This window comes from Deinococcus piscis, from assembly GCF_014653275.1.
Lineage (GTDB): Bacteria > Deinococcota > Deinococci > Deinococcales > Deinococcaceae > Deinococcus > Deinococcus piscis.
Genome location: NZ_BNAL01000013.1, coordinates 1 through 55592 on the forward strand (window position 1 = coordinate 1; position 55592 = coordinate 55592).

A 55592-nucleotide genomic window follows, 5' to 3' on the forward strand; every position below is an offset into this window, starting at 1 on the left:
CTGGGGTGAAGTCGTAACAAGGTAGGTGTACCGGAAGGTGCGCCTGGATCACCTCCTTTCTATAGCGTCACATCAACGTCAGAGTTCCCTCTGTATCAATAGGCCGGCTTCCTTCGGGAGGCCGGTTTTTTATTGTCTCTAGCGTGTGGTCAATTTGAAGAGGGGGGGCGGACAACTTGTCTGCCCCCCTGCGTACCCTCGCCATTTACGCTTAGCGGTTCACAATGTGAATGGCCTGCTTGTGAACGGCTTCGGCAGCCTCCAGAATGCCCTCGCCCAAAGTAGGGTGAGCGTGGATGGTCAGCGCAATATCGCTGGCAGTGGCGGCCATTTCTAGCGCCAGGCCCGCTTCGCCCAACAGGTCGGAAGCGCGGGGACCCACGATGTGCACACCGAGCACCAGGTCGGTATCTTCTTCAACCACCATCTTGATGAAGCCGCCGGTTTGCTGCAGCGTCATGGCACGGCCTGAAGCGGCCATGGGGAAGACGCCCTTCTTGATCTTGTAGCCCTTTTCCAGGGCCTCAGCTTCGGTCAGGCCTACCCAGGCCAGTTCGGGGTTGGTGTAGACCACGCCAGGGATCGCCACGGCGTCCTGTTCGGCGGGTTTGCCGGCGATGACCTCGGCGGCAACCAAGCCTTCTTTCATCGCCTTGTGGGCCAGCATAGGGTTACCGGCCACGTCGCCAATAGAGAAGATGTGCGGCACATTGGTGCGCTGCTGCTTGTCGGCAGGGATGAAGCCCCGGTCAGTCACAGTGACGCCAGCCTTGTCTGCGTTCAGACCGTCAGTGCGGGGGCGGCGGCCAATGGCCACCAACACGCGGTCAAAGACTTCAGTGCGTTTCTCGCCGCTCTTCACATCCTCAATTTCTACATGCACGCCGTCGGCTTTGCGCTCGGCCCGGTTGGCTTTGGTCTGGGTTTCGATGGTAATGCCCTGTTTCTTCATGATCTTGGTGAACTCGGCGACAGCCTCAGCGTCAGCCCCAGGAATCACGCCGGGCATAAATTCGATAATCTTCACTTCGCTGCCGAGATTGTTGTACACCTGCGCGAACTCGAAGCCGATGACGCCGCCGCCGATACACAGCATCCGGGCCGGTACCGGGTCAGGCATGACCAGTGCGCCGGTAGAGTCCACAATCACTTCCTGGTCCACGTCTACGCCGGGTAGGCGAGCTGGCTCTGAGCCGGTGGCAATGATGAAGTGACTGGCCGTGTGCTTCTGACCGCCGACCTCTACGGTGTGCTCATCTACGAAACTGGCCTGGCCGCTGAGCACGGTCACCTTGTTGGCCTTGAGCAGGCCACTTACCCCGCCAGTCAGCCGATTGACGATGCCGTCTTTCCACCCATTTAGCTTGGCGATGTCCAGCGTGGTATCGGCAAAGTTGAGGCCGAATTCGCTGGCGTGCTTGCTCTCCATCATCACTTCAGCGGCGTGAAGCATCGCCTTGGTGGGAATACAGCCCACGTTCAAGCAGACGCCTCCGACTTTTTCCCGCTCCACGATGGCGGTCTTCAGACCCAGCTGACCAGCGCGAATAGCCGCGTGATAGCCGCCGGGACCAGCACCGATCACGATCACATCAAAATCCATGTTTGCCATGAGGCCCAGTTTAGCGGTTGCCTCCGGGCAGGATTCGTCAGCAGGAAGGGATTGCGCGGCGCTGCGTCCGTTACCTCTCCACCAAAGTTGCTGGGCTAGGGGCTCTGGGCTAGACCCTGTGCCCAGCGGCTCCGCAATTGGCCTGGGTGGGCTCGGCACTCTAGTGCTGGCTGCCCAGAAGATAGGCAACAGCTGCTGATAGGGAGCCCAGGCGGCGCGTAGATTCGGTGTTTGCCTGTAGGAGCGGGCCCAACCCCACAACCTTCTGGACAGCCTCTAGACTTGGGGCATGACCCTTCCACAACCGACTGACCAGCCTGGCCCCACCGCCCGCATCCGTGAGGCGCTGCACTCGGCGGCTGGGCAGGGCCTGGATGGCTGGCTGCTGTACGACTTTCAGGGCCTGAATCCGCAGGCGCAGCGGGTGCTGGGCTTGCCCGCAGAGGCGCACCTGACCCGGCGGTTTTTCGTGTGGGTGCCGCGTGAGGGCCGGGCCACGGTGCTACACAACCACATTGAAGGAGGCACCTGGCGGCGAATAACGGCTGGTTGGGACGCGGACTACCGCGCGTTCGGGTCGCACACCGAGCTCGACACGCTGCTGGCCGACGTGGTGGGCGGGCGCGTGGTCGCCATGGAATACAGCCCACTCGGCGCAGTGCCCTATGTCAGCCGGGTGGACGCCGGAACGCTGGAGCGTGTGCAGGCTGCTGGGGCCGAGGTGCGCAGCAGTGCGGACCTGCTCCAGACCTTCCTGCGCTGGTCGGAAGAGGACTTGGCGGCGCACCGCCGGGCCGCTGCCGTCCTGATGGAGGCCAAAGACGCGGCTTTCAAGCTGCTGCACGAGCGGCTTCAAGCTGGAGAACCGGTCACCGAGTTGGACGCGCAGGCAGTGATTCATGCGCGGATTGAAGCCGCTGGGATGCACTGGGGCCACGCTGTAAATGTGTCGTTTGGAGCGGGGGCAGCGGACCCCCACTACCAACCGGGAGGCGACGTGAATGCAGCCCTGCAACCCGGCCAGTGCGTCTTGATAGACCTGTGGTGCGCCGAGGCGGGGCGGCCCTACAGCGACGTGACCTGGGTCGGCTACGCCGGAGAGCCCACAGCCGAGTATCTGGACGCTTGGCAGGCGGTACGTGGGGCGCGGGATGCCGCTGTGGAGCTGCTGTCTGACCAGTGGCCACAGGTCCAAGGCTGGCAAGCTGACCGCCGCTCCCGCGAGGCGATGGGTGAGCGCTGGGTGCCGCACTTTTTGCACCGGCTGGGGCATGATCTGGGGAGCGATACGCCTGGTTCGGGACTGCATGGTGCGGGGGCCAACCTGGACGATTATGAAACCCAGGACACCCGGCAGCTGACCCCAGGGCTGGCCGTCACGATTGAACCGGGCGTGTACCCACGCGAGCGCGGCTTTGGGATTCGCAGCGAAATCAACCTGTATCTGGCAGAGACTGGCCCCGAGATCACCACCGATGTGCAGCGGGAGCCGTTCCGCCTGGGTGGCCCTGAACACTGGAACGAGGTGCGTGCGCGGGCGTACGGTCTGAGTACAGCCGACTGATCTGCCTCAGGGTAAGGCTGTTTGCTATGCCTTGTGGGGCGCGCTGTACTTGCCCCATCCGCAGCGAAGTCATGCCTCTTTTTGTCAAAGGCTCTAGACCGAGTCGGGCTGCGCCGCAGAGCTATGGACGGCCTGTGTCTGCCCGGCAGTCCACAAGTAATACAGCAGTGTGAGCACAAATACCGCCGCGCCCGTAGCAAAAACGCCGCTGTGGCCGTAGTGGGTCCACATCAGGCCGCCCAGCACCGGGCCAGCCGCGTAGCCCAGGGCCTCTACGGTCATGATGGCACCCCAGCCGGTCATGCGCTGGCCCTGAGGCAAGACCAGGCCAACCAGGCCATTCCAGCCGGTCAGAAAGGCACCGTAGCCCACGCCCAGCAGCGGCAAGGCCAGTGCCAGCCGGGTTTCAGGATCGGGCAGTGCCAGCAGGCCGTAGCTGACGGCCAGCGCCAGCAGTCCGGGCAGCAGGGCCCGGCGCGGCGACGTGCGGTCAGCCAGTCGGCCTGCCAGCCACAGTGTCAGCCCCAGGCCCACCAGCAGACCCAGAGCGGGCCAGGCCAAGTCCATCATTCCCAGGCCGAGCTGGGTCAGCAGGGGGAAAATCAAGGTCACCAGCAGGCCCGGGGCCAGTGTCTGTGCCAGCGCGGCGGGCAGCAGCAGGGCCACGCCGCCCCACTGCTCACGCAGTTCGCCCAGTGAGGCGGCCCGGTTCCCGGTCTGCGGCGCGGGCTTGAGCCGCAGCACGCTAAGCGCCAGCAGCAGGGCCAGCCCCTGAATTCCCAGCAGCAATTCCAGCCCCTGCTGTGGCTGGCGTTGCATCATCGGGCCCAGCACACCCACACCCAGCGCCAGCCCAGGGGCCACCGCCAAAGAAGTCAGCGCGAGTGCCCGCGAGGTGCGCCCCGGTGCGGCCAGCAGCTGCGAGTAGCCCATCACGACTGGCCACAGTGAACCGTAGAGGACGCCCCACAGCGCGGCCAGACCGAACAGTCCCAGGTAGGGAAGGCCACCCACGGCGGCGGCCCCCAGCGCCAGGAGGCCAGTCAGCGAAGCCAGCACGAGCAACTTGCCCGCTCCCCAGCGGCCAGCCAGGTAACCCATCGGGCCTTTGCTCAGGGCGTCGGCCAGGTAATGTCCGCCGGTCAGGGTGCCGATCAGGGCGGCGTTCAGGCCCAGAGTGTCGGCACGCAGGGGCAGTGCTGCTACGAAAAACCCGAAGTGCGCCGCTTCGCTCAGAATCAGCAGGGCCAGCAGGCGCAGCATCAGGGCAGGGTTGTTCCACAGCATGTCTGCCCGATTCTACCTGCCGGAGTTGCGGCCAGCGTCCTCCAAAAGAACTCCCCCAGCCTGCTGAGGTGGGGGAGGAGACTATAGACCAGATTCTGCCGGGCCCGTCCTGGTCCAGCCCCAGGGCTCAGTCGGGCGAGGCAGCCCCGCGCACGACGTTGAACGCGGGCGAGGTGTATACCTCCCAGTGCGCGGCGTTGTCTGGGTTGCCCAGGGCCTTGAGCACACGCAGGCGCAGCTGGTACTGCCCCGCCGGAGCCTTGGCCCCATCCGCGTAGGTGCCGTCCCAGACGTAGTCGTTCCAAGGACGTGCGTCGGTTCCCACCTGGTAGACATTGGTGCTGTTGCGGCCCACGTAAGGGAAGGTCTGGACTGGATGTGCCGTGCCCTGCGCGTCTACCGCTTCCATGATGACGGTCTGCACCTGGTGGTCAAGGTGGACCCACAGGGTTGGGGCGTCCAGCACCTTCAGGCCGCGCTGGCCCACCACCCGGTCAAAGGTGAGGAAGGTGTAGTCGGGCAGCTTGCCTGGCTGTTCGTTCTCGAAGTACACCAGGTCAAGGGCTGGGTCGTACAGTGCCGGGAAGTCGCGCTTGGTGGTCTGGCTGCCCTGCACAAAGTACACCGGGCCCATCGCTTCGAGCTTCTGGTAGTCGCCCTGGAAGCCGCCGTAAGGCACCGAGACCGTTTCGGCTGTGCCCTTGGCGACCAGGTAGCCGCCGTACTGGGCGTAGTCGGACTTGGCGTCCAGGGCGGTGGGGGCCGTGATGGTCACGTTCAGCTCCACCTGTCCGCCCGCAGGCACCGTGACCTGTACGCCACCCTGCCCGGCACTGTCCAGGTCTGCGCTCTGGCCGTTCACGGTCATGGTGGCGCGGCCCGTGCTGGGCTTGGGGGCATAGGTGGTGCCCGCCACGCTGAGCGCCGGGTAGTGCTGCACGGTGAAGGTCTGCGGCTGGTCGCCCCGGTTGGTCAGCACCACGACCTTGCTGCGGCTGGGCATGCCGTCGCTTTCGCCCAGCGACAGCTTGGCGGGCGCGGCAAAGACGGTGCTGGCGTGGGCTGCGGGAATGTCCAGCATCCCTGCGCCCTGAAGTTGGGTGTAGATGGGCGTGCCGGGCAGCGGCTGACCGTTGCTGAAGAACCAGCGGGTGCTGGCCGTATTCATCATGCGGGTCTTGACGTCTTCGGGAGTCCAGTCGGGGTGAGCCTGGAGCAGCAGCGCGGCGGCACCAGCCACGTGGGGCGCGGCCATTGAGGTCCCGCTCTTGATGCCGTAGCCGCTGGGGTCACTGCCGCCACCGTTGGACTGGAGGGGCACAGCCGAGTAGATGTTGCCGCCGGGTGCGGACAGCTCGGGCTTGAGGTCCAGGTCGGGGCCCATGCCGTATGAGGAAAAGCTGGTGATGGAGCCGCCCGTGGGGTTCTTGAAGCGCTGTTCGCCCGCGTTGAAGCTCACCGTGACGGTTTTGCCGGCCTGCACGTCTGCGCGGATGGCTTCGCCTTCGGACTGGAGGAACGAGGCAAAAGGAATCTTGATGGCGGGTTCGCCCAGACCGGGTGAGATATAGCCCGGAGCGTTGTTGAACATCAAAATGGCGCTGGCTCCGGCGGCGGCCACATTCTTGGCCTTTTCGGCAAAGGTGCAGGTGCCACGCTGAATCAGCACGGCCTTGCCGCTGAACTGGTTCTCAGCAAAGGGGCTGCCGCCATTTACGCTACAGGCGTTCACGGGATCGGCAACCACCACCGGCAGGACTTTGCCGACTTCTGGCTCGGCGCTTCCCGAGGCGAGCATGTAACCGACGCTACGCGCTGTGCCGTCCACAGTCAGATTGAAGCTCTTGAGGCTGATTTCGGCATTGTCCACCGCGGCCACCGAGATGGCCTTCTCGGCCAGCGAGGGAGCGCCAGTGGCGAACTGACCGTTGGCCCCGCTGTTGCCTGCCGAGATGGTCACGACCACGCCGCGCTTGACCAGGCGGTCAGCGGCCTTGGCGGTGGGGTACTCGGCCCACTGGAAGGAGGAACCGATGCTCATGTTCACCACGTCCATGCCGTCCTGTGCGGCGCGTTCCATTGCCTGCAGCATGATGTCGGCGGTGGTCGAGCCGTTGCAGCCAAACACGCGGTAGGAGCCGAACGACACTTCGGGGGCCACACCTTTAAAGTTGGTGGCCGGGTCATTGCCGCCCACGATGCCCGCCACGTGCGAGCCGTGCCCGCCGCAGTCGTCGGCGATGGGGTCAGGCTGGGGAATGGGGTTGCCATTGGTGGTCGAAGCGTCGAAATCGTCGCCCACGAAGTCGTACTGCGACACCACGCGCCCGGCGAAGGCAGGGTGTTCGTTGTCCATTCCGGAGTCAATCACGCCGACCTTAATGCCCTTGCCGGTCAGGCCCAGTTCGTTCTGGGCGATGTCGGCACCGGTCATGCCGATGGCGCTGAACATCTCTGGAGTGCTGCTGCCTTCTTGCAGCTGGGGCTGTTCGATCACGTCCACCGGGTAGATGGCCTTGACGCCGGGCAGGCGGGTGAAGTGCCCCACTTCGGCGTCGGCGATGTCCACCGAGAAGCCGTTGAAGAGGGTCTGGAAGCTGGCGACTTCCTGAAACTGGATACCAGCACTCTGGGCTTGGAGCAGCACGCTCTGCTGCTGGGCACGCAGACTCTGGGCGCTCAGGGTGCCTGGCTCGCCTTCCAGCTCGACAAACCAGCGGCCTGAGGGGCTGGTGCTGGGAGACAGGCCCAGCTCGGCGGCAGTGTGACCACCGGAAGGCTGGGCAGGGGCGGGGGCAGTCTGAGGCTGTCCGCAGGCACCCAGGAACAGGGCACCGGACAGCAGGGCAACAGCTTTGATTCGGTTCATATCGCTCCTTGAGACGTTCAGCGCTTGTTCAGCGCGACGGTGTAGAGGTTCTTGGCGTTGTTGTCGGTGGCCGTAGGATCATTGACCAGTTTGAAGCTGGTGACTTCGATCACGTAGCGGCCTGCCTTGTCGGCGTTGAACAGAATCTGGGCGTCCAGTGAATTGTCGCTGGGGTTATATGCGCCGTCGTCGTCCTTCTCTAGCAAGATCCAGCCTTCATTCAGGTACAGACGCACCACGGGGTCCAACGTGCTGCCCGCAGGTGCCTTGACATCAATGCGCAGCTGGTCGCCAGCGGCAGCATCGAAGCTGTAGTAGTCAAAGTCACGGGGCTGCCCAGCGATCACGCCGCCATAGCTCTGGCCGGGCGCGATGGTCACGGGCGCAGTGCGGGTCGTGTCGGTGGACCGGTCGGGTGCGCCGCTGCTGGGTGGCTGCTGTGGTGGTTGGGGATGACCGGGCTGACCACAGGACGCCAGCAGCAAGCTGAAGCCAAGAAGTGCGGGGGGGATTCGTTTCATGGTGACTCCTTGCAGGGGCAAATGAGCAAGAGGCGGCCCGCAGGCCAGGGAACAAACGAAGAAGTCCGCAGGCAATCCAAGCCATGCGGAAGCCGGCGGCTGCCCTCCGGCAGAAGCTGTATAGGAATGAAACTCCTTCGGTTGTTTATGCGCATTAAACTTACATCAATCTCACCCTTAGGACAAGACCTTGACAACTCTCTGACAGGCCGCTTTGAGCGGCTTGGAGGGGCTGTCAGTGGGAGTCACTCAGGAGCCAGGCAGAAGCAAAGCACCAGTAGGACGCTGAAATGAGCAGAGGCTAAGTACAGCCTGCACCTGTGCTGGTGTCACCGCTGCGAACTCGGCGGTGAGGTCTTCGGGCGTGACGATGCGCTCACTGCCCTGCGGCAGGTTTTCCAGGCCCAGCACGAACAGGCGTTCGGCGGGTGTGTCTGCCCGCAGGCCCGTTTCAGCGGCCAGGCGGCGGGCGGCGCTGGCGACCTCGGCAGGCGTAGGCGGCGTGCGGTGCAGGTCAGCGACGGTCTGCAAAAAGAGCCGGGTCACTTCATCGGCCCGGTCCGGGTCGCACGAAAAGCCGCCCTCGAAGCTGCCGCAGTCCTGAAAGTCCAGGTGGCCCAAATCGGCGCTGTCAGCCAGGCCGCTATCCAGCAGGGTCCAGTATAGGCGGCTGTTCTCGCCACCCGCGAGCTCGGCCAGCACGGCGGCAGCGGGCCGCAGCGGGTGGTGTGCGGACAGCCCCGGCCAGGCAAAGGCCCCCTGCGCCCGTTCCAGGCCTGGCCAGACCAGCTGCCGAATCTGCCCGCTGGGAGAGGGCGCAGATTCGGCAGCTGGTCCGCCAGAGGCGGTAGAGGCGGGCCAGGGCCACTGCTGCCCCAGCTCACGCTCGGCCCACGACCAGACCTCGGCCTCATCGAGTGCGCCGGTGACCACCAGCAGCACGTTGTGTGGTGCGTAGGCCCGCTGCAACTGAGTGTCCAGCGCCGCTCTGTCCAGCGCCCCCACACTGGCCGGAGTCCCCAAAATGCTCTGCCCTAGCGGATGCGTGCCCCAGAACTCGGCCTGCATGGCTTCCAGCACCCGCACCCCGGGCTGAGAGGCGTACATGGCGATCTCTTCCAGAATTACGCCGCGCTCGGCTTCGATGTCGGGTTCGCGCAGCGCCGGGCGCAGCAGTTCGCGCAGGGTATCCAGCAGCTGCGGCAGGTCTTCAGGCAGTCCGGCAATGTGGTACACCGTCTGCTCCTGCGAGGTAAAGGCATTGTGCACACCACCCAGCCAATCAAGCCGTTCATTCAGCTCGGCGGCGCTGAGGGCTTCGGAGCCTTTGAACAGCAGATGTTCCAGAAAGTGCGCCGCGCCCTGTCCGCCCGTCTGGTCGTGGCGGGCTCCACTGGCGATGAAAAACCCAGCCGCAACGGTGGCTGCCTGTGGGTCGCTCTCGGTCAGCAGGCGCAGTCCTCCTGGCAAGTGCCCTAGCCGGAGCTGACGCCCCCCAGCTGCGCCGCTCACGCGCTCAGCTCCCGTGTGCTGAGGTGCAGCGGGGCGCGGCCCAGCGTGACCAGTGCGGCGTCCGGCAAGGGGTCAGGCAGCGCCGCCAGATAGGCGTTGACCTCCTCATGCGTGATGGCCCGCAGCTGGGCGTGCAGTTCGCCGGGTTCGCGCAGGCGACCCAGCAGCACCAGGTCGCGCAGCATCGCGCTTGCCCGCGCCCGCAGGCCCTCCTCGGAAAAGGCCAGCCCGGTCAGCAGGCCACGCTGCGCCCGCTCGAATTCGTGGGCGCTCAGGCCGGCGCGCAGGCGCTCTGTTTCGGCCAGCAGCACGTCCAGCGTCTCTTGGGCACGGGCCGGGGTGCTGGCGGCCCCCAACTGCCAGAACCCCTGTGACCCCAGCAGCAGGGACGAAGCCTGAGCTGCGTAGGCCAGGCCGCGTTCTTCGCGCACCGCATGAAATAGGCGGCTGGCGCTGCCTCCCGAAAAGGCTGTCAGGGCCAGCTGGCTGGGCAGGTAATCGGGGTGGTCGGCCCCCACTGACGGCCAGCTGAGGCTGAGATGGGTCTGCTCGCTGCCGGGGTGGTACAGGTGCGAGCGCACGCCTGCATGAAAATGCGGTTCGGTTGCTTTGGGTACTGCGCCAGGCTGCCAGTCGCCAAAGGCGGCCTCCACCTGCTCCAAGATTTCGCCTGCACTCAGATCGGCCACCACCGCCAAGAGGCTGCCCTGAGCCCCCCAGCGGGCGTGGGCGGCCCGGAGGGTTGCCGCGTTGATGGCGCTCAGTCCAGCGTGGGTGCCGCTGACCGGGTGGCCGTAGCCGGCCAGTGCGGCGTGGCCCACTGCTGCGGAGCGCGGCCCGCCGAACACTTCAGTGCGGGTATGCAGGGCCAGACGCTCTTCGGGGGTGTCCTGCAATCCTTCGAGGTCCTGCCGGGCCAGGTCGGTCAGGACTGGTACTTCGGCTTCCGGCAGCTCGGGGCGGCAGACCACATCGGCCAGCAGGTGCAGGGCGGCGGGCAGGTCGGCATTCAGCCCGCTGAGGCTCAGGCGGGTGGCTTCGGCCCCCACGCCGCCCCCGCGCCGTAGGCCCAAGGCATCGAAGGCGTTGGCGAGGCTGCGGGCACCTCGGCCTCCAGCTCCTTTGAACAGCCACTCTTCCAGCACTCCGGCGGTGCCCTCCAGGCCCAGTGGGTCGTGGGCGCTGCCCCACGGCAGGCGCAGGCTCACAGCAAATGCAGCCCCGGCCCGTGGCTGCGCGGCCAATGTCAGCCCACCGGGCAGCGTGAACAGCTCTGCGGCAGGCAGGGTGGGTACAACGGGGCGGGCCGAGGTTTGAGCGGGAGCAGCAGGGCGGGCCGAGGGCGGCGTGAATGTCACAGAAGCGAGTGTAACGCCCAGCCTGCCTCCCAACTGCGGGCCAGGCCAGGGTCAGCTCAGGCCCGCGCCAGGTCCAGCGCCAGAAAATCGCTGACTACACTGTTCAGAATCCACCAGCCTGCGTCGGTGGCCTGGAGCCGTTCGCCACTTTGCACCAGCAGCCCGCGCTCCAGATTGGCGCGGATGGCCGGAGCGTAGTCACGGGCCACGTCCACCCCACTGCGCTGCGACAGGTCGGCCAGGTCCACCCCCGCCCGCAGCCGCAGGCCCATGAACAGGGCGTCGGTCACCCAGTCATGGGGCGTGACCAGCTCAGGCTCGCCGGTGTCGCCCCTCAGCCACTCGTGCAGATGGGGGTTGGTGCGCCGCATGGATACGGCGGGCGCAGCCGCTGGGTAGTGCCCCGCTGCGCCCGGCCCCAGTCCCAGGTAATGCCGGGTCTGCCAGTAGGCCAGGTTGTGCTGCGAGCGCTGACCGGAGCGGGCGTAGTTGCTGATTTCGTAGCGCTCGTAGCCCAGGTCAGCCAGTAGGGCCGCCGTGACCTCAAAGCCGCGCTGCTCGTCGCCCTCGCTCACGGTCACGCCCCGGCGGGCAAATTCGGTGCCGGGCTCAATGGTCAGCGTGTAGGCGCTGATGTGTCCCACGCCCAGCTCGTGCAGCCCGTGGATGTCGGCTTCCAGCGGCTGCCCAGCCACCGCCGTAATCAGGTCGCCGCTTACCCGGAAGCCCTGGGCCAGTAGCTGTTCCACAGCCGAGCGGGCCTGCGCCGCCGAGTGCCGCCGGCCCAGAAACAGCAAGGTAGGGTCGTGCAGGCTCTGCACCCCCACGCTGGCCCGGTCAAAGCCCAGCGCCTGCCAGTGCGCTGCCCGCTCCGCGCTGACCGTGCCGGGGTTGATTTCCAGGGTGTTCTCGCTTCGGCCCCAGCCCAGATGCCGCTGAATGCTGCCCACCAGCGCGGCCATTTCGGTGTCTCGCAGGAAACTGGGCGTGCCGCCGCCGAGGTACACCGTGTCCAGATCTATCCGGTACGTGGCGGCCAGTCGCTCGGCCTCGCGTTCTATCTGGGCCAGATACTGTTCCACCAGCCCGCTCTGGCGGGTCAGCACATGAAAGTCGCAGTAGGGACAGATGCTGGGGCAAAACGGCACATGCACGTACAGGTGGCGGATGGCGGCAGAGGCAGACACGGGCCGCAGTATGCCGCGCCCAGTCCCGGGCAACAGCGAGCGGCGGGACCATCTCTAGTTCGGTGGCCGCTGGTGCAGGGCCCTAGCGCCCGTGCGGTACTTCATCCAACCAGCGTTCCAGCGCGGCCTGGGTGTCGGCGGCTGCACTGACCCGCAGCGGCAAGCCAGCCCACTGGGTGTCGGCTGCGCTTTCCAGCACCAAGACGCCGCGCACGTTCAGTTCATGGGCAGCGGCGCTGACAGCGGCAGGGTCACTGAACACCACCAGGTCGGCCCGGCCCTTGCCGTCCAGCTGGCCCAGCGCTGCCAGAGCCGTGTCCAGGGCGTGTTCGGCGGCTTCTGCGGGCAGGGCCACCAGCCAGCGGTGCCCACCGCTGCGGCCTTCAAAGCTGGCGTGGACCGCGCCGTACAGGTCCGTCCAGTTGGAGATGTGTTGCATGCCGCTCAGCATAGAGGCTGGAGCGCAGCGGCAGCCCAGGTGGTTTGGGATAGCCTGAGCCTTATGCGCGTTGCCGTGGCCGACGTTGGAACCAACTCCACCCATCTGATGATTGCCGAAGCCCAGGGCGGGCATTACCGCGTGCTGGACGCCCTGAAGGTACGCACCCGGCTGGGCGAATGCCTGGACGAAAGCGGGAGCATGACCCCCGAAGGCGAGGAGCGGCTCCGCAGCGCCCTGCTGCGCTTCCGTGAACTGGCCGACGCTCTGGAAGTGCCGAATGTGCGTGTATATGCCACCTCGGCGCTGCGTGAAGCCCCCAACGGCCCCGATATCGCCGAGCGGATGCGGCAGGAAACGGGCGTCTATCCGGTCATCATCAGTGGAGAGCGCGAGGGTCGGCTGACTTATCTGGGGGCAGCCCACTCGGTAGAGTTTGGGGCCGATAACCTGCTGCTCGACCTGGGCGGCGGCAGCCTGGAACTGATCCGGGGCAGCGCTGAGGAAGTGCAGGACGTGGTCAGCCTGCCGCTAGGTGGTATCCGAATGCAGGACCGCTTCTTGCACCGCGATCCGACCAGCAAGTCCGAATACCGGGCGCTGGTCGCCTATTTGCAGGGGGCACTGGAGCCGTACCGGGATCGCTTTGGGGCCGGGCCAGAGACCCAGGTGTTCTTGTCCAGCGGCACCGCTGAAGACCTGGCCCTGGCGGCAGCGGCGCGGTCCGGGCAGGTGCCGAGCAGCGTCAATGGCCTACGCATGACGCTGGATGAGCTGGGCGAGCTGCTGGGTGATCTGCGCCGGATGACCGAAGAGGAGCGGGCGCGCATTCCAGCGTTTGCCAAGCGTGCCCGCATCATTGTGGCGGCGGCGGCAGTGCTGCACACCGCGCTGAGTGTGCTGGGTGCCCGCCAGGTCACCATCAGCGAGGGCGCGCTGCGCGAAGGCATGGTGGTCGAGGAATTGCAGCGCCACGAGGACTACGTGGCGGGCCTGAGCGCCCGGCACCGCAGTGCGCTGGCTCTGGCCGAGCGCTTCCGCACCGATTTGCCGCACGCCCGGCAGGTAACAGCACTGAGCAAAGAGCTGTACAACCGGCTGAATGATCAGCTTGCACGGGAAGGCCGCGCTCTCCCGGAAGAGGGCCGGGGCTTGCTGCGGGCCGCGGCCACCTTGCACGAGGTGGGCCAGCTGATTGCCCAGAGCAGCCATCACAAGCACTCGGCCTACCTGATTCGCCACGGTGGTCTGCGGGGCTTCGGCGCCCGTGAGGTGGAACTGGTGGCCCAGATAGCCCGCTATCACCGCCGCAGCCTGCCCAAGGACGCGCATGAAGATTGGGCTGCCCTCAGCCGTGAGGACCGGGCGCTCGTCTCGCAGATGGCCGCCATCTTGCGGGTGGCTGACGGCCTGGACCGCTCTTATGGGGGCCACAGCCGTATTGACGCGCTGGAACGCAGCGGCAAGGGCTGGCGGCTGACAGCCTGCGTGCCCAACACGCTTGACCGCCAGGGCGCACACGAAAAGGCAGACCTATGGACCCGCGAGTTCGGACCGCTCGCCTTTGTGTGGCTCAGTGAAGAGGAATGCCTTGACGCCGCCGAGATGGCGCTGGACCTGGAAGAGGGCCATCCGGTCTAAGCGCCCGCTCGATTTGAGCACCCGAACAATCTGAGTGCCCAAACAATCTGAGTGCCCAAACAATCTGAGTGCCCAAACAATCTGAGTGCTGGGTCAAGTATTTCCCATCCGACTCATGAGGCGTGGGCCTGCAATAAGAAACAAGTTCCCTCGCTCATCCTTGGCTCTGTGCCTTTCTCCCAGGAGGTTGTTTATGTCCCACCGTTCTTCGCGCTCTGGCCTGGTGCTTGCCGCGCTGCTGAGCACCACTCTTGTGCTTCCCGCTGCCCAGGCCCAAAGTGCGCCTGTTCAGCCGGCTCCTTCCCCGGCTCCCGCCGCTGCTCAGGGGGTGGGCACCCCCGCTGCCCAGGCCGCCGGGCAGGCCCGCACTCTGAGTGCCCAGGCCCGCGAGCGCTCGCCGGGCCGCGCTTCTATTGACCAGCCGCTTTGGAAACAGGCCGCGCAGGCCGCCGAAATAGCGGTGCAGTTGGAGCCAGCGAACGCCGAGTATCTGGCCCTGCGTGCGGACATCTATACCGAAACCGGCTTCTGGGCACGCGCCCTGAGCAGCTGGCAGGCTTATTTCGCGGTGGTGGGCAGTGACGCTGCGCCCCAGGCCCAGGCTGCCGCTGGGCAGGTGTACTACCAACTGGCCTACGCGGCTTACCGCCGCAGCGACCTGCCGCAGGCAGCGAATCTGCTGAGCGAGTGCCTGCGCCTGGCTCCGCAGGACGCCGCCTGCACCCTCTGGGCGGGCCGAGTGGCGCTGGAACAGGGCGACTTCGCGGCGGCGCAGACGCTGTATGCCCGCGCTGCGCAGCTCAGACCGGGGGACCGCAGCGCGGCTTACTTTAGCCAAGTGGCCGCGCAGGCCGGGCAGTATGGCCCCGAAGCCACCCGCGCCTTCAGTCAGGCCTACGCCGATCTGGAAGCCGGACGGCACGCAGAAGCGCTTCAGGGCTTTGAGCGAGCGGCGCAGCTGGCCCCCAGCTTTGCCGAGGCGCACCGGGAAGCAGGCCGACTGGCGCTGGAGCAAGGCCAGCTGAGCGTGGCCCGCGCCGCTTATACCGCGCTGGCCTCTTTCCCTGGAGCCACCGACGCTGACCGCTACAACCTCAGCTTGACGGCTGAAGCGGAGCAGTATGGCCTGGGCGCAGTGCGCGAATTCCGCCGGGGGTACGCCCTTTATTCGGCGGGTGACCGCAGCGGTGCAGAGGCAGCCTTCCGGCAGGCGGCTTCTCTCAGTCCACGCTACGCGAAGGCCTGGGCCTGGTTGGGCCGCGTGCAGTATGAGGCTGGCCGCTACGCCGAAGCAGCGGCCAGCTACGAGAAAGCCACGCAGTTGGACCCGGCTGACCGCGCCGCCGCCCACTTTTTGCGGCTTGCGCGGGCGCAGTTGCGTTAGGTCCGCAGAGACCTGGGCCTGATGGCTCTTGTCTCTTGCTGCTGATGGGGGGCAGGGTGGGCCCGGTACACAGCGGCTAGACTGGGCAGGTGCGTATCGGCATTGTCACCGCCACTTATCCGCCTTCCAGAAATGGCGTGGCGACTTCTACCGCCCTGTTTGTGCGGGGCCTGCGTGCGCTGGGTCATGAGGTGCGGGTCTTCGCGCCCCGGCATCCGGCCCAGTACCGCCGCCCCGACTGGGTAGAAGAAGGTGAGGTGTACCGTCTGCCCACGTCCTTTCGCGCCGCCCGGATGCTGGGTGCTCCAGCCGATTACCCGGTATTGCTACATCCCCGCTCGCTGACCCGACGGCTCCCGCTGGACGACCTTGACGTATTTCATACCATGCATCCTTTTCTGGCTGGACGGTTGGCGCTGGACTGGTCGCGCCGTCTAAGCCGTGCGGTGCGGGCACCAGTGGTCTATACCGCCCACACCCAATACGATCAGTACCTGCACTACTCGCCGGTGCCGCCCCGTCTGGCTGCCCCGGCCATGCGCAGGCATGTGGTGGAGTTTGCCGCGCAGGTAGACGCGGTGCTGGCTCCCGGACAGGCCATGCAGGAGATGCTGCGCCGCTACGGTTACGGCGGTGAGGTGCAGCTGTTTCCCAACCCCGTGGACCTGAGCGCTTTTACGTCTCCCCGTGGCGAGCCACTCGATGGCGCACCATTCCGCGCCCGGTACGGTCTACATCTGCACGCTCCACTGGCGATGTATCTGGGCCGTTTGGCCCCAGAGAAAAATCTGGATGTGTTGCTGGCCGCATTTGCCCTGGCCCGCCAAAGCCGTCCAGATCTGCAACTGGCCGTGGTCGGCGACGGTCCCAGCCACGCTGACCTGAGCCGCCGCCTGCCGCCCGGTGTGGTCCTGACCGGCGGTGTGCCCTACGCACAGGTGCCGCAGGCCCTATCTGCTGCTGACGCCTTCATCACGGCCAGCACATCCGAGGTGTTGCCCATGAGCATGATTGAGGCGCTGGCGGCCCGCGCTCCGCTGGTGGCGGCCCGCAGCCCCGCAGCCCTGGACCTGATCCGCGAGGGCGTCAACGGCCACGTAACTGAGCCAAACGCCGAGGCCCTGGCCCAGGGTCTGCTGCACACCCTGGACCCTCAGGCTCTGCCGGCCCTGCGGCGGGGTGCCTGGGAGACTGCCCGCGCCTATGATCTGCCTCAGCGGGCACAGGCTCTGGCCGACCTCTACAGCGACGTGCTGGAACGCCGCTCAAGGTAGCGAAACGCCCCGTCGGGCGGGTTGCTGGCAACACGAAAAAGCCCCGCTCCTTAGTGGAAGCGGGGCTTTTCTCTGGTGCCGAGGATGGGACTTGAACCCACACGCCTTGCGGCACTAGTCCCTGAAACTAGCGCGTCTACCAATTCCGCCACCTCGGCATCTATCGGATATTCCTTCAGCGCCTTAGCGCTTCCGTGAATCAGGCTTGCTTAATGTACAGGTCGCGCCCGGTTCTGTCAAGGGGTGCTGCATGTGCCGTAGTGGCCAGTAGGGAAGAGTGTCTTGGCCACCAGTGACAAACCAAAAGCCAGCCCGGAGGCTGGCCTTGAATTTGAACTGCTATGCGCTTACTTAACGATGCGCTGACCGCGGCGGATGCCGAGCTTGTCAGTCAGGGCAATGTAGCCGTCGTAGTCCGTGCGCTCCATGTACTTGAGCAGGCGGCGGCGCTGGCCGTTCAGCAGCTGCAGACCGCGCTGGCTGTGCTTGTCCTTCTTGTTGGCCTGCAAGTGGTTGCTGAGGTTGTTGATTCGGGCGGTCAGCAGGGCCACTTGCACTTCGGTGCTGCCGGTGTCGTTGCTGCTGCGCTGGTTGTCGGTAATCACTTGTTTCTTGTCCATGTTAAGTCCTCTTTGTCTTATGAAGTCCCGCGTGGAGCAGCCAGGGAAGGCCCCCACCGCGCCAGCGGCAAACGCCAGGGTAGCATGTCGTCACTTGTACCTACAAGGCGGCTTGCCTTGACTTCTCCAGAAGCGCCCCCTATCATTTTGAGGCCCCTGCTGGGGTGGCGGAATTGGTAGACGCGCACGCTTGAGGGGCGTGTGGTTCACACCGTGTGGGTTCAAGTCCCATCCTCAGCACCAGGTTTTTTTGCAGCCCACTGTCCTCGGTGGGCTTTTTTCGGGTGTGGTGTGCCCGCTGCCTAGAGCAGGCATCATGCATTTGTCAGCTGACGCGGCCATGTGCTACTCTTCTTCTCGCATTGCCAGCGCAACGCGGCGAGCGAGATCTGAACCTGGTCAGAGTCGGAAGGCAGCAGCCATAAGGGTTATCGTTCGGGTGCCGTTGCTCACTGGCAGTGCTTTTTTTACTTTTTTCCAGCAGGTGGTTCTGCTGGTCCCTAATGGGGGAGGGTGCCGCTTGATGGCGTACCCTCCCCACTTTTTATTGCCACTCGTTCCTGGTTATGGCGCGAGTCATTTATTCGGCGTGGTACTCCCCGCTTTTGCCTCCTGACTTGCTCAGCAGCCGGATGCCGTCAATTTCCACCGCCTTGCTGACCGCTTTGAGCATGTCGTACAGGTTCAGGGCCGCCACAGTGACAGCGGTCAGGGCTTCCATTTCCACGCCGGTCTGGCCGGCAGTCTTGACCGTCGCTGTGATGTGGACCCCCTGTGGCTCCACGCTCAGCTCCACCCGGCTGCCACTGATCGGCAGTGGGTGGCACAGCAGTACCAGGTCAGCAGTCCGCTTGGCTGCCTGCAGTCCGGCCAATTGTGCGACCACCAGCGGATCGCCCTTGGGGGTACGTCCCGCTTCCAGGGCGGCCCTGGCCTCGGGCGGCAGCCGGACCCAGCCCTCCGCCTTGGCTTCGCGCACGGTCACTGCCTTCTCGGACACATCCACCATGCGTGGGTGACCATCACGGAAATGGGTAAGTTCAGTGTCGCTCACAGCGGCTCAGTCCTGCTTCTGGGGGCTGTCCCCATCAGGCAAGTCCAGGCCCCGCAGCGCTGCAAAAGGATTATTGGTGTCGTCCCGCTTCTGCGCGGCCACTTCCTCCGCTTCGGTGGGTACGGCAGCCGCGTGTTCACAGGTGCCCTCATTCAAATCCTGTCCGCAAATCTGGCACAGGCCCTTGCAGTCAGGGGAATGAAGCACCACCAAAGGCACGCTGACCAACGCCATTTCGGCCAAGAACCCGCTCAGGTCCAGCTTTGGATCACCGAACATCAGCAGCTCTTCACCGCTTTCGGCTTCCTCGATGTATGGGGTGTCCACGGCGGGGTCGTAGCGCATCAGCATGCCCAGTTTCAGGTCCAGTGGTAGCTCTACGGGCCGCAGGCAGCGGGCACACTCGGTATTCAGGGTAGGGCGAAAATAGCCCTGCAAATAAAAGTCGTCCCCGCCCACGCTGTTGATGTCCACCCGGTAAGCCGCAGGCGCGGCAAAGGTCAGCACCTGATCGCCGCCCTGCTGATACTGGAGTTCGGTCACCTGGCCTTCAGCGTGGGCATCCTGTCCAGTGCGCAGCAACTGGCCCAGGTGAAGCTCGGGAAGAAGAGTCATATCAGTCATGTTGCCCATGATAGGTCGGCGCTGGCCTGGCGGCTGAGCTGACCTACACGCGGCATTCAGGCTCAGGCCAGTTCCACCAGGCTGGCATCGGAGATGGTCAGCTTGTGGGTGCGCGGCACCGTGCGGCCACCACGGACCTGAGCCCGCAGGCCGATCAAGCAGTCCTGCAATCGGGTGGGCAGGTTCATGATTCGCGCCTCCGCGTCAATCACTGAATGCTCGACCTCTGCGCTGCGAATCTCGGTGCCGTGGCCCACGCTGGTAAAAGGGCCAATGTAAGCATCCTCAATCACCACGTTTTCACCCAACAGCACGGGGCCTACGATCTTGCTGCGGACCACGCGGCTGCTGGCCGGAATCCTGACCCGCCCGGTAATGCGGCTCTGTTCCACTTCGCCCTCAATCGCGGTTTCCAGGTCTTCCAATAGGAGCCGGTTGGCATCCAGCAGGTCTTCGGGGCGGCCCGTATCCTTCCACCAACCCTGCACCTTCTGTCCCAGCACCGGCTGGTTGGTTTCGATAAGGGCCTGAATGGCGTCGGTAATTTCGTACTCCCCGCGTGCCGAAGGTTGCAGGTGCTCCAGTTGCTCAAACAGGCGCGGCGTAAAGCAGTAAAAGCCTGCCACAGCGAGGTTGCTGGGCGGGATCTTGGGTTTTTCTACCAGCCGGACAATGCGCTCGCCGTCCATCTCAGCCACACCGAAAGCGCTGGGATCAGCCACTTCAACCAGGGCAATCAGGGCCTCGGGGCGCGTTTCTCTGAAGCGCTCAACGTAAGGAGCGACGCCCTGTTCAAAGAGGTTGTCACCCAGATAGACGCAAAAATCATCGTCTCCCACCCATTCACGGGCGGTCAGTACGGCGTGACCCAGGCCTAGCTGCTGATGCTGGTTGATCAGAACGATTTCCATATCGGTGATCTGCTCGGTCACGTGTGAGATTTCATCGCGGGTGATATCCGACACGACCACCCCGACGCTCTGAATCCCGGCGGCGCGCAGGGTGTTGATGGCGTGACCGATGATGGGCTCGCCGGCCACCCGGAGGACAGGCTTAGGGCGGGTAAAGGTCAGGGGGCGCATGCGTGTGCCCAGGCCAGCTGCTGGAATAATGGCTTTCATTACCTGCAAGTGTAGGTAAGCCAGGTTTGGTGCTTATGAATGCTTTCCCACAGCGTACTTAGATTAAGGACCACTTGCATGCTGGGAGATGACCCAAAGGCAGCAACCGCAAACAAAAAAACCCCCGCCGAAGCGGAGGCAATCTGGTGACCCCAACGGGATTCGAACCCGTATCGCCACCTTGAAAGGGTGGTGTCCTAACCGTTAGACGATGGGGCCACACGCACAGCGAAGTCAAAGTAACTTTTGCTGCCTTTCAAGGGGGTGCCATGCAGGCACCGGAAAATAGTAACACGGGTTTTTCAGGGCGTCAATAGCTCTGTAAATGCTTCTGGCCTGGCCGAAAACAGCTCGAAAGGCGGTGTGGGGCAGAGAGTCTCTCCGGCCAGACCGCACAGGTCATACTTTGCCGCAGACATTGACCCAGAGGGCCTTTGCCTCAGGGCATAGGTTCATAATGAACGTTATGGATTTCAACTCCTGGCAACCTGAGGACATCGCCCGGCGCTTCGCCATCATGTTCGTTATCAGTCTAGGCACCTTCGCGGTTTTGGCCGCCTGGCTGGTCTACGAGCAGGCGATCTGGGCCGCGCTGCTGATGGGGGTGGCCCTCGCCGCAGTGCTGTACTGGCCATTTTATTTGATTCTGCGTCAGGTGTTCCGCCGCTGAGAGCCTTCGCTAAGCGCCCCGTGGGAAGATTTCCATTTTGGAAGGCTGAGGGAAAAGTTACTTCTGGTTAAACGAGCGACCGTGTCGGGACATGCTTTCGAAAGGGCTCTGTATTGATGTTTACCCCGCAGTAAGCCCCTGGCCGGGGGTGTTACACTACAGCCCACTGCGCACCCTGAGCGCCTACTGGTGAAGTGGCCGGGGCAGACCGCGCAGGAAAGGACTCATGATGACCGATCAAGACCAACGCCAGCCTGCCGGTGACCTCCAGGCTGAGCCCCAGTCCGTGGAGCACAACACGGCCCAGCAGCCCTACAGCGGCCAACAGGGCGATATGCCCCAGGAAGTGCGCAACGTATTGCCCGAACTCCAAGGCGAGATTGATGAAGACCCAGTGCTGGACGCCCAAGAAGGCGACAGCGATCTAGATGAGCTGGAGCTGGACAGCGGTGACCTGGCAGTGGATGACCACATGAATGCCAGCGATGAGGACGAAGATGTTGAATATGTAGACGTAGACGACCTGTTGGCCGTCATGGGCGACCTACGCGAGATGCTGGAAGCGCAGTCCAAGGAAATCCGGGGGCTGCGCCGTGAAATGCGTGACTTGCGCGACGCTGTGGGCTCGGGTCGGCAGGGTGGCTCTCCCCGCCGTGACTTCGGTGGCCGCGAAGGTGGCTTCCGCCCCCGTGAAGACCGTGGCAGCCGTGACTTCGGTGGCCGCGAAGGTGGCTTCCGTCCCCGTGAAGACCGTGGCAGCCGTGACTTCGGTGGCCGCGAAGGTGGTTTCCGTCCCCGTGAAGACCGTGGCAGCCGTGACTTTGGTGGTCGTGAAGGTGGTTTCCGTCCCCGTGAAGACCGTGGCAGCCGTGACTTTGGTGGCCGTGAAGGTGGTTTCCGTCCCCGTGAAGACCGTGGCAGCCGTGACTTTGGTGGTCGTGAAGGTGGTTTCCGTCCCCGTGAAGACCGTGGCAGCCGTGACTTTGGTGGCCGCGAAGGTGGCTTCCGCCCCCGTGAAGACCGTGGCAGCCGTGACACGGGCGAGGCGTCGGCCTTCCGCCCCCGCGCCCGCGCTGACCGTGGCTGGGGCAACCGTGGTGGCGACGAGTCCTGAGCGCCTGATTCCAGCTGCAGCCAGGTGATGATGCCTGGGCGCTGAGTTTCTGACAAGTGGCCCTACGGGGCCGCTTTCTCGTGTTGCTGGTGTTGCCCGGCGCGGCGTACACACTACCAAAGCGACTTTTGCGCGCGCTGGTGTCTGCTAGCCTGAGCAGCATGTCTTCTGCCCGCGCCACCCGTCAGCGAGAAGTAATTGCTCAGGTCATTGAGCAGGCCGAGGGGCCGCTGGGAGTCCCGGAGATTCACGGGCGTGCCCGGCAGATTCTGCCACGCCTGGGGATTGCCACGGTCTACCGGACACTCAAACTGCTGACTGAACAGCGCCAGATTCATGCTGTTGCTGTAGATGGCGAGTCACTATACGAGAAAACCGGTCAGGGGCACCATCACCATTTCTCTTGTGAGCGCTGTAGCCGGGTCTTCACACTACATGTCTGCCCGGTAGACCTGCCCGGCGGGACCGTCTTTGCTGGGGGCTTCCTGGTGCGCAGCCACGAAGTCACCCTGTATGGCCTTTGCCCCACTTGCGCGCCACAAGCCTGAAGACCGCTATCAAGTTCACTGAATGTTCTCTTGCCTCCGCCTTTCCTACAACCAGAGGAGAGCAGAGGCAATAGCTCGTCCAGGACGCATCCCTAAGCGCTTCGGGAGGTTCAGGACTGGGCTGAGACTGGATTATTCAGGCTGTGAATATTTCCCAGTTCGATCCAGTCGGGGTAAATGAACGGATAAAAACTCGGGGCTGTTTCTGACAATCGGTCAAAATCCCCCAGGTGAAGCTCTTCGCATAGAAATCATTTCGGCTATATTCTCACCTTATTCTCATCATAACGTATCTTTATTCATCCATCATGGAGCCCTCAATTCCATGTTGAGCAGCACGTTCCCCAGCGAACTGCAAGGAGAGACGCATGAAGAGACTCAATCACTTGTTCCTAACCCTGGCCGCGGGGCTGTCCGGCTATGCCGCTGCGGCGACTCCGGCTGCGCCTATGGGACTTGACGACCGGATCAATGCCGCCCTCGCTCCTATCAGCAATGCCGTCGCTGGCACCGTGTTCTACTCGGTACCGGTTGCAGGTGCCGACCTGCCCCTGATCGTGCTGTGGCTGATTACGGCGGCCATTATCTTTACGCTGTACTTGGGTTTTATCAATCTGAGCGGCTTTCGCCACGCCATTGATATCGTGCGCGGCAAATATGACAATCACTCCAGCGGCCCCGGTGAGGTCAGCCACTTTCAGGCACTGACGGCGGCGGTCAGCGGGACGGTAGGCCTGGGCAATATCGCGGGCGTAGCTGTGGCTGTCAGCTTGGGTGGCCCTGGTGCGACGTTCTGGATGATTGTTGCGGGCCTGCTGGGTATGAGCTCCAAATTTGTGGAATGTACCCTGGGCGTCAAATATCGCCGTGAAAATCCCGATGGGAGTGTCTCGGGTGGTCCAATGTTCTACCTGTCGCGCGGCTTGGCTGAGCGCGGTATGGGTGGCCTGGGAGCCGCGCTGGCCGCCATCTTTGCCGTGGCGACCATTTTTGGCAGCCTTGGCGGCGGCAACATGTTTCAGAGCAACCAAACTGTCTTGCAGCTGATCAACATTACAGGCGGTGACGCCAGCCCGCTGGCTCCCTACAAATGGCTGATGGGCATCGTGATTGCCGGTATCGTGGGTTCGGTGATTATCGGCGGCATCAAGAGCATCGCCAACGTGACCGATAAGCTGGTGCCGTTTATGGCGGGTTTGTATATCATCGGTGGTCTGCTGGTGCTGCTGCTCAATGCTGGTCAGATTCCAGCTGCTATCAGCGCGATCATCAGTGGTGCCTTTAGCCCTGAAGGGGTCGCGGGCGGAGTGGTCGGTGTACTGATTCAGGGCATTCGCCGCGCAACATTTTCCAACGAAGCGGGCATTGGCTCGGCGGCCATTGCTCACTCTGCCGTTAAGACGGACCGCCCCGTGACCGAAGGCTACGTCTCTTTGCTCGAACCCTTTATTGACACGGTGGTGATCTGCACCATGACGGCCCTGACCCTGGTGGTGACCGGGGTGTACAAGAATCCCGATCTGGCAGGCGTAACCATGACCAGTGCCGCCTTCAGCTCGGTGGTGCCTCAGTTCTCTTGGTTTGTGACCCTGGCGGTGATTCTGTTCGCCATCAGCACCATCATTACCTGGGCCTACTACGGTACCAAAGCTGTGGGCTATTTGACCGGCGAGAACAAGGCAGCCATCTTGGCCTTTCAGGTGTTCTTTCTTCTCGCTACCGTCATCGGCGCCAGCCTGGACCTGAATGCCATCATTGACTTCTCGGATTCTATGATCTTCGTGATGTCTATCCCCAACATCATCGGTCTGTACTTGCTGATGCCCGTGGTCAAGCGCGAACTGGATGAGTACCGCGCCGATCTGCATGCTGGACGGATTCAGCGCACAGGCTAAGCGGACATATTCCACATTGCATCCCCCGCACGTAGGCGGGGGTTTCTTTTGGCTGTCAGCTTGGCCCGTGTCTAGGCGCGGGTAAGGTCAAGCATATGCTCTTCAAGGGTTTCGCCGCGCTGAAGCTGCACCGCCCGCACCATGTTCTGATACATCAGGGCGCTGGTCAGGGGACCGACGCCACCCGGCACTGGGGTGATGGCCCGCACCACCTGCGCGACCTCGGGAGTGGCGTCGCCCACCACGCCAGTTTCCGTCACGTTGATGCCAGCGTCAATGACCACATGGTGTGGCTGCACCTGCTCGGCACGCAGGAGCCCCCGGCGGCCTACCGCCACCACCACAGCATCTTGCGGGCGCAGCAGCTCGGTCAGGTCACGGGTATGTTCATTGACGAGGGTCACGGTCACCCCAAAGTTGTTCAGCATCCAGACCAACGGGCGGCCTACCGTGCGGCCCGGCCCGATGACCGCGACCCGCTTGCCTTTCAGGTCGTTGTCAAAGGCTTGGCGCAGCAGATAGCGGACGCTGCGGGGCGTCGGCGGCAGCAGCACCGAATTTTCCTGACCGGCGGCCAGCCGCGAAAGGTTGGCTGGCGTGAGGCCTTCGATATCTTTGCGACGACTCAGGTGCAAGAAGCTGTCTACCGCGTCCAGCTGAGGGGCCAGGGGCAATTCCAGCATGATGCCGTGGACATCGCTGCTTGCGGAGAGCCGGGCCAAAGTCTCGTCCAGCTCGCGCTGCGTTGCGTCCGCGCCCAGGTCCAGCACTTCATAGCGCACGCCCAGTTTTCCTGCCCGGCGAGCCTTGGCCTGCGCGTAGACCTGCGAGGCGGGGTCGTCGGACGCCAGCACACTGACCAGGCGCGGTGAGAAGTCTTCCTGCGCCCAGCCGGCCAGTGCGTCGCTCACGTGGGCCAGCACTTGGGTCGCCAGTGATTTTCCCTTGAGGAGTACGGTATCTGTCATTTCTGCTCCACTGTTTCTCAGCGGCTGCTTAGTGGCGAAAGTGCCGCGAACCGGTCAGCACCATGCTAAGGCCCAGCTCGTTCGCAGCGGCGATGACTTCGGGGTCGCGCTTGGCCCCGCCCGGCTGAATGATGGCTGCCACGCCATGCTCCCCGGCCAGGCGCACCACATCATCAAACGGAAAAAAGGCTTCGGAGGCCATCACAGCGCCCTGCGCGGCTGCGCCTGCGTTGGCCACGGCACGCTCAGCGGCCCAGATGCGGCTGACCGCCCCGGCACCGATGCCCACTGTGACCCTGGCGCGGGCCAGCACGATGGCGTTGGAGCGGGCGTATTTGGCGACTTCCCAGGCGAAGCGCAGGTCTTGCCACTGCGCCTCTGTCGGCGGCTTGGCCGTGACCACTTCGGGGCACAGATCCTCCCAGCGGCGCAGGTCGCGCCCCTGAACAGCAAAGCCGCCACTCAGGGGGCGCACGTCCAACTGGCCCGCCTGGGCACTGGCCGCCACCAGCACGCGCAGGTCGGGCTTCTTAGCGGCGAACCATTCCACCGCTTCGGTGCTGACCGCCGGGGCAATCAGCACTTCCAAAAAGGTGCCGTGAAAGCTGCGCGCCGCTTCCAGGTCCACCGGGCCGCTGACGGCCACCACACCGCCGAACACGCTGAGGGTGTCGGCGTCACGGGCTTGGGTCCAGGCCTCGGTCACGCTGCTGCCCAGAGCCACACCGCAGGGGTTGGCGTGCTTGACAGCCACGCAGGCTACCTGTCCGGCCTGTCCATTTCCGTGACTGGCGGCCAGTTCAGCGCACAGCGCCCAGGCCGCGTCTGCGTCGGCATAGTTGTTGAAGCTCATCGGCTTGCCTGCTACCACCTGCGCGTCCAGCACGGGCCCCCGCTGGTCGCCCCAGCGGTAGATGGCTCCGTGCTGGTGTGGGTTTTCCCCGTAGCGCACCTCATGGGCACGCTGCAGGTCAAGCGTCAGCTGTTCAGCCAGTTCGGCGGGCAGGGCGCGGCTTTCCTGGACTGGCGCTCCGGTTTGCTGCGGCGGTTGCCCAGCGCTCAGGTAGGCGGTAATGGCGGCGTCGTAGGCGCTGGTGTGCGCGTAGGCTTTGGCGGCCAGGCGGCGGCGGTCAGCGGCGCTCACGCTGGGCTGCACTGCCAGCGCGTAGTCGGCTGGGTCCACCAGAATCAAAACCGATTCATGGTTCTTGGCTGCCGAGCGAATCATGGCTGGCCCGCCGATGTCAATATTCTCAATCACTTCCGTGTCGGGGGCACCGCGCGCCACCGTCTCGCGGAAGGGATAGAGGTTCACGCACACCAGGTCAATGGTGCCAATGCCGTGCTGCTCCAGTTGGGCCAGATGACCGCTCTCACGCCGGGCAAGCACGCCACCATGAATGGCCGGATGCAGGGTTTTGACCCGGCCATCCAGCATTTCGGGAAAGCCAGTCAGGTCACTGACGGCGCGGACGGGCAGGCCAGCTTCTTGCAGCACCCCGAGGGTGCCGCCGGTACTGACCAGTTCCCAACCCGCATCATGGAGCTGGCGGGCAAAGTCGGCAATTCCGGTCTTATCGCTCACTGAGAGTAGGGCGCGTTTGGTATTCATGGGAGTCCTCCTGAAAGTCGCTGCGCGGACAAAAGTGCGGCACAACCTGACACGAAAAAGCGGATGGCTTCTTCCGCAGAAGAACACCATCCGACCCAGGCGCGCGGCCTCTTGCCTTTTTCGCAGCTTCCCCGTGGTATCCCACGTTGCAGCGCCAGTCACTGCGAACTCAGGCCCCAATCTACCCTATGTGCTCTCAGGTATGTATCTGGCAGGGATATGTCTGGGGCTGCGCTCTTAGTTGGCGTTGCCCGAGCCGTCGGGGCTGGGAGCTGCCGCTGGGGCCTGCGCTTCGCCAGTGGCAGCGCGGGTAATTTCACCCTGTCCGCCCATCAGCTCGTCTAGCTGGGCCAGTACTTCGCGTTCCTTGGCGCTGATCTGCTCACCGCCCATGCCCAGGAAGCCACCTTCTTTGGCCGCTCCGGCGACGCGCTGGGCGACGGTTCGCAGCATGACGCGGTAACTCTGGGCGTCGTCGGGGCTGGTCTTGCTGTCCACCAACCACAGGGCCTTGCGCACACTCTCTAGAGAATGCTGCACTACTTCTTCGGTACTGGTGATACGGTCCTGAGCGTCTTGTTGGAGCCCTTGGGGCCCAGCCACCAGGTCGGCGGCAATAGCTTCCAGCAGAGGCGTGCGGGGCTGCTTGCTCACTTCTTCGCGCACGCCCTTGATGATGGCTCCCATTTCGGCCACCAAGCCGGTCACGCCGCTGGGGCTGGCGGCAACAATGGCCGTGCTCGCATTGCCAGCACCGGTCATGACTTCCATCCACTCTTCGCTGCTGAACTTGGACTTGATGCTTTCGTTGGTCATGTCTGCACAGTAAGCCGCGCCCTGGCTCTGCCACGTAAGAGGAGCTAACGAAAGTGTTTAGAGATAGCTGTGCAAGCGGAAGCTTAGAAGGGCCGGGGCCACTGCTCAGGGACCGGGTCGTGGCCACCACGGAACAGGGGATTGCAGCGGAAAAAGCGCCAAAAGGCCAGCCAGCCGCCCTTGAGGGCCCCATGTTTTTGCAGCGCTGTGACTGCGTAGGCGGAGCAGGTGGGGCTAAAGCGGCAGGTGGGCGCAGGCTTGCGCGGCGACAATTCGCGCTGATACCAGCGCACGGCGCGAATCAGCCCGCCCGCCACTAGGCCCGGCGGCTTCACGCTCATTTGGAGCCTCCAGCTGGGGAGCCAGACGCATGGCCTGTGGCGGACTTTTTACCCTGCCTCCTGACTTTGACCCGGGCAGGCACCTGCGCCATCGCTGCGGCCAGGGCCTGCTGTAGCTCGCCAAAAGGTGCGTGCAGCGCGGCCTCGGTGGGAAAAAGAATGCCGCGGCAAGCGGGTAGGGGCTGGCCGTGGCTGCTCTGGGGAAGGGTCCGCAGGGCTTCACGCACCCGCCGGCGCACCCGGTTGCGGTCCACAGCGTGGGGCAGCACTTTCTTGGGCACCACGATGCCGATGTGGGCCGCGGGCCGCCAGGGGTGACCGTGACGTGGGCGGTAGTCAGTGACCTTCAGGCTGAACAGCGGATGCCGCAGCCCTGTACCCAACCGGCGAACCCGGCGAAATTCCTTTTCGCCCTTTAATGACCGCAGCGCCACCGCACGTCGAGGTGAGGTGGCGCTGTCAGGCCGTGGGGGGCGGGTCTCAGAAGACACAGCGCCGTTTCCCTAGAGCTTACTTCTCGTCGCTGACGGTCAGGCGAGCGCGGCCCTTGGCGCGGCGACGGGCCAGGATATTGCGTCCAGCTTTGGTCTTCATACGGGCGCGGAAACCGTGGGTCTTGGCGCGCTTGCGGCGGTTGGGTTGGTAGGTACGCTTCATGAATTCTCTCCTTGGGCTTTCGCCCGTTTGGATTACCGGTGGAACCGGCGCTGCGCGGGAACTCTCCTGGACCAGCTTTGGCCTGATTGGCTTTGACCTGAGTAGGCTGAGGCCAGGGGTTGCGCTAGGGGTGAAAAACACGCCACTGGGCGGGATTTTCAGGTGCCTCTCTGTTCCTGAGTGACAGCAATACAGTCAGGAACCCGTGAGGGCAAACTGGAAAAGATTACCACATTTCAGGGGTGTGTGAGGGCAGGTACAGGCTTTCTGACACCTGGCAGGCTGTGTTTAGCGCACCCGCACTGCGCCCTGCTCGGTCACGATCCAGTGCAGAGGGACATCGTGTGCCTCGTGGGGCAGCTGGTCCAGCAGCAGTGCCGAGTGGGTCACACCGATGGTTGGCCTGGTCAACCCAGCCAGAAAGCGGTCATAGAAGCCGCCGCCATAGCCCAAGCGAAATCCACGGCGGTCAAACGACAGGGCGGGGAGCACGGCAGCGTCTATCTCGCTGACTGGAATCTGGGGGGTATCTCTGGGAGGTTGCCGTACGCCTAGGGGACTGACTTCGGTAGCGGTGACCCACTCGTGGACCGTGAGGCGGCGCTCCGGGCGCACGCGGGCGCGAGTGGTCAGCAGCTGGAAGCTGTGTTGTAGCGTGCTCAGGTCCGGTTCGCCGGGCAGAGCATGGTAGGCCAGGACCCGCCTGGCACCCAGTTGACGCAGCAATGCGGCGGTATGTTCGGCCACGGCTGCCGATACATCCGGCTGAGCGGCGCGCTGGTGCCGGGCCCACTGACGCCACTCGGGTTTGCTGGCGTGAAGCGGTGGGGGAGACAGGGTCATGTGCCCATGATGCCAAAACTGCGTACAGTCCCATACGCCGAGCAGTCCCTGTCATCTGGACAGCTCGCCATTTCTAATCTCGCTAGAATGATACAGTTCTTAAGAGAAGCTTCAGCAGAAGAATTTCGCCAGAGCTGGAAGCGTAACTGACGCAGGGGGGCGGGGAAAAGAGCATGACCGCAGAACAGACCAAGCGTTCCATCTTGCTGGTGGATGACGATGCCAATGACCGCGAGCTGGCGCAGATTGTCTTTGCTGAGCTGGCGTCCGAGTCGGGCGAGCGGGCGGACGTGCGGATTTTGCCTGGGGGCCAGGAAGCACTTGACTTCTTGGTGGATCAGGCGGAGCGCCCAGAGCAGCTGCCTGACGTGGTGCTGCTGGACCTGAACATGCCCCAGATAGATGGCCTAAGTGTGCTGAAAGCTATTCGGCAGAATCCGGCGATGTCCACGTTGCCCGTCGTGATTCTGAGTACCAGCCGTGAGCGGGCGGATGTGCAGCGGGCCTATAGCCTGGGGGCCAACGCCTACGTGGTGAAGCCGCTGGATTACGACCACTTTCACCGCACCATTTCGAGCGTGCTGGATTTCTGGACCGGACAAAATCAGGTCAACCGCTAGCCGGGGCTGGCCCGCAGCTGCCTGCACGGTAGGCGCACACATACACATAAACGCCCGGACAACCGCGCCCCACCTGTTGTGGCGCACGCGGCGGCATAGTGGCGGCATGACAGCGGGGCAACGATGAACATCTGGCTGGGCTGCGGAGGCTACTCCAATGACGACTGGGCCGCCGAGGGCCTGATTTATGAAGGGGTCAAAAAGGAGGCTTACCTTCAGACCTACGCCGAACATTTCGCGGCGGTAGAGCTGAACAGCTCCTTTTATGCCATTCCGGGCATCAAAGCTTTTGAGGGAATGGTGCGGCGTGTGGGTAGGCGCGACTTCCGCATGGCAGTCAAAGTGAACCGGGTCTTTACGCATGACCGTGCCCCCCAGGACAGTGACTATGACCGGATGCTCCAAAGCCCGGAGCCACTGCGGGACGCTGGGATCATGGGGCCGTATCTGGCGCAGTTTCCGTACTCGTTTCACCGGACCCGTGAGAACCGGCTGTACCTGGCCGAGCTGACCGAGCGCTTTGCTGGGCATGAGCTGGCGGTGGAAATGCGCCATGCCAGCTGGGACCGTCCCGAAGTGCGGGAGGGCATGGCTGAATATGGCCTGATCTGGGTCAGCCCGGATTATCCACCAGTGGGCGGTATGCCTGAGCCGCAGGTCCATGTGACGGGCGAGGTGGGCTATCTGCGCCTGCATGGGCGCAATGAAGGCAGCTGGTGGGAAGGCCAGAGCGCCGCCGAGCGCCATGACTACCGCTACAGCCGCGCCGAGATGGACGAGTGGGCCGAGAAAATCGCTTTGGTCGAAGGGGACCTCAGTGAACTGTATATCTATTTCCAGAACACCACCCAGGGCCATGCCCTGCATAACATCCCCATGCTGCGCGAAGCGCTGGAGGCGCGTGGGCTGAGTGTGATCACGCCGCAGCCTGCAGATACGGGCCGCTTGCTGTGACCTTTAGGCGGAATGCTCCTTGCGGTCCAGCCGCGCCTCTACCCGCTTGAGCGTGGACACGATCAAAAAAGCCACGATGACCATCAGTGTCCAGGCCAGCCACTTGCTGGGGTCCACCACTTCCCAGCCGCTTTGCTGGTGGGGGTAGACCCAGGCTCCCAGCAGCGTGCCCAGGTTCTCGGCTATGTACACGGCCAGCCCAATCAGCCCAAAAGAAGCCAGCAGCGGCATCTTCAGCCGCCGTCTCAGGAGCGTGAAGCCCACCTGCGTGCGGGCATAGGCCAAGACCAGTAGCCCGCTGACGGCCCAGCGTAGGTCGGGACCGTAGTGATGCGTAAAGAAGTTCAGATACGCCGACCCCGCCAGAGCCACCTGTGCCCACAGCGGCGGTGCCCGGTGCAGTGCCAAGTCCAGTCGCCGCCAGGCCTGCGCCATATAGCTGCCCACGCTGGCGTACATAAATCCGGCGTACAGCGGCACTCCGGCCACCACGCTCAGCCCGGCGGCATCGTAGCTCCAGCTGCCCTGAGCCACCTTGAAGGCTTCCAACGCAAAGCCCAGCAGGTGAAACAGTCCCAGGGCCGCCGCCTCGCGCACCGTTTCAAAGCGAGTGAGCAGCAAGGCAGCTTGGACCAGGAGCACGCCCAGCAGCATGGCGTCGGCGCGGGCAAGCGGAAAGCTGGGCGGCAGTGCCCCGGTCAGGGCCAGCAAGCCCACCACCGCCAGGGCGAACAGACAGCACAGTGCCTGAATCCGGACAAATTCGAGCAGCAGCGCTCCCGTCCCTGGGGCAGTGGTGCTGGATCTGCTTGTGCTAGGGCTACCTGGGCTGAGCGCAGCTTTCTCAGGCTCCGGCCCACTGGTCTGTTCAGTCACGGGCGTCGAGTACCTCATCTGGCACACCGGCCACTGCCTGGTCCAGCACTTCTATGCCCGCGTCCTTGCGGTGGCCCAGTTCGCTGAGGGTCCGCTTGTAGTGGCGTGCGCCCCGCTGTCCCGCGAATAGACCCAGCGTGGCTTTGGTGAGGTGATGAAAGCTCTGCCCCTGCTCAAGCCCAGCAGCCACGTAAGGCCGGAAGCGGGTCAGCACTTCGCGGCGGGTGGGGGGCTGTACGTCTTCGCCAAAGAGGTCACGGTCTACGCGAGCCAGCACATAAGGCGTTTGGTAGGCGGCGCGTCCCAGCATCACGCCGTCGGCCCAGGTGAGGTGCTCCCGCGCCTGCTCCAGCGTCTGCACGCCGCCATTCAGCGAGAAAGTCAGCTCCGGAAAGTCCCCCTTGAGCCGCTGCACCACCTCGTAGCGCAGCGGCGGAATCTCGCGGTTTTCCTTGGGACTGAGGCCCTTCAGCCAGGCTTTGCGGGCATGCACGATAAAGGTGCGGCATCCGGCGGCAGCCACCGTGTCCACGAAGTCGTGCAGCTCCTCATAGCTGTCTTGGTCGTCAATCCCGATGCGGTGCTTGACCGTGACCGGCAGCCGGGTCGCCGCCTGCATGGCCGCCACAGCGCGGGCCACGGTGGGCGGCGTGCCCATCAGGCAGGCTCCGAAAGCTCCACTCTGCACGCGGTCACTGGGGCAGCCGCAGTTGAGGTTGACCTCATCGTAGCCCCACTCTTCGGCCAGCGCGGCGCACTCGGCCAGGGCCGCCGCGTCACTGCCGCCAAGTTGCAGGGCCAGCGGGTGCTCGGCGGCGCTGAAGTCCAGGTGCCGCGCCCGGTCACCATGCACAATGGCCCCCGTGGTGACCATTTCGGTGTACAGCAGCGCCCGCGTGGTGAGGCAGCGGTGAAAGGCGCGGCAGTGCCGGTCCGTCCAGTCCAGCATGGGGGCCACCGAGAGCCGGTGCGCGGGCGGCAAGCTGGTCATGGAGGCGTGAGGAAGCGGCAGACTCATGTGCCCAGCAGTGTAACGCTGGACCGGGTACCGCAGCGGGCAGTGGCCTCCTTTGGCCTCCGTTCGTCCCTACTCTGTGCGCACAGGCGTATTCTCCTGAAAGAAGCCTGTTAGACCATGAACGCCACTCTAAACGCAATGAGAAGTCTAAAGCCTGCTCTCTCCAGCCTGGTGGGCAGGCAAAGCGCAGGGCGACTTGGATTTCAAATTGCACGCAGGAAGCCTCTCGTTGGGCACTGGCGCTGAATTCGGCTGTGGCCGACTGGACGGCACCCGCTGGCCGCTTCTTTATCTACTGAAAGGGACCAAGACATGGACAATATCTCCCCACTGGCCAAAACCCTCGCTGAATCCAACGGCATTGACTGGCGCGCGATTCAGGGCAGCGGTGCTGGCGGTCAGATCGTCGAGCAGGACATCATCAACTACCTCACCCGCGTGATGAGCGGCGAGGAAGAACCGCCCGCCACCCCGGTGGACCTGCCGCCGCCCGACTGGACCGGCGACGAACTGCCTGCGGGCATGAGCGCCGAGATGCTCAGCCAGGCTGGCGTGGAGTCGGACATTGCTGCCCTGGTGAACCAGGCCCCCGCTGGACAGAGTATGGCTGGACAGGAATGGACCGGACAGGCACCACTGGCCCAGGGCGAGCAACTGGAAGAAGACGAGTTCGAGCTGGACATGGAAGACGAGCCCGCTGCGCCCGCACCCGTCATGGATGAAGTGGTCCCTGCGTCCACGCCAGTTGAGCCTATGCCAGTTGAGCCCACGCCTCCTGTGGCGGGCGGTCTCGGTGGCCTGCTGTCGCAGCTGTATCAGGCGCCTGCCGCGCAGACTTCTGGTCTGGCTGCCGAACCTGCCGGAACGGAGCTGGCTGATCACGGCATGGCCGACGGATATATGGCCGAGCCGTCCGTGGCTCAGGCCGCAGATGCTCAGGAAACCGTTTATACCGAAACGGTTCAGTCCGTTACGGCGGACGCTCCAGCCTTCACCGATGGGCGGGAGTCCGCTGCCGACCTGGCCCTAGAAGAAGTGGTGCCAGAAGAAGTGGTGCCAGAAGAAGTGGTGCACGAAGAGTTGGCTCCAGAACAACCAGAAGAACTGGTCCAGCAAGCGGTGGAGCCAGAAGCTGCCAACGTCGCTGCTGTAGAACAGGAAATGCCAGCTGTGGCTGCTGCAGTGGCCCCCACTGCGCCCGAGCGCCCCGAGCAGGCAGTCTGGTTCGGCGTCTACCTGCGCCGCGACGCCGATGTGCAGGCGGCCTCGGCCCTGCGTGATCAGCTCAACGCCGCGCTGGGCCAAGACGTGCCGCTCTCGCTGCTGGTGGCCCGCGCCGCGCAGCAACATGCAGAGATGCTGGGCCTCGGTGCAGTGGCGATTCAGGATGTACATTCGCAGCGTGCCCGCTCGGTGGGCGGAGCTGGCGCTGGCCTGCGCGACGCACTGAGCGCTCTGGACCGCGATCACGACGGCCAGGCCGACCTGCTGGTGGTCAATGCTGGCACCTTTGAGCTGGACGAGCTGCACTACCCGGACACGGTGACTCTGTCGCTGGGCCGCGTGGTGGATGGCCGCGCTGCACTCAGTCTGAACGGTGATGTGGACACCGTCCGGGCCGCCGAGTTCCTAGCTGCTGTGGCCGCCAGCCTGGAAGCCCCGGTGGCGCTGATCATCTGAGCCGCGTCTGCCCCCGCCATGAACCTTGGCTGGGGCAGGTTTCACCTATACTGAGGCACGGTGTCACGCGCCGTGCTTTTTTTTGGCTGCACAGTGCCATGTAGGAGCGCGTGACCGCAGGAGGGAAGGTGCCCAGCAGGGCCCCCTTTTTGCCCGACTGCCAGACAAGAGGAGGGCTGAAATGCCTGGAATTGCAATTATTGGAGCCCAGTGGGGCGACGAGGGCAAGGGAAAGATCACCGATTTCCTAGCACCCGAAGCCAGCTACGTGGTCCGCTATCAGGGCGGAGCCAATGCGGGCCACACCGTGACCGCCAAAGGCCAGACCTTCAAGCTCAACTTGCTGCCCAGCGGTGTGCTGCACGAGGGCACGGTTAGCGTGCTGGGCGACGGCATGGTGATTGACCCAGACAAGTTCCTGGAGGAGCGTCAGAGCCTGATCGCGGGCGGTCTGAACCCGGACCTGCGGATTTCGGACCGTGCCCATCTCGTGCTGCCGCACCACAAGTATGTGGATGGCCGCAAGGATTTTGTGGGCACCACCGGCAAGGGGATTGGCCCCGCGTACGCTGACCGTGCCCGCCGCGTGGGCCTGCGCTTTGGCGACCTGGCCGACGACAGTGTGCTGCGTGAGCGCCTGGAACGCCTGCTGGAAGCCAAGCCCAACTCCACCCGTGAGGCGGGCTGGGACAGCGTAGAAACCGCTTTTCAGGCGATGCAGCCTGTCCGCGAGGCGCTGCTGCCCTTTATTCACGACACCGGCTCGCTGCTGCGTGCGGCCATTCGGCAGGGCGAGAACGTCCTGTTTGAAGGCGCTCAGGCCACGCTGCTGGACCTGAACTACGGCACTTACCCCTTCGTGACCAGCTCGCACCCCACTGTGGGCGGAGTGCTGGTGGGCGCAGGCGTGAGCCACAAGGCGCTCAACCGCGTGTACGGGGTTGCCAAGGCGTTCAATACCCGCGTGGGCCACGGCCCCTTTGTGACCGAGGTCTTCAGCGACGAGGAGATTCTGCGGCTGCGCGGTGACGGCTCCAACCCCTGGGACGAGTTCGGCACCACCACGGGCCGCCCCCGCCGGGTCGGCTGGCTGGACCTGGAACTGCTGAAATACGCGGTGGAGGTCAACGGGCTGGACGGTCTGGTCATCAACAAGATGGACATTCTGTCGGGGCTGGATACCGTGCCGGTGTGCGTGGGCTACGGCAGCGAAGGCCAGCCCATCATGCGGCAGATGAAAGGTTGGGCCAGCACCGAAGGCGCTGAGACCCGCGCTGACCTGCCCAAGGAAGCCCAGGCCTACTTGGACCTGATCGAAGAAGTCACCGGCTGCCCGGTGGTGATCTTCTCGTGTGGCCCGGCCCGCGAGCAGACCTACGGCACCGTAAGCTGGGGCTGAGGGAGGACCGCTTGAGTACTCCACCAGAAAAGGCCAGCGACCTGCGCCAGACCCAGACCGGTGATCTGGAGGTGCCGGGACTGGCCGACCTGACCCACAGTTGGCTGGCCGCCATCGGCGAAGACCCGGAGCGCGAGGGCCTGACGCGGACCCCACACCGGGTCGCCAAAGCCTGGGCTGCGATGACCGCAGGCTACGGGCAGACGCTGGCGCAGGTCGTGGGCGAAGGCGTGTTTGCTGCGGAGGGAAGCGAGATGGTGATCGTCAAAGACATCGAGTTCTATTCGATGTGCGAGCACCACATGCTGCCATTCTATGGCCGCGCACACGTCGCGTACATCCCAGACAGCAAGATTCTGGGCCTGAGCAAGTTTGCCCGGATCGTGGACCTCTATTCGCGCCGCTTGCAGGTACAGGAGCGCATCACCACCCAGGTGGCCGAAGCGGTTGAGGAACTGCTGGAGCCCAAAGGGGTGGCCGTCCTGATGGAAGGCGTGCATCTGTGCATGGCGATGCGCGGCGTGCAAAAACAGAATTCCAGCACCACCACCTCGGCCATGCGTGGCCTGTTCCGCACCGATCCGCGCACCCGCGCCGAGTTCATGAGCGCTGTGCAGAGCACCCTCCGCAGCCGCTAAGTTCCTGTTTGTTCGCCGCTAGGCCCAGCCGCCCGAGCCCTAGCCGACCAAGCCGCAAAAAGGCCCCGGAGCAGTGAGTTTCCGGGGCCTCTCTGGCTGACTGCGCGGATGCGGTGCTAGCGCACGCGGACGCGCAGGGCCATCTTGTGGGTCTGGCCGGGAGCCAGGGTGCCTAAGTTCCAGCGCACATGGGTGTATTCGGACGGCTGCACCTGCACGCGGCGGGTTACCGCTTTGCCGTTCTCAGTTACGGTGACGCTGCGGAACAGCGGCGCTTTGCCGAAGGTCTTGCCACCGTCGAAGGAGTACTCGGTCACCACATTGCCGGTGCCGCCCGAAGACGCCACGAACACGGTGCCCGCCGGGACTGGCAGGCTGGGGCGGACATTGCCCAGCGGAGCGCGGGACACGTTGCGGGCGGCCAGGTCGTAGTGAATCACGTCGCCGGGGCGCACACGGCTGGCGTCGGGGTTCAGGCGCTCGGTGGTCTTGCCGTCTGCGCCGCGCACGCTGGTGACCAGGAAATCGTTCAGGACCAGCTGTACGGGGCTTTGCTGGGTTTGCTGAGTGGCAGGAGCGGAGGCGGTTTTTTGAGCCAGTGCCGGAGCAAAGCCCAGGCCCAGCAGCAGGGCAGGAATAAACAGGAATGCTTTCATGGTGAACCTCTAGGTGTCTAGAACGTAGGAAGACATGGCGTAAAGAACTCGCGTAAAGAACTTCTGGGGGCAGTGTAGGCGCAGAGTGCTTACGAGATACTGACCTGCCCCGCCCCAGTCATTCCACGGAGCCTGGAGGCGGGCTTTCATCAAAAGCTGCATTTGGCGTCAGGTTGGGTCGGGAAATGGCGGCAGGCGGCCATTACAAAGCCCACTGCCCGCAGCTGGCATGATGGCCGGGTACAGCTGCTCACAGGCAAAACTGCGGGCCAGAGCCAGAAACCCAGCGGCCAAGAAGGCCAAGAAGGGGAGAACCAAGCATGATGACAGGCAAGATGACCCGCTACAGCCGCTTTGAGGGCGAACTGGACTCTCTAGAAGCCAGCGAACTGATGCAGATGATTCAAGAAGCCCTGCTGGGGCAAGGGTTCAACGACCCCTACGACCCCGACCCGAATGCGCGGCCCAGCATGGACGACCTGTTCGACGCGATTCTCGAAGCGCTGGCCGAGCGCAATATGATTCCCGAAGATCAGCTGCTTGAGGCCTTGCAGGCCGACGACATCAGCCAGACGCAAATCGGGCAGCAGATTGAGCGGCTGATGGACCGCCTTCAGGAAGAGGGCTTTATCCGCAGGGAATTTGGGGAGGACGGTGAAGGTGCGGGCGGGGCGGGCAACCCCGGCGAAGCCACCTTTCAGTTGACCGACAAGAGCATTGATTTCCTGGGCTACAAGTCGCTGCGTGACCTGATGGGCGGCATCGGGCATTCGGGCGCTGGTTCGCATGACACCCGTGACTACGCCAGCGGCACCGAGATGAGCGGCGAGCTGAAAAACTACGAGTTTGGCGACACCTTGAACCTGGACACCACCGCCACCCTCGGCAACGTGATGGGCAAGGGCTTTGAGAACCTTGAAGAGTCCGACCTGGTGATTCGGCAGGCCGAGTATCACTCCTCAGCCGCCACGGTGGTGATGCTGGACTGCTCGCACTCCATGATTCTGTACGGCGAGGACCGCTTCACGCCTGCCAAGCAAGTGGCGCTGGCGCTGGCGCACTTGATTCGCACCCAATACGCAGGCGATACGGTCAAATTCGTGCTGTTCCACGACTCCGCCGAAGAAGTGCCGATTGCCAAGCTGGCCCAGGCCCAGATCGGGCCGTATCACACCAATACGGCGGGCGGCCTGCGGCTGGCTCAGCAACTGCTCAAGCGCGAGAACAAGGACATGAAGCAGATTGTGATGATCACCGACGGCAAGCCTTCCGCGCTGACCCTACCCGACGGACGCATCTACAAAAATCCGTATGGCCTGGACCCCTACGTGATGGGCGCGACCCTGCGCGAAGTCGCCAACTGCCGCCGCAGTGGGATTCAGGTGAACACCTTCATGCTGGCGCAGGACCCTGACCTGCTGGCCTTTGTGCGCCGGGTGGCCGAGATGACGCGCGGCAAGGCGTATTTCACTACGCCTGAGAACATTGGCCAATACGTGCTGATGGACTTTGTGGCGAACAAGACCAAGCTGGTGAACTGACCCCCGAAGCGGGCCTGAGCTTGACCCTGCCCCTGGGAGGCAGGTTTAGGCTGCGGCCATGCAAGCGAGTGAAGCGGCCCGCCGCGCCGGACTTGGTCTCAAAGCCCTGCGCTATTACGAGGCGCAGGGGCTGGTTGTCCCGGCACGCCTCCCCAATGGCTACCGGGACTATTCCGAGCAGGACGTGGCCCTGTGCCGGCAAATCGCGCAGCTCAGAAGTCTGGGGCTGAGTACCGAGCAGGCCCGGCCATTTGTGGAGTGTCTGCGCCAGGGGCACCGGCATGGTGACGATTGCCCGGAATCGCTGGCCGCTTACCAAGCCGAAATTTCCCGGCTGGACGCCCTTATGCTGGCGTTGGAAGCCCAGCGAGACGAGCTCCAGGCGCGGCTTTATCATGCGGCCCGGCGAGGTTTTTCGGGAGCCCCTGCTGCTTTGGCCCCGACTTACGGTCTGCCGCCAGGGTTGCCCGTCCCGCAGGATGATGGCCGGGCGGCGCACCTGCAAGGGCTGGACATACCCGCGCTGACTTTGACCGCCCATGACGGCTCCGAGGTCAATATCAGGGCGCTGGCGCAGAGCCCAGGATATACGGTGCTGTTCATCTATCCCACCACGGGGGTGCCGGGGCAGGACCTGCCACAGGGCTGGAATGAGATTCCGGGGGCGCGGGGCTGCACGCCCGAAGCGTGTTCGTTTCGCGATCTACTGGCGGACCTGCGGGCGGCGGGCGCGGCGGCAGTGCTGGGCTTCTCGCATCAGGGCCACCTCTATCAAGCGGAGTTGGCGGACCGGCTGCGTCTGCCCTACCCGCTGCTGTCCGACCCGGAGAGGCGGCTGGGGCAGGCCCTTGACCTGCCCACCTTCGAGGTTCAGGGAGAAACCTACTATCAGCGCCTGACCCTGATGATCCGCGCAGGCCGCATTGAGCAAGTCTTTTATCCCATTTTTCCGCCCAACGAGCACGCCGAACAGGTGCTGGCGTGGCTGGCGGCGCAGCAAGGGTGAAGTGTTGCTTGGACTTTTCGGCTCCTCGACCTTTAGACTTCTAAGCCGAATGCAAGGCGCACCCACCTCCACCCCTCATAAGCTGTTTGCGCCCATTGTGAAGGCCACTGGGCAGGCCATCGGTGATTACCGCATGATTGAGGACGGTGACCGAATCATGGTGTGCCTGTCAGGCGGCAAGGACAGCTATACCCTGCTGGACGTGCTGCTGCATCTGCAAAAGCGGGCTCCGGTGCGCTTCGAGGTGGTGGCTGTGAACCTCGACCAGGGGCAACCGGGCTTCCCCAAAGACGTGTTGCCGCGCTACCTGAGTGAATTGAGCGTGCCGTACGACATCCTCACCGAAGACACCTACAGCGTGGTCAAGGAGAAAGTGCCCGAAGGCAAGACGACCTGTAGCCTGTGCAGTCGCCTGCGCCGGGGCATCCTGTACCGCCATGCCCGCGAAATCGGCGCGACCAAGGTGGCGCTGGGCCACCACCGCGAGGACATTCTCGAAACCCTGTTTATGAATATGTTCTTCGGGTCGCGGCTCAAGGCCATGCCGCCCAAGCTGCAAAGTGATGACGGCACCAATGTGGTGATTCGCCCGCTGGCCTATGTGCCCGAAAGCCAGATCGTCACCTACGCCGCCGCCAAAGGCTTTCCTATCATCCCGTGCAACCTGTGCGGCAGCCAGCCTAACTTGCAGCGCCGAGTCGTGGGGGAAATGCTGGAAGGCTGGGAGCGTGAGCATCCGGGCCGCCTGAACAATATTCTGCGTTCGCTGACCCGCGTGACCCCCAGCCACCTGCTGGACGCAGAGCTATATGACTTCGCGGGGCTGAGCGTGCAACCCGCAGAAGGCGACAAAGGCTTTGACGCCGAGGAATACCCGGAGCGTGAATTCCTGAGTGGGCTAAGCGAACTGACGATGCTGGGCTGAGGGGCTCGCTGCTCCGGCGCACACAGGAGGCATTGCTGCGCCACCCACAGCCGGTCGCCTGGCAGACTTACCCCGTTCGCTTGCCCCAGGGTTTGTAAACAGAAATCACCACTATGGTAAGCAGGATAATCAGACTTGCGCCCTGGCTGAGCAGCAACTGAAGGCGTTCTGCTGCGAATTCGGGGCCGGGAACGCTCTGCTGTGAGCGCATCAATGTGCTCTGAATCAGTCCGTGCATAAAGAAGGTTCCGAACAGCATCAGGGCGATGTTGAGAGCCAGTTTGACCAGAATCCACCAATAATGGGTCAGGCCCCAGTTGGTCCGCCAGGCCAGCCACACTCCCGTGACCAGTGCTCCAATTGCGCCAGGGATGATCAGCCATTCATCCAGCAGCACTGCGAAGACGTGCGCGGCCTGGGCCAGACTTCCACTGCGGCCAGAGAAGACCAGCAAGACGCAGCCGGCGGTACCGGCCACCCAGGCCAGCATGAAAAAGTAATGCAAGGTCAGCCAGAATTGACGGGCGCGCTGCGTGAGGGTGGTGCGGCGCTTCGTGGGCTGGACGGTCTGCATGGTGACTCCCTCCCAAATGGCGAGCGTGGCCTGCCCTGTGCGGCCCCTTGCCTCAGAATGTACCCTGGTCAGTGAGGTCAGGCCCTCAGTCCTAGCCGTTAAACTGTCCCCATGTCACAACCCAAAAACCTCAGTCTGGAGCTGAAGGAACTGGTCGCCCAGATGCAGGCGCGGCGCAGCCATGTGGAACAGGGCGGCGGCCCAGACCGGCTCGCCAAGCAGCGCAGCGGCGGCAAAATGACGGCCCGTGAGCGCATCGCTTACCTGCTGGACGAGGGCAGCTTTCTGGAGATGTCTACCTTTGTGGAGCACGGACGCAACCGCCTGATGGACGGCGTAGAAGCCCCCGGCGAAGGCGTGGTGACAGGGAGCGGGACCATCGGTGGGCGGCAGGTGTTCGTGTTTAGCCAGGATTTCACCGTGCTGGGCGGGTCGCTCGGCAAGATGAACGCCGCCAAGGTGGTCAAGGTGATGGACCTGGCCGCCAAGACCGGCTGCCCGGTGATTGGCCTAAACGACTCGGCGGGAGCGCGGATTCAAGAAGGGGTGGACAGTCTCAGCGGCTACGGCGAGATTTTTTACCGCAACGCCATTTACTCCGGTGTGGTGCCGCAGATCAGCGCCATTCTGGGGCCGTGCGCGGGCGGCGCAGTGTACAGCCCGGCCCTGACCGATTTCATCCTGATGAGCAAGGGGAGCTCGTATATGTTCATCACTGGCCCCGAAGTCATCAAGTCGGTGACGCGCGAGGACGTGACTTTTGACCAGCTCGGCGGCAGCAGCGTACATGGCCGCAAGTCGGGGGTGGCCCACCTGGCGCTCGAAGGTGACGCCGCTGTGCTGGACGGTGTGCGGGCGCTGCTGGCTTATCTACCGCAAAACGCCCGCGAGCAGGCCCCCCGCGCTGAAGTGACCGACTCACCCACGCGCCAGACTCCCGAGTTGCTAGAGATGGTCACGCCAGATCAGACCCGGCCCTACGCCATGCACGGCGTGATCGAGACGCTGGTGGATCATGGCAGCTTTCTGGAAATCCAGCCGGACTGGGCCAAAAACATCATCGTGGGCTTTGCACGGTTGGATGGTCAGAGCGTAGGCATCGTCGCCAACAACCCCAAGGTGATGGCCGGTTCGCTGAATATTGACGCGTCCGACAAAGCCGCCCGCTTTATCCGCACCTGTGACTGCTACAACATCCCCATCCTGACGCTGGTGGACGTGACGGGCTTCCTGCCCGGCGTGGGCCAGGAACACGCCGGTATCATTCGGCACGGGGCCAAGATGCTGTATGCCTACGCCGAAGCCACCGTGCCCAAAATCACCCTGATTACCCGCAAGAGTTACGGCGGCGCGTACCTTGCCATGAACAGCCGCGATATGGGTGCAGATGTGGTGTACGCCTGGCCCACCGCTGCCGTGGCCGTGATGGGTGCAGAAGGTGCGGCCAACATCGTGTACCGCCGCGAAATCCAGAACTCAGAGAATCCTGAAGCCACCCGCGCCGAGAAAATCCGCGACTACAAAGAGGCTTTTGACAATCCGTATGTGGCTGCGGGCAAAGGCTACATCGACGACGTAATTCCGATGGAAACCACGCGGGCGCAGCTGATTCAGACCTTCGAGATGCTGCGCGGCAAAGAGGAGCAGCGGCCCTTCCGTAAGCACGGCAATATTCCGCTATAGCCCCGCCCACTTTGCCTAGAAGGCGGTGACCACGGCAGAAACGGCGTTCAAGACGGGCCTTTTTTGCCGTGGCTGACAAATCGCTGACATGACCTGAGTAGGCTGCCCGCATGAACGCGACCAAGCGCCTGTTGCTGCTGCCCCTGACTGCGATGCTGTTTGCCTGTGCCGAGCAGACCAAGACCACCACCAGCCAGACCACGACCAGTGAGGGTCAGACCACCACCACGGTCAGCGAAACCACCACTGCACCGGACACCGCCGCTGCTGCTTCGGCGGTGCAGGAAGCCGGTCAGACCGTCAGCGCCGCTGCCACTTCGGCAGGGCAAGCTGTGGGCGCTGCAGCGGCGGGCGCTGGCGCTGCTCTGGGCCTGAACGCCCCCAAAGCCCCCCATGCCGACGGCAGCCTGACCGGCGCGGGTGCGTCCTTCCCCTATCCGCTGTACTCCAAGATGTTCGACGAGTACGCCAAGGAAACCGGCGTCAGCGTGAACTACCAGTCGGTGGGCTCCGGCACCGGCCAGAAGCAAATCACCGCCCAGACTGTGGACTTCGGCGCATCTGATAACGCCATGGATGACGAGAAACTCGCCAGCGCTCCGGGCAAGATTGCCCACATTCCTATGGCGCTGGGTGCCGTGACCGCCACCTACAATGTCCCCGGCCTGGCTGCCGGAACCGAACTGAAGATGACCGGCCCCGTGCTGGCCGACATCTACCTGGGCAAAATCAAGACCTGGAACGATCCCGCCCTGACCGCGCTCAATGAAGGCGTGCAGCTGCCTCCGCTGCCCATCACCGTGGCTCGCCGCTCGGACTCCTCGGGCACCACCGCCGTGTTCACCGACTACCTGAGCAAGGTCAGCCCTGAGTTCAAGGAAAAGGTCGGCAGTGCCAACTCGGTGAACTGGACTGTGGGCAGCGCCGCCAAGGGCAATGACGGCGTGGCTGGCCTGGTGCAGAACACCCCCGGCACCATCGGCTACATCGAAGAAGCCTACGCCAAGCAGAACAACCTGCCGATGATGGCAATTGAGAATGCCGCTGGCGAGTTCGTGAAGCCCAGCCTGGAAGGTGTGACCGCTGCCGCCGCCGCTTCCGAGCTGCCCGAAGACATGCGCGGCAGCGTGACCAACGCCGAGGGCGCTGGAGCCTACCCGATGGCCTCCTACACCTACTTGCTGGTCTACCCCGAGCAGAACTACGCTGGCCGCGACAAGGCCCAGGGTGAGCGCCTCCAGCACCTGCTTCAGTGGATGCTGACCAGCGGTCAGGGCTATCACGAAGCCCTCAGCTACGCCAAGCTGCCCGACAGCGTGCGCGAACGTGCTCTGGAAATCGTCAACGGCATGACCTTTGATGGTCAGCCCATGAACTCCATGCAGTAAGTCTCTGAGGGGGGACAGGCCAGCGGGCAAACGCAGCACACGCGTTTGCCCGCTGGCCTTTGGTTGGGGCGCAGGTGCTTTACCGGCGGTGGAGCAGGTCCGGTCCCAGCTGGTCCAGGGCCGTCTTGCCACACAGCGCCATATCGAGTGCCAGTTCTTCATGCAGCAGCTTCAGGGTGTGGGCGACGCCAGCTTGCCCACCAGCGGCCAGGCCCCACAGAGCGGCGCGGCCCAGAAAGACGGCGCGGGCCCCCAGCGCCAGCGCCCGCAGCACGTCGCCCCCGCGTGTGACGCCGCCATCCACGTAGACTTCGCGGTCCCCGGCGGCAGCCACCACTTCGCCCAGCACTTCAGGAGCGGTCACGGCACCGTCCAGCTGGCGGCCCCCGTGATTGCTGACCCAGATGTGCGCGCCATGCTCACGGGCCAGCGCCGCGTCTTCGGCGGTCAGGATGCCTTTCAGGACCAGCGGCAACCGGGTGATGCCCTGAAGCCATTCCAGGTCGCGCCAGGTCAGTGCCGTATCCAGCAGCGAATCAAAGTACTGCATGTGGGTCAGGCTTTCGGTGCCGGGCGTGCGCGGGCCGACGTTGGGCAGCGGCAGGTCGGGCGGGAGTTGCAGCGGGCGGCGCAGCAGCGCCTCGCGGCGACCCACCAGCGGAGCATCTACCGTCAGGACCAGGGCCCGTGCACCAGCCGCCTCGGCCCGCTGCACCAGGGCGCGGCTCACCTCACGGTCACGGTACAGGTAGAGCTGAAACCACCAGCGCCCCTGCGCCGCTGCGGCCACGTCTTCGAGCGTGCGCGTGCTGAGGGTGCTGAGGGTCATCAGGCTGCCCGCTTCGGCGGCGGCAGCGGCAGTAGCGCACTCACCTTCTGGATGGGCCAGCCCATGCATGGCACTGGGCGCAATACCCACAGGGCTGCTGAGGGTCAGCCCCAGCACGCTGGCCGAAGTGTCCACCTCGGTGATGTCCACCAGCATGCGGGGCCGCAGCCGCCACTCGGCCCACGCCTCACGGTTCCCGCGCAGGGTCCGCTCATCGCCCGCGCCGCCCAGATAGTAGTCCACCACGCTGGGGTGGGCCGAGTCCGCTAGCCGCTGCCGCCCCAACAGTTCCAGCTCCCGCAGGTTCAGGCAGTCGGTTGGATGTTCCATGCTTCAGCATAGGCGGACTGGTCAGGCACTGCAAAACCCCTCCCGCTGGGGGAGGGGCGAGGTGCCCTTGGCGAAGAACTGAAGAAGAAATCAGGGGTACAGGCCGCGCAGGGCCCGCGCTTCAAGCACGCGGGTGCAGGCCACGATGTAGGCGGCGGTGCGCAGGGTCACGCCGTGGCGCTCCTTGACGTCCCACAGGCTCAGGAAAGCCTCGGTCATGATGCGGTCCAGGCGCTGGTTGATCTCGTCTTCGGTCCAGAAGAACGAGCTGAAGTCCTGCACCCACTCGAAGTAACTGACGGTCACGCCCCCGGCATTGGCGAGCACGTCGGGCACCACGGTCACGCCGCGCCCGGCCAGGATGTCGTCGGCGGCGGGGATGGTCGGGCCGTTGGCCCCTTCTACGATCAGTTTGGCCTTGATCTGGTCGGCGTTGGCTTCGGTGATCTGCTTTTCCAGCGCGGCGGGAATCAGCACGTCGCAGTCTGCGCCCCAGAACTCATCGCGGCTCAGTTCGTCGGTGCCTGCCAGGCCAATGATCTTGCCAGTATCGGCCAGATGCTGCATCGCCTTGTAGGGATCAATGCCAGCGGCGCTGTACACGGTCCCAGTCACGTCCTGAATCGCTACGATTTTGGCTCCGTGGTCATGGAAGATGCGGGCGGCAGCGTTGCCCACGTTGCCGAATCCCTGTACGGCGATGCGTGCGCCTTCCATGCTGATGCCCAGTTTCTTCATCGCTTCGGCGCCGGTCACAAACACACCACGCCCGGTGGCGTCGCTGCGGCCCAGTGACCCGCCCAGGCTGATGGGCTTGCCGGTCACCACGCCGGTGGCGGTGCGGCCCACGTTCATGGAGTAGGTATCCATCATCCAGGCCATGATCTGGGGGTTGGTGTTCACATCGGGCGCGGGAATGTCCTTTTCCGGGCCGATGATCAGGCCGATTTCGGTGGTAAAGCGCCGGGTCAGGCGTTCCAGTTCGCCCTGGCTGTACTTGCGCGGGTCAATGCGGATACCGCCCTTGCCGCCGCCGTAGGGCACGTTCACCGCAGCGTTCTTGATGGTCATCCAGGCCGAGAGCGCCATCACTTCGCTGAGGTTTACGTCCTGGTGATAGCGGATGCCGCCCTTGGCCGGGCCGCGTGAGGTGTTGTGCTGCACGCGGTAGCCCTCAAAGTGGGCCACGCTGCCGTCATCCAGGTGAATCGGCACATCCACCACCAGGATGCGCTTGGGCCGCTTGAGCGTCTCGACCCAGTAGGCCAGGTTGCCCAGGTAGGGCGTGACGCGGTCCACCTGCTCCAGAAAAATCTCGTATGCGCCGATGTTGTTGGGGTCCAGATAAGAAGGAATATCGTGCTGAACGGGCTTGGGTTGGGTTTGCGTTTGGGGGTCGGTGCTCATGGCAGCTCCTTTGTGACTTTTCCTTGGTGTCTAGAGATCGTGTCTAGAGATCATTGGTGTCTAGAGATAAAAAGCAGTTCAGGGGTAAACGCCGCGCATCTCGGTGGCGCTGGCAATCCGGCTGAGAGCCAGGGTATAAGCGGCGGTGCGCATTTCGATGCCGTGTTCGTTCATCAGCGCCAGCACTTCGTCCAGTGCGCGGTTGATGTGCTGCTCCACCACCTTTTCGATCTCGCCCTCGGTCCAGAAGAAATTGGTGTGCGACTGCACCCACTCGACATAGTTCACGACCACGCCGCCAATAGAGGCGACCAGGTCGGGCAGAACGTGGATGCCCTTTGCGTGCAAGTAGCGCTCCGCTTCAGGCAGCACGGCGCGGTTGGTGGCTTCGACCAGATAGCGGGCGCGCACGGCGTGGGCGTTGCCAGCATTGACCGTGCCAAAGTCAAACGCCAGGATCAGGGCGTCGACATCCAGCTCCAGCAGTTCTTCAGGCTTGATGGCCAGTCCCGTACCGAAGCCCGCCACGCTGCCGGTTTGCTCGCGGTGCGCGGCCAGGGCGTCCAGGTCCAGGCCGCCGCTGGCATACACGGCCCCGTCACGGTCACTGGCAGCCACGATTAGGGCACCCTGTTGACGTAGCAGCTGGGCTGCTTTGGCACCCACATCGCCATAGCCGAACACGGCCACGCGGGCATTTTGGACGCCGCCGTCTTGCTCCAGGGCGCGGGCCGTGACCATGGCCGCACTTTGTCCACGGGCGTCTTTGGTGCCGTACGAGCCGCCCAGCGCGATGGGCTTGCCCACCACCATGCCGCTGATTGATGTGCCCCGGCCTTCATTGAAGGCGTCAAAAATCCAGGCCATGTTCTGCGAGTCGGTGCCCACGTCAGGCGCGAGGATGTCCTCGTTGGGGCCTATCAGCTCCACCAGCTCCGTCGTGTAGCGCCGGGTCAGGCCCTCAAGTTCATGCGCGCTGAGGCTGGCCGGGTCCACATCGACCCCGCCCTTGGCCCCGCCCAGCGGCAGGTCAGCCACCGCTGCTTTGAGGGTCATGATGGCCGCCAGCACCTCGCACTCGTGGCGCGAGAGCCCTTCGCGGAACCGCACCCCGCCGATGCTGGGGCCACGGGCCGTAGAGTGCACGGCGCGGTAGCCAGTAAAGACGCGTACCTGCCCATCGTCCATCTTTACGGGCAGATTCACCTTGACGCTGCGGCGGGGATACTTGAAGTAGGCGAGGGTGTGATCCGTCACCTCACAGTACGGCAGGGCTTCTTGAAGCTGTTCCATCAGCCCCTGCCAGTTGAGTCCTGAAACCCTCATCTGGGCCTCCTTGGGAAAAGAGAAAATGGGATGTCGTGCAGCATGAACCCTCCCTGAGCGCGGCAGTGGCAGGGAAGAAACCGGCGCACCGACACAGGCGCAGCTGAGCTAACGGGTGAATTCATAGTGACGCTATGAGCATACACGCTCACCGCACGGTTTTGGTCCTGCCTTGACTGCACGGCGTCCCGGTTCTATTTTCCCGCTGAGGGCTGTATTTTTTTGCTACTTCAGTCTTGATTTGTGCTGTTCGGATGTGGAACATCGGCAGTGCATACAGAGAGAATATGCAGAGGCGATACAGCCCCTGGTCTTGTTGTCCCTCCACCTCAAACTGCCAACGCCTGCACTTGTCAGGGAAGAGGGGTCAAGCGGTCTAGCAGCGCTCCCAGTTCTTGACGGGCTGGCGTGTCGGGCAGGTGCAGCAGGGCGGCGCGGGCCAGCTCCAGTCGGCGGGCGACCTCACGCCAACCAGCCTGGTCTGCTGCGTACTGTACGCACAGGGCCTGTACCCGCGCCAGGTCACCGGCCTGCGCGGCGCGGCGCAGCAAGATGGTACGGACCTCCTGTTCGGCGGGGGTCTGGAGCAGGTGCAGCACGGCGAACGTGGCTTTGCCTTCGCGCAGGTCACTGCCCACAGGCTTGCCCAGGTCTTCCTCGCGGCCCAGCAGGTCCAGCAGATCGTCGCGCACCTGAAAGGCCATGCCCAGCTCGCGTCCGTACTGCCGCAACGCTTGCTCGTGCTCGGCGGGGGCGTCTTGCAGCAGCGCCGGGGCAGCCGCAGCCAGCTCCAGCAGTGCCGCTGTCTTGCCGTAGATGATGTGCTCATATTGTTCCTGGGTGGGGTTGCCGTAGGCCGCCACCTGAAACTGAAGCACTTCACCCTCACAAATCACGCTGGCGACTTCGCCAAAGGCGCGGGTCAGTCGGGCGGTGCCGGGCAGTTCCGAGAGTAGCATCAGCAGCCGCGCCAGCATAAAGTCGCCGCTCATCACGCTGACCACGTTGCCGTAGCGCCGGAACGCCGCTTCCTGCCCGCGCCGGGTGTCGGCGTCGTCGATCAGGTCGTCGTGCAGCAGCGAAGCCGAGTGCAGGAGCTCAATACAGACGGCCAGGGCGAGGGCGTCGGGGCTATGTGCGGGGCTGTCCAGGACCTGATCACCCAGAGCCTGAGTCTCCAGGAGCTGGGTCTCCAGGGCCTGAGCACTCAGCAGCGTGACCAGTGGACGCAGGCGCTTGCCCCCGGCGGCCACCAGGTCTTCTCCGATCAGCTCGATAAATTCCACTTCTGAACGCAGCACCTCACGCAGCCGCTGCTCAAAGGCGGGGGGTAAGCCCGTGCCTGCGGAGATGGGCAGCGTGGCAGCGGGCTGAGTGGGCGCGGCAGGCTGATTCATGCCCGGCCAGTATAGAAAACGCAGGGCGGGCCAGGAGGGGATACTCGCCCCGTTTGGCGGGCGGCAGAGTCTGCGCAGGCAGGCAGAGGCCAGCCGCCCTGGGATCGGGATGGATGCACCTGCGCGGGCACAGAACAAACATGCTAAAAAAAGGGTATATGGAAAGCGTCGTCGCTCTGTTTCAAACTCCGCAGCAGGCGGCCCGGGCCCTGCAGGTTCTCGAGTCGCGCGGCTTTGACCGTGACCGCCTGGCCTTTGCCTGCACCAACGTGATCTCGCAGAGCGAGGTGGCGAGCGTGACCGGCATCAGCCCCGAAGAGGGGGCTCCGGCTGGCGCGGGGGGTGTCATCAAAGGGGCCATCATGGGTGCCCTGGGCGGCCTGGCCCTCACGGTGCCGGTGTGGATTCTGCTGGCTCTGATTCCGGCGACCCGTGTCTATGTGGACGGGGGCATGTACGGGGCTCTGTTCGGCGTGCTGGGTGGCCTGACCCTGGGGGGCTTGTTCGGGGCCATTTCGGGCTCGGACCACGGTGACTATGTGCGCCTGCTGCAGGGCTTTGGGATGCCGACGGCCCACGCCGAGCGCGTGTATGACCGCATGAAAGACGGCGACGTGCTGGTGATTGCCCGGGACGCCGACCTGAGCCGCACTGCTGAGGCTTCCAATGTGCTGCGCCAGCTGGGTGCGGTCTCGCTGGAAAGTGTGGACACTGCTGGACAGCCCGCCCGTGATGAGATTCCTCTCAAGAGCGAAGGCCGTCAGGACCGCGCTGCTCAGCAGGCCAGCGAAGGTTTGGGCGCTGTGGACAGCACCCCTGCTGAAAGTGCCGCCGCCGAAGCAGAACAGGTCGCAGCAGGCCGTAGCAACCGCTGAAGCTGCTGGGTATACAGCTGTTGGGTGGGGTCGCTCCCGAGGGGGCGGCCCTTTTTGCCTTGCTGCTGGAGCCTGGCTGAAGGAGCCCGCTGATAGAGGCTGGGGCCAAAGGCGACGCCGGGCCGGTGCCGTATGATGACCCTTATGCCTCGCCGCCCTGCCCGCACTGCCCAGAAACCTCGTCGTCAGCGCCCTACGTCCCGTGGCAACCCCGCCGACTGGCCGCTGTACGAGGCCGAGGTGCTGCGCGGCCTGGAAGAAGTGGCCCGCACCGAGCTGGGCACCATCCACGGTCTGGATGTGGTGGCGGTCAGCGAAGAGGCTGTGCGCTTTCGCTACGCCGGAGAGCCCGAACGCCTGGGCCGCCTGCGCAGTGTAGTAGCGGTATATGCGGTACGTGCCTGGGAAGTGCCCCGGCCACGCGGGTTGCTGGGGCACCAGCAGCTGGGCGAGCTGACCGCCTGGTTGCGCGGCGTGGCGGCTCAGGGGGGCCACCGTTCGCTGCGCGTGTCGGCGGCAGGACGTGACACCGAAGTGATGGAGCGCCTGACTGCCGAAATCTCCGGCTCACTGGGCCTGGCCCACCAACCAGAAGACGGCGAACTGCGTCTGCGGGTGCGTCCCGCGCAGGACGGCAGCGGCTGGGAGGTGCTGGCCCGGCTGACGCCCAAGCCGCTGTCGGCCCGCGACTGGCGGGTGTGCAACCGCGAGGGCGGGCTGAACGCTTCGATTGCTTACGGGGCGCTGGCCCTGGCAGGCCTGCGGGCGGCGGACCGCATCTTCAATCCGATGTGCGGCAGTGGCACCCTGCTGGTGGAGCGTGCCCTGATGGGACCGTATGAAGCGATGGTGGGAGTAGATACCGATGCCCAGGCTGTGGCCTGCGCCCAGGCCAACCTCAAAGCAGCGGGCCGTGATGTGGAAGTGGCGCAGGTGGACGCCCTGAACACCGGTTTGCCGCCGCGCTCCTTTGACCTGATTCTGGCTGACTTGCCCTGGGGCGACGATATCGGCACGCACGGGGGCAATGCCGAGTTGTACCCCGCATTCCTGCGCGAAATGCACCGCCTCTGCTCCCGCTCGGGCCGGTTGGTGGTGATCACCCACGAAATCCGGCTGTTCGAGCGGGTTCTGGCCGCTTCGCCCTGGCAGGGCCGCGAACTGGCGCAGGTGTACAGTGGCGGGCACCACCCCAAAATCTATCTGCTCAGCCGCTGAACTGACCGGCCAAGCAGGCTGATGGGGACAATTTGTGGAAGGTCTCCCCCCTAGACTGCTGTCATGACGAAGGGTTTCCTGATCACCTCCTCCAACCCCCTGATCACTTCCCCCAACAGGATGTCCAGGCGCTGGCGGGTGCTGCCTTTGCTGCTGCCTGGTCTGCTGATGGCCTGTCAGGCCCCGCAGGAGACGGCAACTTCTGTTTCCTCAGTCAGCGCGGTATCCACCGTTTCCACTTCCGAAGCAGCTACGTCCGGTGCCGCTGCTGACCACAGCGCCCATGGCGCGCACAGCATGGCTTCGGCTGCTCCAGCTTCTGGTGCTGGGGTTTCTGGCGCGGCCACTGCTGAGAGTGCGCAGCCCCTTGCGCTGGAAGTGCGGGCTGCAGGCGTGACGGCTGTGCCGCCCAGCATGCACGAAACCGCCGCCTACGTCACGCTGCATAATCCCGGCGAGCAGGACATCGTGCTGGTGGGCGCGTCTACCCCCGCAGCCGAGCACACGATGCTGATGGAAACCGTGATCACGGACGCCAGTGGCACCAGCATGAGCGGCATGGTGGAAGTTCAGAGCCTGACCGTGCCTGCGGGCGGGGAGCTGGCTATGGCCTCAGGCGGGGATCACATCATGCTGATGGGGCTGACCCAGCCGCTTGAAGAGGGCCAGGAGATGGCCCTCACTTTGCAGGCGCAAGATGGCCGCACGCTGGAACTGAATGCGGTGGTGGAGCGGCCATGACGCCGACCCCCCCGGCCAATATGCCTCCGCCCCCAGCAGAGCCCCCCTCAGCAGAGAACGTGGCTCAGGCGGCTGCGGCCCGGCCCTGGCAGCACTCGGCGCTGCTGGCGCTGGCCGCTGTGGCCCTGGTGCTGGGCGTGGCCTGGGCGGTGGCCCGTTCCCAGAGTCCCTATCCCTTTTACGGCTCGGTGGTGAACCGCGCTGAGCCGGCGCTGGCCTTTTCGGGCACCGACGGCTATGGGCAGCCCTGGACGTTGCAGCCGCAGGGACGGCAGACGCTGCTGTTTTTTGGATTTACCCACTGCCCGGACATCTGCCCACTGACCCTGAAATACCTCGGCGAGATGCGTGACCGCATGACCCCAGAGGAGCGGGCACAGGTGCAGGTGGTGTTTGTGTCGGTGGACCCGGACCGGGATTCTCCAGAGCGCATCCGTGAATACGTGGAGTATTTCGGTGAGGGCACGGGCGTGCATATTCCCGAGCCGAAGCTGGCGCAGGTCGCGCAGGCGTACGGCGTGGCTTATGGCCGGGTGCCGGTAGAAGGCCCGCTGAAGTATCAGATCAACCACACGACGGCCACCTACTTGATTGACGCCAGCGGCTACACCCGTGTGATGTGGGACTACACCCAGCTGCCGAACGTAGACCGTATCCTGCGCGATGTGCGCTATGTCATGAACCATCCGCGTGAGCCGCAAGCTGGCGGTGCCCCACGGCCTGCGCTCTTTGCTGCGGCGCAGGTGGGTGCTCTTGCGGTGGTGACTCCATGAACCTCAACCCCTCTTTGGCCGACCTGCTCACCCTGAACTTCAACCCTATGGTGTGGGCTTTGCTGGCGGTGGCGGCTATCGTCTACTTTTGGCCGTTTGTGCGTGCCCGCCGCACACTGCAGGGACGGCAGCACTGGCCGGTCTGGAAAGCGGTGCTGTTTGTGCTGGCGCTGCTCAGCACGCTGTGGGCGCTGGACTCCAGTGCAGCGGTCTATACCCTCAACTCTATGGCGCTGTATATGGCGCGGCTGATGGTCCTGGCCGAAGTGGTGCCCCCGCTGCTGCTGCTGAGTTTGCCGCGCGGCATTGCGCTGGACCCGCATTCGGCGGCAGGACGAGTGCTGGGCGTGCTGCTTGACCCGTGGGTGGCCTTTGCTGTGTGGACAGCCGTGATCCTGTTCTGGAATATTCCGGCGGGCTTCAATGCCAGCATCGTGACCAACACTGCCGCCATCTTGCTGCCAGCGCTCTACCTGATCAGCGGCACCATGATCTGGGGGGCCATGCTGCGCCCCTTTCCTACCTTGCAGCCAGGGACGTTTGGCAAGCGCGGCTGGTTTGGCTTCCTGGCTGCCCTGCCGATGATGTCCATCGCGGCGTGGTGGTTGTACGCCCGCGAAGTGCTGTACCAGCCGTACGTAGGCGCAGTCTGCCTATGGAACCTGACCCCCCTCCAAAACCAGCAGATCAGCGGCTGGATCATGATGCTGGCCGGTCTGCCTGCGCTCGGCCTGGCTGTGCTGCAACTGATGGCCTGGCTGGTCGAAGTCTCGGAAGGTGGCGGCCAAAAGCCTCAGCCCCGCGCTTAGTCTCGGCTCTGCACCCGGCGTTGGTCAGGCCGGGGGCGCGGTGAGGTGGCCGCTAAGTCTACTGCCCTGGTTAGCGGCAGCCGACGCAGTGCAGGCATCAGCATGAGGAATCGTTCAGTGCGCTGTCAGGTGACGGCGAGGTTCCTTTGCCTATGATAGAAGCACTTATGAATATTGAAGAACTGTTTCGTAGTCGGTTTGGCCCGGAAAGTGCCCGCGAGCTGGGGCAGGCGCTGGGGTTGGAACCTGAGCTGACCGCCCGGCTGCTGGACCGCGCGGTGCGTTCGCAGTTGGAGACGGTGGCGCAGCACGCCAAGAGCGACGCAGGCCGCACCCAGGTGCTGGACGCCATTGCCAACCTGCCGCAGTTTCGCGGGGTGTCGCACGCCCTGACCGAGCAGGGGGGAGCCGCCTCGCTGCAACTGGCCGGTGAGCTGCTGAGCCCGTCCCTGCTTGGGGATGACCAGACCGATCTGGCCGGTCAGCTCTCGCGGGTAGAAGGCGCACCGCAGTCCTCCATCATGGCCCTGATGAACATGTCGCTGCCCCTGCTGCTCAGCTTTATCGGGCAGGCAGGCGTGAATGAGCACACCATCACTGGAGTCATGTCAACCATCCGCGCCAGTGGTGTGCGGCCCCGTGCCGCTGGTGGGTCTTACGTGTCCCGCGCCGCTGGCGTCAACGCTCCGCACTTTGTGGATGGAGGACAGGCCCCAGCCGGTGAGACAAAAAAGTCCGCTGAGGCGGAGGCCCCTGCCGCTCCCAAGGTGACTGCTGGCGGAGTGCCAGCCGTGCCGCCGTCTCAGGTCCAAACACCTGAGGGCCAGAAATCGGAGCCACAGCAACTCAAGCTGCAGCAACCTGAGCCTGAGCTGGCGCAGGACACCGATTACTCCAAGTCCAGCGTGGTCTCGGCCCTGCTTGACGGTGCCGAAGTGCCGGAGCCGGGAGCAGTGCAGCGCCCCGCCCACCCGGTGGCCCCCACCGCGCCTGTGAAGGAGAACCCCTACCGCTCCCAGGAAGCGGAGCAGGCGGAAGCTCCCCAGGCCGACCCCGAATTGGCGCAGGACACCGATTACTCCAAGTCGAGCGTGGTTTCGGCCCTGCTGGACGGTGCCGAAGTGGCCTCCCCGGCCTCAGTGCCGCCTGCCCCAGTGCCGCCTGCCCAGGCCCAGGCTCCTCAAGTGCCTCAGACGCCGGCTACCAAAGTTCCGGCTACTCCTCCCGCAGCTCCGGTGGTCGGTTCTGTGGAGGTGCGGGCCAGCGCTACAGACAGCCAGCGGCCCCAGGCGGACAAGCCCCAGCAGGCCCAGCAGGATGCTCCTTCGCAGCCCACTTCGCCTACGCCTCCCCAAGCCGCCACCGGGGGCCCCTCCCCTGAAGCGCTGGCAGCAGCAG

General features: G+C 64.2%; 51 protein-coding genes, 3 tRNA genes, 1 rRNA gene, 1 other RNA gene and 1 riboswitch (1 of these 57 running past the window's edge). Of the genes, 27 read left to right on the forward strand and 29 right to left on the reverse strand.

Translation table 11 applies throughout. The annotated features are described in order from the left end of the window. Positions 1-59: ribosomal RNA gene (locus IE158_RS06365) — 16S ribosomal RNA — on the forward strand; the annotation flags it as partial. 152 nt (positions 60-211) lie between these two features. Here IE158_RS06365 and lpdA read toward each other — a convergent pair. Next, positions 212-1603 (reverse strand): dihydrolipoyl dehydrogenase, encoded by a 1392-nt coding sequence (lpdA, locus tag IE158_RS06370; protein WP_189642880.1) that lies wholly within the window; start codon positions 1601-1603, stop codon positions 212-214. Positions 1604-1901: 298 nt separating this feature from the next. Here lpdA and IE158_RS06375 point away from each other — a divergent pair, with 298 nt between their 5' ends. Continuing rightward, positions 1902-3176: a M24 family metallopeptidase gene (locus IE158_RS06375; protein ID WP_189642832.1), complete on the forward strand. Its 1275-nt coding sequence runs from the start codon at positions 1902-1904 to the stop codon at positions 3174-3176. Between the two features lie 93 nt (positions 3177-3269). On the opposite strand, the gene IE158_RS06380 is transcribed toward IE158_RS06375, so the two are convergent. From IE158_RS06380 to IE158_RS06410, 7 genes are all read right to left on the reverse strand, one after another. After that, positions 3270-4463, reverse strand: coding sequence for an MFS transporter (locus IE158_RS06380; protein ID WP_189642833.1), 1194 nt, complete (start codon positions 4461-4463; stop codon positions 3270-3272). 127 nt (positions 4464-4590) lie between these two features. Further along, positions 4591-7332: a S8 family serine peptidase gene (locus IE158_RS13730; RefSeq protein ID WP_189642834.1), complete on the reverse strand. Its 2742-nt coding sequence runs from the start codon at positions 7330-7332 to the stop codon at positions 4591-4593. 17 nt (positions 7333-7349) lie between these two features. Next, complete coding sequence (locus IE158_RS06390) at positions 7350-7853, reverse strand: PPC domain-containing protein (protein ID WP_189642835.1); 504 nt, start codon at positions 7851-7853, stop codon at positions 7350-7352. A 249-nt stretch (positions 7854-8102) separates the two neighbouring features. Continuing rightward, positions 8103-9365, reverse strand: a complete 1263-nt coding sequence (locus IE158_RS06395) for a M16 family metallopeptidase (protein WP_189642836.1) — start codon at positions 9363-9365, stop codon at positions 8103-8105. Next, positions 9362-10723: a M16 family metallopeptidase gene (locus IE158_RS06400; protein WP_189642837.1), complete on the reverse strand. Its 1362-nt coding sequence runs from the start codon at positions 10721-10723 to the stop codon at positions 9362-9364. The genes IE158_RS06395 and IE158_RS06400 overlap by 4 nt, the downstream gene beginning before the upstream one ends. A gap of 56 nt (positions 10724-10779) precedes the next feature. Beyond that, positions 10780-11910 (reverse strand): radical SAM family heme chaperone HemW, encoded by a 1131-nt coding sequence (gene hemW / locus IE158_RS06405; RefSeq protein ID WP_229838951.1) that lies wholly within the window; start codon positions 11908-11910, stop codon positions 10780-10782. A gap of 82 nt (positions 11911-11992) precedes the next feature. Next, the gene (locus IE158_RS06410) at positions 11993-12349 is read right to left on the reverse strand and encodes a hypothetical protein (protein ID WP_189642838.1); all 357 of its coding nucleotides are present in this window, start codon (positions 12347-12349) and stop codon (positions 11993-11995) included. A 63-nt stretch (positions 12350-12412) separates the two neighbouring features. Here IE158_RS06410 and IE158_RS06415 point away from each other — a divergent pair, with 63 nt between their 5' ends. From IE158_RS06415 to IE158_RS06425, 3 genes are all read left to right on the forward strand, one after another. Beyond that, positions 12413-13990: a Ppx/GppA phosphatase family protein gene (locus IE158_RS06415; protein WP_189642839.1), complete on the forward strand. Its 1578-nt coding sequence runs from the start codon at positions 12413-12415 to the stop codon at positions 13988-13990. 193 nt (positions 13991-14183) lie between these two features. Then, positions 14184-15374, forward strand: coding sequence for a tetratricopeptide repeat protein (locus tag IE158_RS06420; RefSeq protein WP_189642840.1), 1191 nt, complete (start codon positions 14184-14186; stop codon positions 15372-15374). Between the two features lie 89 nt (positions 15375-15463). Continuing rightward, a complete protein-coding gene (locus tag IE158_RS06425; RefSeq protein WP_189642841.1) occupies positions 15464-16648 on the forward strand; it encodes a glycosyltransferase in 1185 nt (394 codons plus the stop codon). A gap of 73 nt (positions 16649-16721) precedes the next feature. Here IE158_RS06425 and IE158_RS06430 read toward each other — a convergent pair. Together IE158_RS06430 and rpsO are read right to left on the reverse strand one after the other, a co-directional pair. Continuing rightward, positions 16722-16806: transfer RNA gene (locus tag IE158_RS06430), tRNA-Leu, on the reverse strand. A gap of 189 nt (positions 16807-16995) precedes the next feature. Next, positions 16996-17268 carry a 30S ribosomal protein S15 gene (rpsO, locus tag IE158_RS06435; RefSeq protein WP_189642842.1) on the reverse strand — a complete coding sequence of 91 codons (273 nt, stop codon included), beginning with the start codon at positions 17266-17268 and terminating at the stop codon, positions 16996-16998. 158 nt (positions 17269-17426) lie between these two features. Between rpsO and IE158_RS06440 the strand changes: the two genes are divergently transcribed. After that, a tRNA-Leu gene (locus IE158_RS06440) sits at positions 17427-17511 on the forward strand. A gap of 119 nt (positions 17512-17630) precedes the next feature. Next, an RNA gene (ffs, locus tag IE158_RS06445) (signal recognition particle sRNA small type) lies at positions 17631-17730 on the forward strand. A 118-nt stretch (positions 17731-17848) separates the two neighbouring features. On the opposite strand, the gene moaC is transcribed toward ffs, so the two are convergent. The 4 genes from moaC to IE158_RS06465 form a co-directional block, all read right to left on the reverse strand. Then, the gene (gene moaC, locus IE158_RS06450; protein WP_189642843.1) at positions 17849-18322 is read right to left on the reverse strand and encodes a cyclic pyranopterin monophosphate synthase MoaC; all 474 of its coding nucleotides are present in this window, start codon (positions 18320-18322) and stop codon (positions 17849-17851) included. Positions 18323-18328: 6 nt separating this feature from the next. Beyond that, complete coding sequence (locus IE158_RS06455) at positions 18329-18946, reverse strand: YceD family protein (protein ID WP_373295829.1); 618 nt, start codon at positions 18944-18946, stop codon at positions 18329-18331. A 62-nt stretch (positions 18947-19008) separates the two neighbouring features. Next, positions 19009-20067 carry a glucose-1-phosphate thymidylyltransferase gene (locus IE158_RS06460; protein WP_189642844.1) on the reverse strand — a complete coding sequence of 353 codons (1059 nt, stop codon included), beginning with the start codon at positions 20065-20067 and terminating at the stop codon, positions 19009-19011. A gap of 144 nt (positions 20068-20211) precedes the next feature. Continuing rightward, positions 20212-20286, reverse strand: a tRNA-Glu gene (locus IE158_RS06465). 247 nt (positions 20287-20533) lie between these two features. Here IE158_RS06465 and IE158_RS06470 point away from each other — a divergent pair. The 4 genes from IE158_RS06470 to IE158_RS06485 all read left to right on the forward strand — a co-directional run bounded on the left by IE158_RS06470 (position 20534) and on the right by IE158_RS06485 (position 24294). Then, the gene (locus IE158_RS06470) at positions 20534-20737 is read left to right on the forward strand and encodes a hypothetical protein (protein WP_189642845.1); all 204 of its coding nucleotides are present in this window, start codon (positions 20534-20536) and stop codon (positions 20735-20737) included. 229 nt (positions 20738-20966) lie between these two features. Beyond that, on the forward strand, positions 20967-21851 hold the full coding sequence (locus IE158_RS06475; protein ID WP_229838952.1) for a hypothetical protein: 885 nt from the start codon (positions 20967-20969) through the stop codon (positions 21849-21851). Between the two features lie 161 nt (positions 21852-22012). Then, positions 22013-22399 carry a Fur family transcriptional regulator gene (locus IE158_RS06480; RefSeq protein WP_189642846.1) on the forward strand — a complete coding sequence of 129 codons (387 nt, stop codon included), beginning with the start codon at positions 22013-22015 and terminating at the stop codon, positions 22397-22399. 368 nt (positions 22400-22767) lie between these two features. After that, complete coding sequence (locus IE158_RS06485; RefSeq protein ID WP_189642847.1) at positions 22768-24294, forward strand: alanine/glycine:cation symporter family protein; 1527 nt, start codon at positions 22768-22770, stop codon at positions 24292-24294. Between the two features lie 71 nt (positions 24295-24365). Here IE158_RS06485 and IE158_RS06490 read toward each other — a convergent pair whose 3' ends face one another. From IE158_RS06490 to IE158_RS06520, 7 genes are all read right to left on the reverse strand, one after another. Beyond that, positions 24366-25262 (reverse strand): bifunctional 5,10-methylenetetrahydrofolate dehydrogenase/5,10-methenyltetrahydrofolate cyclohydrolase, encoded by an 897-nt coding sequence (locus IE158_RS06490; protein ID WP_189642848.1) that lies wholly within the window; start codon positions 25260-25262, stop codon positions 24366-24368. A gap of 28 nt (positions 25263-25290) precedes the next feature. Further along, positions 25291-26874 (reverse strand): bifunctional phosphoribosylaminoimidazolecarboxamide formyltransferase/IMP cyclohydrolase, encoded by a 1584-nt coding sequence (gene purH, locus IE158_RS06495; protein WP_189642849.1) that lies wholly within the window; start codon positions 26872-26874, stop codon positions 25291-25293. 86 nt (positions 26875-26960) lie between these two features. Further along, positions 26961-27046: riboswitch (ZMP/ZTP riboswitch) on the reverse strand. Positions 27047-27111: 65 nt separating this feature from the next. Next, the gene (locus IE158_RS06500) at positions 27112-27690 is read right to left on the reverse strand and encodes a hypothetical protein (RefSeq protein ID WP_189642850.1); all 579 of its coding nucleotides are present in this window, start codon (positions 27688-27690) and stop codon (positions 27112-27114) included. An 83-nt stretch (positions 27691-27773) separates the two neighbouring features. Continuing rightward, positions 27774-28031, reverse strand: a complete 258-nt coding sequence (yidD, locus tag IE158_RS06505; protein ID WP_189642851.1) for a membrane protein insertion efficiency factor YidD — start codon at positions 28029-28031, stop codon at positions 27774-27776. Continuing rightward, entirely contained in the window at positions 28028-28522 is a 495-nt protein-coding gene (rnpA, locus tag IE158_RS06510; protein ID WP_189642852.1) for a ribonuclease P protein component, read from the reverse strand. The genes yidD and rnpA overlap by 4 nt, the downstream gene beginning before the upstream one ends. Before the next feature lie 19 nt (positions 28523-28541). After that, positions 28542-28688, reverse strand: coding sequence for a 50S ribosomal protein L34 (gene rpmH, locus IE158_RS06515; protein ID WP_189642853.1), 147 nt, complete (start codon positions 28686-28688; stop codon positions 28542-28544). Between the two features lie 288 nt (positions 28689-28976). Next, complete coding sequence (locus tag IE158_RS06520) at positions 28977-29531, reverse strand: 5-formyltetrahydrofolate cyclo-ligase (protein ID WP_189642854.1); 555 nt, start codon at positions 29529-29531, stop codon at positions 28977-28979. 173 nt (positions 29532-29704) lie between these two features. On the opposite strand from IE158_RS06520, the gene IE158_RS06525 reads away from it, so the two are divergent. Together IE158_RS06525 and IE158_RS06530 are read left to right on the forward strand one after the other, a co-directional pair. Beyond that, on the forward strand, positions 29705-30151 hold the full coding sequence (locus IE158_RS06525) for a response regulator (RefSeq protein WP_189642855.1): 447 nt from the start codon (positions 29705-29707) through the stop codon (positions 30149-30151). 123 nt (positions 30152-30274) lie between these two features. After that, positions 30275-31105, forward strand: coding sequence for a DUF72 domain-containing protein (locus IE158_RS06530; RefSeq protein ID WP_189642856.1), 831 nt, complete (start codon positions 30275-30277; stop codon positions 31103-31105). Between the two features lie 3 nt (positions 31106-31108). On the opposite strand, the gene IE158_RS06535 is transcribed toward IE158_RS06530, so the two are convergent. Both IE158_RS06535 and dusA read right to left on the reverse strand, forming a co-directional pair. Further along, positions 31109-31981: a DUF817 domain-containing protein gene (locus tag IE158_RS06535; RefSeq protein WP_229838953.1), complete on the reverse strand. Its 873-nt coding sequence runs from the start codon at positions 31979-31981 to the stop codon at positions 31109-31111. Then, a complete protein-coding gene (dusA, locus tag IE158_RS06540; protein WP_229838954.1) occupies positions 31974-32999 on the reverse strand; it encodes a tRNA dihydrouridine(20/20a) synthase DusA in 1026 nt (341 codons plus the stop codon). Before dusA ends, IE158_RS06535 begins: the two co-directional genes overlap by 8 nt. A gap of 312 nt (positions 33000-33311) precedes the next feature. Between dusA and IE158_RS06545 the strand changes: the two genes are divergently transcribed. From IE158_RS06545 to folE, 3 genes are all read left to right on the forward strand, one after another. Then, entirely contained in the window at positions 33312-34679 is a 1368-nt protein-coding gene (locus IE158_RS06545) for an E3 binding domain-containing protein (protein ID WP_189642858.1), read from the forward strand. 181 nt (positions 34680-34860) lie between these two features. Next, positions 34861-36078 carry an adenylosuccinate synthase gene (locus IE158_RS06550; protein ID WP_189642859.1) on the forward strand — a complete coding sequence of 406 codons (1218 nt, stop codon included), beginning with the start codon at positions 34861-34863 and terminating at the stop codon, positions 36076-36078. Between the two features lie 71 nt (positions 36079-36149). Then, positions 36150-36716, forward strand: a complete 567-nt coding sequence (gene folE, locus IE158_RS06555) for a GTP cyclohydrolase I FolE (RefSeq protein ID WP_229838960.1) — start codon at positions 36150-36152, stop codon at positions 36714-36716. Positions 36717-36832: 116 nt separating this feature from the next. On the opposite strand, the gene IE158_RS06560 is transcribed toward folE, so the two are convergent. Next, a complete protein-coding gene (locus tag IE158_RS06560) occupies positions 36833-37372 on the reverse strand; it encodes a DUF11 domain-containing protein (RefSeq protein ID WP_189642861.1) in 540 nt (179 codons plus the stop codon). A 320-nt stretch (positions 37373-37692) separates the two neighbouring features. Here IE158_RS06560 and IE158_RS06565 point away from each other — a divergent pair, with 320 nt between their 5' ends. Genes IE158_RS06565 through ttcA form a run of 3 tightly spaced genes read left to right on the forward strand, consistent with a single transcriptional unit; the run spans position 37693 to position 40844 of the window. Continuing rightward, positions 37693-38913 carry a vWA domain-containing protein gene (locus tag IE158_RS06565; RefSeq protein WP_229838955.1) on the forward strand — a complete coding sequence of 407 codons (1221 nt, stop codon included), beginning with the start codon at positions 37693-37695 and terminating at the stop codon, positions 38911-38913. Between the two features lie 58 nt (positions 38914-38971). Continuing rightward, entirely contained in the window at positions 38972-39919 is a 948-nt protein-coding gene (locus IE158_RS06570) for a MerR family transcriptional regulator (protein WP_189642862.1), read from the forward strand. Positions 39920-39968: 49 nt separating this feature from the next. After that, complete coding sequence (ttcA, locus tag IE158_RS06575; protein WP_189642863.1) at positions 39969-40844, forward strand: tRNA 2-thiocytidine(32) synthetase TtcA; 876 nt, start codon at positions 39969-39971, stop codon at positions 40842-40844. 67 nt (positions 40845-40911) lie between these two features. Here ttcA and IE158_RS06580 read toward each other — a convergent pair whose 3' ends face one another. Then, positions 40912-41418: a hypothetical protein gene (locus IE158_RS06580; RefSeq protein WP_189642864.1), complete on the reverse strand. Its 507-nt coding sequence runs from the start codon at positions 41416-41418 to the stop codon at positions 40912-40914. 111 nt (positions 41419-41529) lie between these two features. Here IE158_RS06580 and IE158_RS06585 point away from each other — a divergent pair, with 111 nt between their 5' ends. Further along, positions 41530-43101, forward strand: a complete 1572-nt coding sequence (locus IE158_RS06585; RefSeq protein ID WP_189642865.1) for an acyl-CoA carboxylase subunit beta — start codon at positions 41530-41532, stop codon at positions 43099-43101. 110 nt (positions 43102-43211) lie between these two features. Further along, complete coding sequence (pstS, locus tag IE158_RS06590) at positions 43212-44489, forward strand: phosphate ABC transporter substrate-binding protein PstS (protein ID WP_189642866.1); 1278 nt, start codon at positions 43212-43214, stop codon at positions 44487-44489. A 79-nt stretch (positions 44490-44568) separates the two neighbouring features. On the opposite strand, the gene IE158_RS06595 is transcribed toward pstS, so the two are convergent. From IE158_RS06595 to IE158_RS06610, 4 genes are all read right to left on the reverse strand, one after another. After that, a complete protein-coding gene (locus tag IE158_RS06595; protein WP_189642867.1) occupies positions 44569-45648 on the reverse strand; it encodes an alpha-hydroxy acid oxidase in 1080 nt (359 codons plus the stop codon). 90 nt (positions 45649-45738) lie between these two features. Then, positions 45739-47055 (reverse strand): Glu/Leu/Phe/Val family dehydrogenase, encoded by a 1317-nt coding sequence (locus IE158_RS06600; protein ID WP_189642868.1) that lies wholly within the window; start codon positions 47053-47055, stop codon positions 45739-45741. A 78-nt stretch (positions 47056-47133) separates the two neighbouring features. Next, positions 47134-48381, reverse strand: a complete 1248-nt coding sequence (locus tag IE158_RS06605; protein WP_189642869.1) for a Glu/Leu/Phe/Val family dehydrogenase — start codon at positions 48379-48381, stop codon at positions 47134-47136. A gap of 353 nt (positions 48382-48734) precedes the next feature. Beyond that, complete coding sequence (locus tag IE158_RS06610; RefSeq protein WP_189642870.1) at positions 48735-49778, reverse strand: polyprenyl synthetase family protein; 1044 nt, start codon at positions 49776-49778, stop codon at positions 48735-48737. Positions 49779-49936: 158 nt separating this feature from the next. Here IE158_RS06610 and IE158_RS06615 point away from each other — a divergent pair, with 158 nt between their 5' ends. The 6 genes from IE158_RS06615 to IE158_RS06640 form a co-directional block, all read left to right on the forward strand. Then, on the forward strand, positions 49937-50653 hold the full coding sequence (locus IE158_RS06615; protein ID WP_229838956.1) for a hypothetical protein: 717 nt from the start codon (positions 49937-49939) through the stop codon (positions 50651-50653). Between the two features lie 144 nt (positions 50654-50797). Next, positions 50798-51871, forward strand: coding sequence for a methyltransferase domain-containing protein (locus IE158_RS06620; protein ID WP_189642872.1), 1074 nt, complete (start codon positions 50798-50800; stop codon positions 51869-51871). 63 nt (positions 51872-51934) lie between these two features. After that, a complete protein-coding gene (locus tag IE158_RS06625) occupies positions 51935-52612 on the forward strand; it encodes a copper chaperone PCu(A)C (RefSeq protein ID WP_189642873.1) in 678 nt (225 codons plus the stop codon). After that, positions 52609-53385, forward strand: a complete 777-nt coding sequence (locus IE158_RS06630; protein WP_229838957.1) for an SCO family protein — start codon at positions 52609-52611, stop codon at positions 53383-53385. The genes IE158_RS06625 and IE158_RS06630 overlap by 4 nt, the downstream gene beginning before the upstream one ends. Next, positions 53382-54194, forward strand: coding sequence for a cytochrome c oxidase assembly protein (locus IE158_RS06635; RefSeq protein ID WP_189642874.1), 813 nt, complete (start codon positions 53382-53384; stop codon positions 54192-54194). Before IE158_RS06630 ends, IE158_RS06635 begins: the two co-directional genes overlap by 4 nt. Before the next feature lie 167 nt (positions 54195-54361). Continuing rightward, positions 54362-55592, forward strand: partial view of a DUF937 domain-containing protein gene (locus IE158_RS06640; RefSeq protein WP_189642875.1) — the beginning only. The gene runs 1700 nt beyond the window's last position; only the first 1231 of its 2931 coding nucleotides appear in the window; its start codon is at positions 54362-54364; its stop codon lies off the right edge, out of view.

What these genes read in the sequence shown, in the direction of transcription:
- lpdA (WP_189642880.1), bottom strand. Translation starts at nt 1,603, where the DNA reads ATGGATTTTGATGTGATCGTGATCGGTGCTGGTCCCGGCGGCTATCAC.
- IE158_RS06375 (WP_189642832.1), top strand. Translation starts at nt 1,902, where the DNA reads ATGACCCTTCCACAACCGACTGACCAGCCTGGCCCCACCGCCCGCATC.
- IE158_RS06380 (WP_189642833.1), bottom strand. Translation starts at nt 4,463, where the DNA reads ATGCTGTGGAACAACCCTGCCCTGATGCTGCGCCTGCTGGCCCTGCTG.
- IE158_RS13730 (WP_189642834.1), bottom strand. Translation starts at nt 7,332, where the DNA reads ATGAACCGAATCAAAGCTGTTGCCCTGCTGTCCGGTGCCCTGTTCCTG.
- IE158_RS06390 (WP_189642835.1), bottom strand. Translation starts at nt 7,853, where the DNA reads ATGAAACGAATCCCCCCCGCACTTCTTGGCTTCAGCTTGCTGCTGGCG.
- IE158_RS06410 (WP_189642838.1), bottom strand. Translation starts at nt 12,349, where the DNA reads ATGCAACACATCTCCAACTGGACGGACCTGTACGGCGCGGTCCACGCC.
- IE158_RS06415 (WP_189642839.1), top strand. Translation starts at nt 12,413, where the DNA reads ATGCGCGTTGCCGTGGCCGACGTTGGAACCAACTCCACCCATCTGATG.
- IE158_RS06420 (WP_189642840.1), top strand. Translation starts at nt 14,184, where the DNA reads ATGTCCCACCGTTCTTCGCGCTCTGGCCTGGTGCTTGCCGCGCTGCTG.
- rpsO (WP_189642842.1), bottom strand. Translation starts at nt 17,268, where the DNA reads ATGGACAAGAAACAAGTGATTACCGACAACCAGCGCAGCAGCAACGAC.
- IE158_RS06455 (WP_373295829.1), bottom strand. Translation starts at nt 18,946, where the DNA reads ATGACTGATATGACTCTTCTTCCCGAGCTTCACCTGGGCCAGTTGCTG.
- IE158_RS06460 (WP_189642844.1), bottom strand. Translation starts at nt 20,067, where the DNA reads ATGAAAGCCATTATTCCAGCAGCTGGCCTGGGCACACGCATGCGCCCC.
- IE158_RS06470 (WP_189642845.1), top strand. Translation starts at nt 20,534, where the DNA reads ATGGATTTCAACTCCTGGCAACCTGAGGACATCGCCCGGCGCTTCGCC.
- IE158_RS06475 (WP_229838952.1), top strand. Translation starts at nt 20,967, where the DNA reads ATGACCGATCAAGACCAACGCCAGCCTGCCGGTGACCTCCAGGCTGAG.
- IE158_RS06480 (WP_189642846.1), top strand. Translation starts at nt 22,013, where the DNA reads ATGTCTTCTGCCCGCGCCACCCGTCAGCGAGAAGTAATTGCTCAGGTC.
- IE158_RS06485 (WP_189642847.1), top strand. Translation starts at nt 22,768, where the DNA reads ATGAAGAGACTCAATCACTTGTTCCTAACCCTGGCCGCGGGGCTGTCC.
- IE158_RS06490 (WP_189642848.1), bottom strand. Translation starts at nt 25,262, where the DNA reads ATGACAGATACCGTACTCCTCAAGGGAAAATCACTGGCGACCCAAGTG.
- purH (WP_189642849.1), bottom strand. Translation starts at nt 26,874, where the DNA reads ATGAATACCAAACGCGCCCTACTCTCAGTGAGCGATAAGACCGGAATT.
- IE158_RS06500 (WP_189642850.1), bottom strand. Translation starts at nt 27,690, where the DNA reads ATGACCAACGAAAGCATCAAGTCCAAGTTCAGCAGCGAAGAGTGGATG.
- yidD (WP_189642851.1), bottom strand. Translation starts at nt 28,031, where the DNA reads ATGAGCGTGAAGCCGCCGGGCCTAGTGGCGGGCGGGCTGATTCGCGCC.
- rpmH (WP_189642853.1), bottom strand. Translation starts at nt 28,688, where the DNA reads ATGAAGCGTACCTACCAACCCAACCGCCGCAAGCGCGCCAAGACCCAC.
- IE158_RS06520 (WP_189642854.1), bottom strand. Translation starts at nt 29,531, where the DNA reads ATGACCCTGTCTCCCCCACCGCTTCACGCCAGCAAACCCGAGTGGCGT.
- IE158_RS06525 (WP_189642855.1), top strand. Translation starts at nt 29,705, where the DNA reads ATGACCGCAGAACAGACCAAGCGTTCCATCTTGCTGGTGGATGACGAT.
- IE158_RS06530 (WP_189642856.1), top strand. Translation starts at nt 30,275, where the DNA reads ATGAACATCTGGCTGGGCTGCGGAGGCTACTCCAATGACGACTGGGCC.
- dusA (WP_229838954.1), bottom strand. Translation starts at nt 32,999, where the DNA reads ATGAGTCTGCCGCTTCCTCACGCCTCCATGACCAGCTTGCCGCCCGCG.
- IE158_RS06545 (WP_189642858.1), top strand. Translation starts at nt 33,312, where the DNA reads ATGGACAATATCTCCCCACTGGCCAAAACCCTCGCTGAATCCAACGGC.
- IE158_RS06550 (WP_189642859.1), top strand. Translation starts at nt 34,861, where the DNA reads ATGCCTGGAATTGCAATTATTGGAGCCCAGTGGGGCGACGAGGGCAAG.
- IE158_RS06560 (WP_189642861.1), bottom strand. Translation starts at nt 37,372, where the DNA reads ATGAAAGCATTCCTGTTTATTCCTGCCCTGCTGCTGGGCCTGGGCTTT.
- IE158_RS06565 (WP_229838955.1), top strand. Translation starts at nt 37,693, where the DNA reads ATGATGACAGGCAAGATGACCCGCTACAGCCGCTTTGAGGGCGAACTG.
- IE158_RS06570 (WP_189642862.1), top strand. Translation starts at nt 38,972, where the DNA reads ATGCAAGCGAGTGAAGCGGCCCGCCGCGCCGGACTTGGTCTCAAAGCC.
- ttcA (WP_189642863.1), top strand. Translation starts at nt 39,969, where the DNA reads ATGCAAGGCGCACCCACCTCCACCCCTCATAAGCTGTTTGCGCCCATT.
- IE158_RS06580 (WP_189642864.1), bottom strand. Translation starts at nt 41,418, where the DNA reads ATGCAGACCGTCCAGCCCACGAAGCGCCGCACCACCCTCACGCAGCGC.
- IE158_RS06585 (WP_189642865.1), top strand. Translation starts at nt 41,530, where the DNA reads ATGTCACAACCCAAAAACCTCAGTCTGGAGCTGAAGGAACTGGTCGCC.
- pstS (WP_189642866.1), top strand. Translation starts at nt 43,212, where the DNA reads ATGAACGCGACCAAGCGCCTGTTGCTGCTGCCCCTGACTGCGATGCTG.
- IE158_RS06595 (WP_189642867.1), bottom strand. Translation starts at nt 45,648, where the DNA reads ATGGAACATCCAACCGACTGCCTGAACCTGCGGGAGCTGGAACTGTTG.
- IE158_RS06600 (WP_189642868.1), bottom strand. Translation starts at nt 47,055, where the DNA reads ATGAGCACCGACCCCCAAACGCAAACCCAACCCAAGCCCGTTCAGCAC.
- IE158_RS06605 (WP_189642869.1), bottom strand. Translation starts at nt 48,381, where the DNA reads ATGAGGGTTTCAGGACTCAACTGGCAGGGGCTGATGGAACAGCTTCAA.
- IE158_RS06610 (WP_189642870.1), bottom strand. Translation starts at nt 49,778, where the DNA reads ATGAATCAGCCTGCCGCGCCCACTCAGCCCGCTGCCACGCTGCCCATC.
- IE158_RS06615 (WP_229838956.1), top strand. Translation starts at nt 49,937, where the DNA reads ATGGAAAGCGTCGTCGCTCTGTTTCAAACTCCGCAGCAGGCGGCCCGG.
- IE158_RS06620 (WP_189642872.1), top strand. Translation starts at nt 50,798, where the DNA reads ATGCCTCGCCGCCCTGCCCGCACTGCCCAGAAACCTCGTCGTCAGCGC.
- IE158_RS06625 (WP_189642873.1), top strand. Translation starts at nt 51,935, where the DNA reads ATGACGAAGGGTTTCCTGATCACCTCCTCCAACCCCCTGATCACTTCC.
- IE158_RS06630 (WP_229838957.1), top strand. Translation starts at nt 52,609, where the DNA reads ATGACGCCGACCCCCCCGGCCAATATGCCTCCGCCCCCAGCAGAGCCC.
- IE158_RS06635 (WP_189642874.1), top strand. Translation starts at nt 53,382, where the DNA reads ATGAACCTCAACCCCTCTTTGGCCGACCTGCTCACCCTGAACTTCAAC.